General features: G+C 66.7%; 61 protein-coding genes, 1 tRNA gene and 2 pseudogenes (2 of these 64 running past the window's edge). 33 read left to right on the forward strand and 31 right to left on the reverse strand.

The window, feature by feature from the left end; all coding sequences use genetic code 11:
• The 7 genes and pseudogenes from AC5Y4D_RS00295 to AC5Y4D_RS00325 all read right to left on the reverse strand — a co-directional run.
• On the reverse strand, window positions 1–646 hold the 5' portion of the coding sequence (locus AC5Y4D_RS00295; RefSeq protein ID WP_499946205.1) for an aromatic ring-hydroxylating oxygenase subunit alpha. The gene continues 623 nt to the left of window position 1, outside the view; only the first 646 of its 1,269 coding nucleotides appear in the window; it begins with the start codon at window positions 644–646; its stop codon lies off the left edge, out of view.
• Window positions 647–662: 16 nt separating this feature from the next.
• Window positions 663–1,406: an SDR family NAD(P)-dependent oxidoreductase gene (locus AC5Y4D_RS00300; RefSeq protein WP_499946206.1), complete on the reverse strand. Its 744-nt coding sequence runs from the start codon at window positions 1,404–1,406 to the stop codon at window positions 663–665.
• Window positions 1,403–1,693 (reverse strand): annotated as a pseudogene (locus tag AC5Y4D_RS00305) (2Fe-2S iron-sulfur cluster-binding protein); the annotation flags it as partial. The pseudogene AC5Y4D_RS00305 and the gene AC5Y4D_RS00300, both read right to left, overlap by 4 nt.
• 63 nt (window positions 1,694–1,756) lie before the next feature.
• On the reverse strand, window positions 1,757–2,203 hold the full coding sequence (locus AC5Y4D_RS00310) for a MarR family winged helix-turn-helix transcriptional regulator (protein ID WP_499946246.1): 447 nt from the start codon (window positions 2,201–2,203) through the stop codon (window positions 1,757–1,759).
• Between the two features lie 11 nt (window positions 2,204–2,214).
• On the reverse strand, window positions 2,215–3,459 hold the full coding sequence (locus tag AC5Y4D_RS00315; RefSeq protein WP_499946207.1) for a metal-dependent hydrolase family protein: 1,245 nt from the start codon (window positions 3,457–3,459) through the stop codon (window positions 2,215–2,217).
• Window positions 3,456–3,791, reverse strand: a complete 336-nt coding sequence (locus tag AC5Y4D_RS00320; protein WP_499946208.1) for a hypothetical protein — start codon at window positions 3,789–3,791, stop codon at window positions 3,456–3,458. The genes AC5Y4D_RS00315 and AC5Y4D_RS00320 overlap by 4 nt, the downstream gene beginning before the upstream one ends.
• Window positions 3,791–5,059 (reverse strand): aromatic ring-hydroxylating oxygenase subunit alpha, encoded by a 1,269-nt coding sequence (locus AC5Y4D_RS00325; protein ID WP_499946209.1) that lies wholly within the window; start codon window positions 5,057–5,059, stop codon window positions 3,791–3,793. Before AC5Y4D_RS00325 ends, AC5Y4D_RS00320 begins: the two co-directional genes overlap by 1 nt.
• Window positions 5,060–5,147: 88 nt before the next feature.
• On the opposite strand from AC5Y4D_RS00325, the gene AC5Y4D_RS00330 reads away from it, so the two are divergent.
• Both AC5Y4D_RS00330 and AC5Y4D_RS00335 read left to right on the forward strand, forming a co-directional pair.
• Complete coding sequence (locus AC5Y4D_RS00330) at window positions 5,148–6,533, forward strand: aldehyde dehydrogenase (RefSeq protein WP_499946210.1); 1,386 nt, start codon at window positions 5,148–5,150, stop codon at window positions 6,531–6,533.
• A gap of 265 nt (window positions 6,534–6,798) precedes the next feature.
• Window positions 6,799–7,446: a cutinase family protein gene (locus tag AC5Y4D_RS00335; protein ID WP_499946211.1), complete on the forward strand. Its 648-nt coding sequence runs from the start codon at window positions 6,799–6,801 to the stop codon at window positions 7,444–7,446.
• Here the strand turns inward: AC5Y4D_RS00335 and ligD are convergent.
• Window positions 7,443–8,474 (reverse strand): non-homologous end-joining DNA ligase, encoded by a 1,032-nt coding sequence (gene ligD / locus AC5Y4D_RS00340; RefSeq protein WP_500036101.1) that lies wholly within the window; start codon window positions 8,472–8,474, stop codon window positions 7,443–7,445. The genes AC5Y4D_RS00335 and ligD overlap by 4 nt on opposite strands.
• Window positions 8,475–8,512: 38 nt before the next feature.
• Between ligD and AC5Y4D_RS00345 the strand changes: the two genes are divergently transcribed.
• The 4 genes from AC5Y4D_RS00345 to AC5Y4D_RS00360 are packed head-to-tail and all read left to right on the forward strand — an operon-like array spanning window position 8,513 to window position 11,109.
• The gene (locus AC5Y4D_RS00345) at window positions 8,513–9,592 is read left to right on the forward strand and encodes an ATP-dependent DNA ligase (RefSeq protein WP_500036102.1); all 1,080 of its coding nucleotides are present in this window, start codon (window positions 8,513–8,515) and stop codon (window positions 9,590–9,592) included.
• A 60-nt stretch (window positions 9,593–9,652) separates the two neighbouring features.
• Window positions 9,653–10,243 carry a TetR-like C-terminal domain-containing protein gene (locus AC5Y4D_RS00350; RefSeq protein WP_499946214.1) on the forward strand — a complete coding sequence of 197 codons (591 nt, stop codon included), beginning with the start codon at window positions 9,653–9,655 and terminating at the stop codon, window positions 10,241–10,243.
• A complete protein-coding gene (locus tag AC5Y4D_RS00355; protein WP_500036103.1) occupies window positions 10,243–10,674 on the forward strand; it encodes a hypothetical protein in 432 nt (143 codons plus the stop codon). The genes AC5Y4D_RS00350 and AC5Y4D_RS00355 overlap by 1 nt, the downstream gene beginning before the upstream one ends.
• Window positions 10,675–10,683: 9 nt before the next feature.
• A complete protein-coding gene (locus AC5Y4D_RS00360; protein ID WP_499992695.1) occupies window positions 10,684–11,109 on the forward strand; it encodes a hypothetical protein in 426 nt (141 codons plus the stop codon).
• On the opposite strand, the gene AC5Y4D_RS00365 is transcribed toward AC5Y4D_RS00360, so the two are convergent.
• Window positions 11,106–12,341, reverse strand: a complete 1,236-nt coding sequence (locus AC5Y4D_RS00365) for a cytochrome P450 (protein WP_500036104.1) — start codon at window positions 12,339–12,341, stop codon at window positions 11,106–11,108. The two genes, AC5Y4D_RS00360 and AC5Y4D_RS00365, sit on opposite strands and share 4 nt — an antisense overlap.
• A 25-nt stretch (window positions 12,342–12,366) precedes the next feature.
• Here AC5Y4D_RS00365 and AC5Y4D_RS00370 point away from each other — a divergent pair.
• Window positions 12,367–13,415, forward strand: a pseudogene (locus AC5Y4D_RS00370) (DUF2330 domain-containing protein).
• A 145-nt stretch (window positions 13,416–13,560) separates the two neighbouring features.
• On the opposite strand, the gene AC5Y4D_RS00375 reads toward AC5Y4D_RS00370, so the two are convergent.
• Window positions 13,561–14,037 (reverse strand): NUDIX hydrolase, encoded by a 477-nt coding sequence (locus tag AC5Y4D_RS00375; protein WP_500036105.1) that lies wholly within the window; start codon window positions 14,035–14,037, stop codon window positions 13,561–13,563.
• A 126-nt stretch (window positions 14,038–14,163) separates the two neighbouring features.
• Here AC5Y4D_RS00375 and AC5Y4D_RS00380 point away from each other — a divergent pair, with 126 nt between their 5' ends.
• From AC5Y4D_RS00380 to AC5Y4D_RS00395, 4 genes are read left to right on the forward strand one after another with little or no spacing between them, the layout of a single operon-like run.
• Complete coding sequence (locus tag AC5Y4D_RS00380; RefSeq protein WP_500036106.1) at window positions 14,164–14,649, forward strand: anthrone oxygenase family protein; 486 nt, start codon at window positions 14,164–14,166, stop codon at window positions 14,647–14,649.
• A 32-nt stretch (window positions 14,650–14,681) separates the two neighbouring features.
• On the forward strand, window positions 14,682–15,380 hold the full coding sequence (locus AC5Y4D_RS00385) for a VC0807 family protein (protein WP_500036107.1): 699 nt from the start codon (window positions 14,682–14,684) through the stop codon (window positions 15,378–15,380).
• 33 nt (window positions 15,381–15,413) lie between these two features.
• Complete coding sequence (locus tag AC5Y4D_RS00390) at window positions 15,414–16,490, forward strand: NAD(P)H-dependent amine dehydrogenase family protein (RefSeq protein WP_500036108.1); 1,077 nt, start codon at window positions 15,414–15,416, stop codon at window positions 16,488–16,490.
• 28 nt (window positions 16,491–16,518) lie between these two features.
• Complete coding sequence (locus AC5Y4D_RS00395) at window positions 16,519–17,109, forward strand: TetR/AcrR family transcriptional regulator (protein ID WP_500036109.1); 591 nt, start codon at window positions 16,519–16,521, stop codon at window positions 17,107–17,109.
• Here the strand turns inward: AC5Y4D_RS00395 and AC5Y4D_RS00400 are convergent.
• Together AC5Y4D_RS00400 and AC5Y4D_RS00405 are read right to left on the reverse strand one after the other, a co-directional pair.
• Window positions 17,087–18,082: a D-2-hydroxyacid dehydrogenase family protein gene (locus AC5Y4D_RS00400; protein ID WP_500036167.1), complete on the reverse strand. Its 996-nt coding sequence runs from the start codon at window positions 18,080–18,082 to the stop codon at window positions 17,087–17,089. The two genes, AC5Y4D_RS00395 and AC5Y4D_RS00400, sit on opposite strands and share 23 nt — an antisense overlap.
• The gene (locus tag AC5Y4D_RS00405) at window positions 18,082–19,584 is read right to left on the reverse strand and encodes a carboxylesterase/lipase family protein (protein ID WP_500036110.1); all 1,503 of its coding nucleotides are present in this window, start codon (window positions 19,582–19,584) and stop codon (window positions 18,082–18,084) included. Before AC5Y4D_RS00405 ends, AC5Y4D_RS00400 begins: the two co-directional genes overlap by 1 nt.
• 143 nt (window positions 19,585–19,727) lie before the next feature.
• On the opposite strand from AC5Y4D_RS00405, the gene AC5Y4D_RS00410 reads away from it, so the two are divergent.
• A complete protein-coding gene (locus AC5Y4D_RS00410) occupies window positions 19,728–19,985 on the forward strand; it encodes a type II toxin-antitoxin system Phd/YefM family antitoxin (protein ID WP_499946226.1) in 258 nt (85 codons plus the stop codon).
• Window positions 19,982–20,374 (forward strand): type II toxin-antitoxin system VapC family toxin, encoded by a 393-nt coding sequence (locus AC5Y4D_RS00415; protein ID WP_500036111.1) that lies wholly within the window; start codon window positions 19,982–19,984, stop codon window positions 20,372–20,374. The genes AC5Y4D_RS00410 and AC5Y4D_RS00415 overlap by 4 nt, the downstream gene beginning before the upstream one ends.
• On the opposite strand, the gene AC5Y4D_RS00420 is transcribed toward AC5Y4D_RS00415, so the two are convergent.
• From AC5Y4D_RS00420 to AC5Y4D_RS00430, 3 genes are read right to left on the reverse strand one after another with little or no spacing between them, the layout of a single operon-like run.
• Window positions 20,361–21,269 carry an HpcH/HpaI aldolase/citrate lyase family protein gene (locus AC5Y4D_RS00420; RefSeq protein ID WP_500036112.1) on the reverse strand — a complete coding sequence of 303 codons (909 nt, stop codon included), beginning with the start codon at window positions 21,267–21,269 and terminating at the stop codon, window positions 20,361–20,363. The two genes, AC5Y4D_RS00415 and AC5Y4D_RS00420, sit on opposite strands and share 14 nt — an antisense overlap.
• A gap of 13 nt (window positions 21,270–21,282) precedes the next feature.
• Entirely contained in the window at window positions 21,283–22,467 is a 1,185-nt protein-coding gene (locus tag AC5Y4D_RS00425; RefSeq protein WP_500036113.1) for a CaiB/BaiF CoA transferase family protein, read from the reverse strand.
• On the reverse strand, window positions 22,460–23,806 hold the full coding sequence (locus AC5Y4D_RS00430; RefSeq protein ID WP_500036114.1) for an LLM class flavin-dependent oxidoreductase: 1,347 nt from the start codon (window positions 23,804–23,806) through the stop codon (window positions 22,460–22,462). Before AC5Y4D_RS00430 ends, AC5Y4D_RS00425 begins: the two co-directional genes overlap by 8 nt.
• Before the next feature lie 62 nt (window positions 23,807–23,868).
• On the opposite strand from AC5Y4D_RS00430, the gene AC5Y4D_RS00435 reads away from it, so the two are divergent.
• Genes AC5Y4D_RS00435 through AC5Y4D_RS00445 form a run of 3 tightly spaced genes read left to right on the forward strand, consistent with a single transcriptional unit; the run spans window position 23,869 to window position 29,735 of the window.
• Window positions 23,869–24,510, forward strand: a complete 642-nt coding sequence (locus tag AC5Y4D_RS00435; protein ID WP_499946231.1) for a GntR family transcriptional regulator — start codon at window positions 23,869–23,871, stop codon at window positions 24,508–24,510.
• A 9-nt stretch (window positions 24,511–24,519) separates the two neighbouring features.
• Window positions 24,520–28,416 (forward strand): Pls/PosA family non-ribosomal peptide synthetase, encoded by a 3,897-nt coding sequence (locus tag AC5Y4D_RS00440; RefSeq protein ID WP_500036115.1) that lies wholly within the window; start codon window positions 24,520–24,522, stop codon window positions 28,414–28,416.
• Entirely contained in the window at window positions 28,416–29,735 is a 1,320-nt protein-coding gene (locus AC5Y4D_RS00445; protein WP_500036116.1) for a M1 family metallopeptidase, read from the forward strand. Before AC5Y4D_RS00440 ends, AC5Y4D_RS00445 begins: the two co-directional genes overlap by 1 nt.
• On the opposite strand, the gene AC5Y4D_RS00450 is transcribed toward AC5Y4D_RS00445, so the two are convergent.
• Window positions 29,736–30,122 (reverse strand): DUF2237 family protein, encoded by a 387-nt coding sequence (locus AC5Y4D_RS00450; protein WP_499946247.1) that lies wholly within the window; start codon window positions 30,120–30,122, stop codon window positions 29,736–29,738.
• 80 nt (window positions 30,123–30,202) lie between these two features.
• Between AC5Y4D_RS00450 and AC5Y4D_RS00455 the strand changes: the two genes are divergently transcribed.
• Window positions 30,203–30,595, forward strand: a complete 393-nt coding sequence (locus AC5Y4D_RS00455; RefSeq protein ID WP_499946234.1) for a hypothetical protein — start codon at window positions 30,203–30,205, stop codon at window positions 30,593–30,595.
• 33 nt (window positions 30,596–30,628) lie between these two features.
• On the opposite strand, the gene AC5Y4D_RS00460 is transcribed toward AC5Y4D_RS00455, so the two are convergent.
• Genes AC5Y4D_RS00460 through AC5Y4D_RS00475 form a run of 4 tightly spaced genes read right to left on the reverse strand, consistent with a single transcriptional unit; the run spans window position 30,629 to window position 34,572 of the window.
• Window positions 30,629–31,594 (reverse strand): LLM class flavin-dependent oxidoreductase, encoded by a 966-nt coding sequence (locus AC5Y4D_RS00460; protein WP_500036117.1) that lies wholly within the window; start codon window positions 31,592–31,594, stop codon window positions 30,629–30,631.
• Window positions 31,595–31,596: 2 nt separating this feature from the next.
• Window positions 31,597–32,064, reverse strand: coding sequence for a VOC family protein (locus AC5Y4D_RS00465; RefSeq protein WP_500036118.1), 468 nt, complete (start codon window positions 32,062–32,064; stop codon window positions 31,597–31,599).
• Window positions 32,061–33,257, reverse strand: coding sequence for an MBL fold metallo-hydrolase (locus AC5Y4D_RS00470; protein ID WP_500036168.1), 1,197 nt, complete (start codon window positions 33,255–33,257; stop codon window positions 32,061–32,063). Before AC5Y4D_RS00470 ends, AC5Y4D_RS00465 begins: the two co-directional genes overlap by 4 nt.
• A gap of 55 nt (window positions 33,258–33,312) precedes the next feature.
• The gene (locus AC5Y4D_RS00475; protein ID WP_500036119.1) at window positions 33,313–34,572 is read right to left on the reverse strand and encodes a sulfotransferase family protein; all 1,260 of its coding nucleotides are present in this window, start codon (window positions 34,570–34,572) and stop codon (window positions 33,313–33,315) included.
• Window positions 34,573–34,635: 63 nt separating this feature from the next.
• Here AC5Y4D_RS00475 and AC5Y4D_RS00480 point away from each other — a divergent pair, with 63 nt between their 5' ends.
• The 3 genes from AC5Y4D_RS00480 to AC5Y4D_RS00490 all read left to right on the forward strand — a co-directional run bounded on the left by AC5Y4D_RS00480 (window position 34,636) and on the right by AC5Y4D_RS00490 (window position 36,850).
• Complete coding sequence (locus AC5Y4D_RS00480; protein WP_499946238.1) at window positions 34,636–34,995, forward strand: hypothetical protein; 360 nt, start codon at window positions 34,636–34,638, stop codon at window positions 34,993–34,995.
• A gap of 8 nt (window positions 34,996–35,003) precedes the next feature.
• Complete coding sequence (locus tag AC5Y4D_RS00485) at window positions 35,004–35,477, forward strand: TM2 domain-containing protein (RefSeq protein WP_500036120.1); 474 nt, start codon at window positions 35,004–35,006, stop codon at window positions 35,475–35,477.
• A gap of 236 nt (window positions 35,478–35,713) precedes the next feature.
• Window positions 35,714–36,850, forward strand: a complete 1,137-nt coding sequence (locus tag AC5Y4D_RS00490; protein WP_500036121.1) for a cellulase family glycosylhydrolase — start codon at window positions 35,714–35,716, stop codon at window positions 36,848–36,850.
• 56 nt (window positions 36,851–36,906) lie between these two features.
• Here the strand turns inward: AC5Y4D_RS00490 and AC5Y4D_RS00495 are convergent, their stop codons facing one another.
• On the reverse strand, window positions 36,907–38,043 hold the full coding sequence (locus AC5Y4D_RS00495; protein ID WP_500036122.1) for a GGDEF domain-containing protein: 1,137 nt from the start codon (window positions 38,041–38,043) through the stop codon (window positions 36,907–36,909).
• 369 nt (window positions 38,044–38,412) lie between these two features.
• Here AC5Y4D_RS00495 and AC5Y4D_RS00500 point away from each other — a divergent pair, with 369 nt between their 5' ends.
• From AC5Y4D_RS00500 to AC5Y4D_RS00525, 6 genes are all read left to right on the forward strand, one after another.
• Window positions 38,413–38,613, forward strand: coding sequence for a hypothetical protein (locus tag AC5Y4D_RS00500; RefSeq protein ID WP_499946242.1), 201 nt, complete (start codon window positions 38,413–38,415; stop codon window positions 38,611–38,613).
• 10 nt (window positions 38,614–38,623) lie between these two features.
• Entirely contained in the window at window positions 38,624–39,826 is a 1,203-nt protein-coding gene (locus AC5Y4D_RS00505) for a cupin domain-containing protein (RefSeq protein ID WP_500036123.1), read from the forward strand.
• Window positions 39,823–40,710, forward strand: coding sequence for a ferredoxin family protein (locus AC5Y4D_RS00510; protein WP_500036124.1), 888 nt, complete (start codon window positions 39,823–39,825; stop codon window positions 40,708–40,710). The genes AC5Y4D_RS00505 and AC5Y4D_RS00510 overlap by 4 nt, the downstream gene beginning before the upstream one ends.
• Before the next feature lie 9 nt (window positions 40,711–40,719).
• Window positions 40,720–41,244 (forward strand): hemerythrin domain-containing protein, encoded by a 525-nt coding sequence (locus AC5Y4D_RS00515; protein ID WP_500036125.1) that lies wholly within the window; start codon window positions 40,720–40,722, stop codon window positions 41,242–41,244.
• Window positions 41,245–41,423: 179 nt separating this feature from the next.
• Window positions 41,424–41,657 carry a BrnT family toxin gene (locus AC5Y4D_RS00520; RefSeq protein ID WP_500036126.1) on the forward strand — a complete coding sequence of 78 codons (234 nt, stop codon included), beginning with the start codon at window positions 41,424–41,426 and terminating at the stop codon, window positions 41,655–41,657.
• Between the two features lie 66 nt (window positions 41,658–41,723).
• Window positions 41,724–41,996, forward strand: coding sequence for a hypothetical protein (locus tag AC5Y4D_RS00525; protein ID WP_499992645.1), 273 nt, complete (start codon window positions 41,724–41,726; stop codon window positions 41,994–41,996).
• A 54-nt stretch (window positions 41,997–42,050) separates the two neighbouring features.
• Here AC5Y4D_RS00525 and AC5Y4D_RS00530 read toward each other — a convergent pair.
• The 3 genes from AC5Y4D_RS00530 to AC5Y4D_RS00540 all read right to left on the reverse strand — a co-directional run bounded on the left by AC5Y4D_RS00530 (window position 42,051) and on the right by AC5Y4D_RS00540 (window position 43,146).
• Window positions 42,051–42,140 (reverse strand) — tRNA-Ser (locus AC5Y4D_RS00530).
• A 29-nt stretch (window positions 42,141–42,169) separates the two neighbouring features.
• Entirely contained in the window at window positions 42,170–42,628 is a 459-nt protein-coding gene (locus AC5Y4D_RS00535) for a nucleoside deaminase (RefSeq protein WP_500036127.1), read from the reverse strand.
• Window positions 42,625–43,146, reverse strand: a complete 522-nt coding sequence (locus AC5Y4D_RS00540) for a tRNA adenosine deaminase-associated protein (RefSeq protein WP_500036128.1) — start codon at window positions 43,144–43,146, stop codon at window positions 42,625–42,627. Before AC5Y4D_RS00540 ends, AC5Y4D_RS00535 begins: the two co-directional genes overlap by 4 nt.
• Before the next feature lie 93 nt (window positions 43,147–43,239).
• On the opposite strand from AC5Y4D_RS00540, the gene AC5Y4D_RS00545 reads away from it, so the two are divergent.
• A complete protein-coding gene (locus AC5Y4D_RS00545) occupies window positions 43,240–44,199 on the forward strand; it encodes a prephenate dehydrogenase (protein WP_500036129.1) in 960 nt (319 codons plus the stop codon).
• Here the strand turns inward: AC5Y4D_RS00545 and AC5Y4D_RS00550 are convergent.
• From AC5Y4D_RS00550 to AC5Y4D_RS00570, 5 genes are read right to left on the reverse strand one after another with little or no spacing between them, the layout of a single operon-like run.
• On the reverse strand, window positions 44,162–44,761 hold the full coding sequence (locus AC5Y4D_RS00550; RefSeq protein WP_500036130.1) for a putative glycolipid-binding domain-containing protein: 600 nt from the start codon (window positions 44,759–44,761) through the stop codon (window positions 44,162–44,164). The genes AC5Y4D_RS00545 and AC5Y4D_RS00550 overlap by 38 nt on opposite strands.
• 4 nt (window positions 44,762–44,765) lie before the next feature.
• On the reverse strand, window positions 44,766–45,500 hold the full coding sequence (locus tag AC5Y4D_RS00555) for an ABC transporter permease (RefSeq protein WP_500036131.1): 735 nt from the start codon (window positions 45,498–45,500) through the stop codon (window positions 44,766–44,768).
• A complete protein-coding gene (locus AC5Y4D_RS00560; RefSeq protein WP_499943159.1) occupies window positions 45,497–46,165 on the reverse strand; it encodes an ABC transporter permease in 669 nt (222 codons plus the stop codon). Before AC5Y4D_RS00560 ends, AC5Y4D_RS00555 begins: the two co-directional genes overlap by 4 nt.
• On the reverse strand, window positions 46,165–47,256 hold the full coding sequence (locus tag AC5Y4D_RS00565) for an ABC transporter ATP-binding protein (protein ID WP_499943158.1): 1,092 nt from the start codon (window positions 47,254–47,256) through the stop codon (window positions 46,165–46,167). The genes AC5Y4D_RS00560 and AC5Y4D_RS00565 overlap by 1 nt, the downstream gene beginning before the upstream one ends.
• A gap of 1 nt (window position 47,257) precedes the next feature.
• A complete protein-coding gene (locus tag AC5Y4D_RS00570) occupies window positions 47,258–48,184 on the reverse strand; it encodes an ABC transporter substrate-binding protein (RefSeq protein WP_499943157.1) in 927 nt (308 codons plus the stop codon).
• A 73-nt stretch (window positions 48,185–48,257) separates the two neighbouring features.
• Here AC5Y4D_RS00570 and AC5Y4D_RS00575 point away from each other — a divergent pair, with 73 nt between their 5' ends.
• The gene (locus AC5Y4D_RS00575; RefSeq protein WP_499943156.1) at window positions 48,258–48,626 is read left to right on the forward strand and encodes a LapA family protein; all 369 of its coding nucleotides are present in this window, start codon (window positions 48,258–48,260) and stop codon (window positions 48,624–48,626) included.
• Here the strand turns inward: AC5Y4D_RS00575 and AC5Y4D_RS00580 are convergent.
• Window positions 48,623–49,669 carry a phosphotransferase family protein gene (locus AC5Y4D_RS00580; RefSeq protein WP_499943155.1) on the reverse strand — a complete coding sequence of 349 codons (1,047 nt, stop codon included), beginning with the start codon at window positions 49,667–49,669 and terminating at the stop codon, window positions 48,623–48,625. The two genes, AC5Y4D_RS00575 and AC5Y4D_RS00580, sit on opposite strands and share 4 nt — an antisense overlap.
• A gap of 21 nt (window positions 49,670–49,690) precedes the next feature.
• Entirely contained in the window at window positions 49,691–50,299 is a 609-nt protein-coding gene (locus AC5Y4D_RS00585) for a histidine phosphatase family protein (protein ID WP_499943154.1), read from the reverse strand.
• 66 nt (window positions 50,300–50,365) lie between these two features.
• Between AC5Y4D_RS00585 and AC5Y4D_RS00590 the strand changes: the two genes are divergently transcribed.
• The 5 genes in view from AC5Y4D_RS00590 to AC5Y4D_RS00610 are tightly spaced (at most 16 nt apart) and all read left to right on the forward strand, a layout consistent with a single transcriptional unit that may run on beyond the window.
• Entirely contained in the window at window positions 50,366–51,397 is a 1,032-nt protein-coding gene (locus AC5Y4D_RS00590) for a phosphotransferase family protein (protein WP_499943153.1), read from the forward strand.
• A gap of 1 nt (window position 51,398) precedes the next feature.
• On the forward strand, window positions 51,399–52,163 hold the full coding sequence (locus AC5Y4D_RS00595) for an SDR family NAD(P)-dependent oxidoreductase (protein ID WP_499943152.1): 765 nt from the start codon (window positions 51,399–51,401) through the stop codon (window positions 52,161–52,163).
• A 16-nt stretch (window positions 52,164–52,179) separates the two neighbouring features.
• On the forward strand, window positions 52,180–53,487 hold the full coding sequence (locus tag AC5Y4D_RS00600; protein ID WP_500036132.1) for an acyl-CoA dehydrogenase family protein: 1,308 nt from the start codon (window positions 52,180–52,182) through the stop codon (window positions 53,485–53,487).
• On the forward strand, window positions 53,484–54,086 hold the full coding sequence (locus tag AC5Y4D_RS00605; RefSeq protein ID WP_499943150.1) for a TetR/AcrR family transcriptional regulator: 603 nt from the start codon (window positions 53,484–53,486) through the stop codon (window positions 54,084–54,086). The genes AC5Y4D_RS00600 and AC5Y4D_RS00605 overlap by 4 nt, the downstream gene beginning before the upstream one ends.
• On the forward strand, window positions 54,086–54,600 hold the 5' portion of the coding sequence (locus AC5Y4D_RS00610; protein ID WP_499943149.1) for an NADPH:quinone oxidoreductase family protein. 454 nt of this gene lie beyond the right edge of the window; only the first 515 of its 969 coding nucleotides appear in the window; it begins with the start codon at window positions 54,086–54,088; its stop codon lies beyond the right edge, outside the window. Before AC5Y4D_RS00605 ends, AC5Y4D_RS00610 begins: the two co-directional genes overlap by 1 nt.

Here is a 54,600-nt window from a genome sequence, read left to right on the forward strand (position 1 = left end):
ACTCCTGGAACGCGTCGGCGAAGATCTTCCAGTTGCTGTTGTTGTGCGCGACCCATGCGTAGCGTTCGGTCAGCTTCCCGAACGGATAGCCGTCCAGACCGGTGATCATCGGGCCCAGGAACTCCCGCAGAGTCTGACGGGGCTCGGGATCAAGGTTGATGAAGATGAAGCCGCTCCACACCTCGCAGTGCACGGGGGCCAAACCGTGGTCTGCCGGGTCGAGGTCGAAGAACTCCGAGGACTGCTGCACGAAGTTCAGCGTGCCGTCCAGGCCGTAGCGCCAGCCGTGGTACTTGCAGGTGAACTGGCGGCAGGTGCCGCGGGTCTCTTCGTTGGGAAAGTCGTTCCACACCAGCTTGTTTCCGCGGTGCCGGCACACGTTGTAGAACGCGCGGATGGTTTCGTCACGGCCTTTGACCAGGATGACCGAAACCCGGGCGACCTCGATCTCCTTGGTCAGATAACTGCCGACGCGGGGCAGTTCCTCGACGCGGGCCACGTTCAGCCACGCGCGTTTGAACACGGCCTCACGTTCGAGTTCGTAGAACTCCGGCGACGTGGAGTCGGCGAAAGAGATTGGGCCGGTGCCCAATTCGGGATAGTGCTCGGTCCAGGATCCCTCCGGGGGCCGACCGGGTCGCGTCATGACGAACCTCCTTGCCTCACATCACCGCTCCGCCGTTGACGCCGAGCACCTGGCCGGTGATGAAGCCGGCGGCCTCTGAGCACAGGAAGCCGACGGCGGCGGCGATGTCGGCGCCGGTACCCAGGCGGCCCATCGGGATGTTGGCGGCGATCTCCTCGTTGGACTTCAGGTGTCCCGCCGCCTGTGCCCGATGCTGCATCGGGGTTTCGATGCCCGACGGCGGGATGTTGTTGACGGTGATGCCGTGCGCCGCGTATTCGCGGGCAAGCGATTTGGTGAGCGTGATGACCGCGCCCTTCGAGGCCGCGTAATGCGCGGCGAACGGCGTGCCGCGCTGGGCGCTGGACGACGAGATCATCACGATGCGGCCCCAGTTGGCGGCCAGCATGTCGGGCAGCGCGACCTGGCAGCAGTGGAAGGTGCCGTTCAGGTTGACGTCGACGATCCGGTTCCAGGACTCGGGGTCGATCTCGATGAACGGGGCAATGCCGAACATGCCCGCGCTGGTCACCAACACCGACACGGGGCCGAGCTCGTGGCGTACCTGGCCGAAGGCCCGTTCGACGGCGGCGCGGTCGGTGACGTCGGCTTCGACGCCGATGGCCGTGACCCCTTGTGCGCGTAGGTCTTCGGTGACCCGCTTCGCCGCCTGTTCGTCGAGGTCGAGGACCGCGACCCGGTGACCGAGCCGACCCAGCTCGTGACAGGTCGCCTCGCCCATACCGGAGGCGCCGCCGGTCACCACGGCCACCCGACTCACTCGTAGACCACCCGTACCGTGGCAGTGGTCGGCAGGGACTGACACGTGAGCACCCAACCCTCGGCCACCTCGTCGTCGTCGAGCGCATCGTTGTTGATCATCCGCGCGCCGCCCTCGGTCAGCCGGGCCATACACGTTCCGCAGGAACCGATTTCGCACGACGACGGCGGCTGCAGACCGGCCATGCGGGCGGTCTGCAGCAACGTGTCGCCGGCAGTGTAGGACACGGTGGTGGTGCGGCGGTTCAGCTCGATGGTCACGTGTTCGGTGACCACGACCGGTGTGGGTTCAGGCATCGAGCACCACGGTATCAAGTACTTGTTATCCTTATCAAGTACTAGAGACATGGCTTACACGTGGTCCTTGAACAACTCGTGCCCGGTGCCCTTCTCGACGACCCGGCTCAGCAGGTCACGCAGGTTTACCTGCTCCTCGGCGGTGAGCACCCCGAACACCTTCTCGTGCGCCGCCACCGCGTCGCTGATCACCGTTGTCACCACGGTCCGGCCCTGCTCGGTCAGGCGGGCCCGCAGGATGCGCTTGTGCTGGGGGTCCGGTGTGCGTTCCACCAGGCCGCGGCGTTCCAGTGCGGTCAGCGCGAGTTGCACCCCTTGCGGGGTGATCAACAACCGCCGGGCCAGTTCGGCGCCGGACAGGTCGGGTTCGTTCAGCAGCTGTCGCAGCACCCCGATTTGGGCGGTGCTGACGCCGTGCCCGCTGACCGCGTCGTTCACTGTGGTCAGCGAGAAGTAGAACGCCTGCTTGAGCAGCCACAGCAGATTTTCGGTGAGTTCCATTGCGGGATCGGTCATGTCGGCGCCTTGACGATCTGGCCATCCTTCATCACGAATGAGACTTGCAGCGTGGTGGCGATGTCGTCCGACGGATCTCCGGGCACCGCGATGATGTCGGCGAGGTAACCCGGTGCCAGCCGGCCCAATTCGTGATCGGCTTCGATCAGTTCGGCCGCCACCACCGTGGCGGCTTTCAGCGCTTGCATGGGTGACATGCCGCGGGCGACCAGCGCTCCGAGTTCCTTGGCGTTCTGTCCGTGCGGGATCGCCGGTGCGTCGGTGCCGCAGGCGATGCGCACGCCGGCGGCGATCGCCTTGGGCAGCATGGTCTTTGCGCGGGGAAAGACCTCTTCGGCCTTCTTGCGCAACTCCGGTGCGATCCGGTCGATCGCCATCGCCTCCGTCAGATACGTGGTCGAGACCAGAAACGTGCCGTGGTCGGCCATCATCTGGATGGTGTCGTCGGAGGCCAGGAAGCCGTGTTCGATGCAGTCGATGCCGGCGCGGATGCAGGCCCGGATGGCGGTGTCGCCGACGGCGTGGGCGGCGACGCGCACCCCGGCGCGGTGTGCCTCGTCGGCGATGGCGGCGAACTCGGCGTCGGAGTACTGCTGCGCGCCCGGGGCGGTGCTGTGCGACATCACCCCGCCCGAGGCCGAGACCTTGATCAGCTTGGCGCCGTGGCGGATTTGATAACGGACACAGGCGATGACGTCGGGGACGCCGTTGGCGATGCCCTCGGCGATCGACAGCGGCATGATCCCCGGCGCCAGGCGCTGGAAGACGGTGGGATCGAGGTGTCCGCCGTAGGGGGTGACGGCATGTCCGGCCGGATAGATGCGCGGGCCGACGTGCCAGCCTTGCTCGATGGCGCGCTGCAACGCCACGTCGAGCAGGTAGCCGCCGGTCTTGACCATCAGACCGAGATTGCGCACGGTGGTGAAGCCGGCCTCCAGCGTGGTGCGGGCGTTGACCGCCGCGCGCAGCGTGCGATAGGCCGGGTCGTCCTGGACACCGTGCATGGGGGCCGGTAAGCCTTCGGGGCCACCGGGACCGCCGATGAACAGGTTGAGTTCCATGTCCATCAACCCGGGCAGCAGGGTCACATCACCCAGGTCGACAATGTTGGCCGAATCCGGCAGCGGCTCTTCGGGATTGACCGCGGTGATCCGATTTCCGTCGACCACCACCACGGCCGGCGAGCGCACCTGTCCGGCGTCCACGTCGGCCCAGCGGTCGGCCCGCAGGACGGTGATCACGGGAAGGGCTCGGACACGCAGTCCAGTGTGGACGCGCCTGAATCGGGGACGCGGGGCTGCTTCCAGCACTCCACCGGAAACGACACCATGATCATCGAATACAGCAGATGCATCAGGTTCAGGACGTCCTCGGGCAGGTCGTCGAGCGGGAATTTGTCGCAGTAGGACAGGGCTTCCTCGGCCCGTGGGGTGATCGCGTCGTAGAACGCCTTCATCTCGGTCATCGAGCTGGCCAGTCGCTTGGCGTAGCGCTGCGACTCGGTGGGCAGACACCACTCGGCGAACGACTCGAGATCGGCGAATTCGACTGGCAGAACCGAAGTCTCGGTCATCAGGCCGTCACCCCGGCGCGTTGCTGGTAGTCCTGAATCCAGGCCGCGGTTTCGGAATGCAGGTGCCGAATCAGGATCTCCTGATCGCAGAGCAGGAAGTCGTCGACCACGTTGGACTCGATCATCGACTGGGTGGCCTCCAGCGTGTTGGCGTCCTGCAGGCCGTACTCCTTGAACGACACCGCGGCCAACTCCTGGGCCACACGCTCCCGGGGGGTCCGGGGCTGCGGGAAATACAGTGTGCCCTCGAAGATGTGGCTGTTGTAGGAGGTCGGCCAGTAGTGGTAGGTCAGATACCAGCCCTGACCCCAGAACAGGATCACGAAATTGGGGAACAGCTGGAACGAATCCAGGCCCCACGGATCGCACTTCGCGGGGTTCAGCCCGGCCGGCATCTCGCCCAGATCCGGCTTGTCCCACGGTCCGAACAGCCCGCTCTGGCAGATGTCCTCCATCGGTTTGCGCATCTCCGCCGCCATCTCCCAGGCCCGCACGCCCGAGGTGCTCACCAGTCGGTGCGGGCCGTCCAAGCGGTAATGCGGCGCTTCGAATCCCGCCTCGGCGGCAGCCTTGGAATACGCCGTCGGCGACTGGTTCGCATGCAGTACCGGCGCGTGATAGAACTCCTGGAACGCGTCCATGTAGAGCTTCCAGTTCGCCTTGACCTCCGAGCGGTACTGCCAGCGCGAAGTCATCAGGTCGAACGGATAACCCTCCAACCCCGTCACCATCGGACCCAGGAATTCGCGCAGCGATTGCTCGGGCTGCTTGGCGAAGTTGACGAAGATGAAGCCTTCCCAGACTTCACAGTGCACCGGCACCAGTCCGTACCGGCTCTTGTCGAGGTCGAAGAACTCCTCCTCCTGCTGCACGAAGGTCAGGTTCCCGTCCAGGTCATATCGCCAGGCGTGGTACTTGCAGGTGAATTGCCGGCACACGCCACGGGTCTCTTCGAGCGGCATGTCGTTCCACACCAGCTTGTTACCGCGGTGCCGGCAGACGTTGTGGAAGGCGTTGATTTCGCCTGATCCGTTGCGCACCAGGATGATCGAGGTGTTGGCGACCTTCAGCTCTTTGGTGAAGTAGCTACCCTTGCGCGGAAGTTGTTGTACCCGGCCCACATTCAGCCAGGCGCGCTTGAAGATCGCCGCGCGCTCCAAGTCGTAGATCTCCGGGCTTATCGAGTCCCCGTACGACACCGGTCCGGTGCCCAACTCGGGATAGTGCTGGGTCCAGCTGCCCTCTGGCGGCTTGGGAAATCGGGGCATGACCGCTCCTGTCCGTACTGGTGGCCCGACGGTATATGCTCTACCGGGTAATCGCAAGTAGTTGATACTGCCTGGTGAAAGGGCGCGGATGGAGTCACAGATTTTCGAGGTCATCTCACCACACACCGAGCTACCGATCGCCGAGGTGTCTGCCGCCGGGGAGTCCGACGTCGACGCCGCCGTGCAGGCGGCACGAGCCGCCACCGACGCGTGGGGACGTACCGATCCGTCGGAACGTATTGCCGCGATCCGCCGACTCGCCGAGGTCTACCACGAACGGCGCGCGGAGATGGCGCAGACGATCACCGCCGAGATCGGCGCCCCCATCACCTTTGCCCAGCGCGCTCAGGTCGGCCTGCCGGCGATGATGATGCGCGCGTTCTGCGACCTCGCCGAGCGACACCCCTGGGAAGAGTCCCGGACCGGGTTCTTCGGTGCCGACGTACAGATCCGCAGGGAACCGGTGGGAGTGGTCGCCGCGATCGTGCCGTGGAACATGCCGCAGTTCCTCACCGTCACCAAGTTGGTGCCGGCGTTGCTGGCCGGATGTGCGGTGGTGCTCAAGCCCGCCCCCGAATCTCCTTTGGACGCTTTGCTTTTAGCCGAGATGCTCGGCACGCTAAATCTGTCGCCCGGTCTGGTCAGCGTGGTCCCCGGGGACCGCGCCGTCGGCGAAGCGCTGGTCTCGCACCCCGGCGTCGACAAGGTGTCCTTTACCGGGTCCACTGCGGCCGGTCGTGCCGTCGCGGCCGCATGCGGCGCGAACCTGACCAAGGTGAGCCTGGAACTCGGCGGCAAATCCGCGGCCGTGGTCCTCGACGATGCGGACCCAGCCAAGGTCGCCGCCGGGGTGCGGTCGGCCAGCTTGTCCAACAGCGGCCAGATCTGCAACGCGTTGACCCGGGTGCTGGTCCCCGAGCACCGTCACGACGAGTACGTCGACGCGCTGGCATCCGAGATGGCCGGCCTGCGCGTCGGCGACCCGGACGACCCCAAGACCCAACTCGGGCCGCTGGTCTCGCAACGTCAACAGAGCAGAGTCCGCGAGTACATCGAGATCGGTCAGCACGAAGGAGCGCGACTGGTCCTCGGCGGTGCCGACATGCCCGACGGCCTCGATGCCGGCTGGTACGTCAAACCCACCCTGTTCGCCGACGCCGACAACACCATGCGCATCGCGCGCGAAGAGATCTTCGGGCCGGTCATCACCGTCATCCCTTACCGCGACGAAGACGACGCGGTGGCTATCGCCAACGACTCCGACTACGGCCTGGCCGGTTCGGTGTGGACCGGTGACACCGACCGGGCGCTGGCGATCGCTGGGCGCATCCGCACCGGGACGCTGGGCATCAACCAGGGTTACACCATGGACCCGTTCGCGCCGTTCGGCGGCGTCAAAGGCAGTGGCTATGGGCGAGAGCTGGGACCCGAAGGGTTGGACGCGTACCTGGACATCAAGTCCATCGCGGTGTGAGGCGTTGCCGCGTGAACCCTGGGCCTTGCGCGTGAAGCCTTGGCGTTGAGTGTGAAACCTGGGCTTTCAGAGTGAAACCTGGGCGGGATTTCGCCGAGATTTCCACCCTACGTTCACCGCGAAAGCCGTGGATTCACAATTAAAGCCAACGTTTCACACTCATGTCGCTGCGCGACCCTAGTGCCAGTAAAAGTCCCGGGAAAACATCGGCGTAAACGCGCAGATCGCGGCCGCTTCGGCGCGGAGGATTTCGGTTGGTTATGAGATGCGTGCGGATCAGGCCGCCCGGTCGCAGCATGGAGTTATGCGCAGCATCCCCGCAGTGACGATCACCCTGACAGCAGCACTGATCACCCCAGCCCACGCGTCCGCTGCCGCGTGCCCGGACGTCGAGGTGACCTTCGCCCGCGGCACCAACGAGCCTCCCGGCGTCGGCGGCGTCGGGCAGGCTTTCATCGACTCGCTGCGCTCGCAGGTCGGCGGGCGGTCCGTCGGGGTCTACGCCGTGAACTATCCCGCCACCGACGCCTTCGCCAGCAGCTCCGCCGCGGGCGCCGCCGACGCCCGAGCACACGTGCAATCGACCGCCGCGGGTTGCCCCAACACCCGGATGGTGCTCGGCGGCTATTCGCAGGGCGCGGGCGTCATCGACATGGCCACCAACGACCTCGCTCCGCAAGTCGACCATGTCGCCGCCGTCGCCGTCTTCGGCAATCCGCAAAGCGCCTTGTCGAGGCGGCTGGGCGGTGGACGGCTGCCGGAGATCAGCCCGCTCTACCTGCCGAAGACGATCAACCTCTGCGTTCCCGACGACCCGATCTGCTCCGAGGGTAGGAGCGGCGCGGCGCACGTCGCCTACGTCCGGACCGGGATGACGGCGCAGGCCGCGACGTTCGCCGCCGGCCGGATCTAGTCTTCCTTCTTCCGATCCGTGTCCCGGCTCGGCTGCACCCGCTTCGGTTCCCCCGGCATCTTCGGGTAGTTCGGCGGGTACGGCATGTCGCCCAGGCCGCGTTCCTCGTCGGCGTCGACCATGTCCAGCAACCCAGTCAGCGACTGGGCAACCTCGTCGATGCCGGCCCACGGATCGTCGCGGGCCGCCACCATGTCCGGCACCGTCAACATCGTGTAGTCATCCGGGTCCGCCGACGCCAGCTCGTCCCAGCTCAGCGGCATCGACACCGTCGCGATCGGGGTGCGCCGCACCGAATACGGCGACGCCATGGTGCGGTCGCGGGCGTTCTGGTTGAAGTCGATGAAGATGCGCTCGCCGCGTTCTTCCTTCCACCAGGACGTGGTCACCGCGTCGGGCGCCCGCCGCTCGATTTCGCGGGCCAGCGCGATGCCGGCCCGGCGCACCTGAATGAAGTCCCACTCGGTGGCTATCCGCAGGAACACATGGACGCCGCGACCGCCCGACGTCTTCGGGTACCCCACCAGGCCGAGCTCGTCGAGCAACGGCCGCAACACCTCGACGGCGACCGTGCGCGCCTCGACGAAGCCGGTTCCCGGCTGCGGATCGAGGTCGATGCGCAGCTCGTCGGGGTGCTCGGTATCGGGGCAGCGGACCTGCCAGGGATGCAGCGTGACGGTGCCCATCTGCGCCGCCCACACGACCGCGGCGGGATGGGTCACCTTCAGCGCGTCGGCGGTCCGTCCCGACGGGAACGTGATCCGGCAGGTTTCCAGGTAGTCGGGATGGTGCTGCGGCACCCGCTTCTGGTAGATCTCCTCGCCGTCGATGCCGTCGGGGAACCGTTGCAGATGGGTGGGACGGTCGCGCAATGCCGTCAGCATCGGGCCACGCGCCACCGCCTGGTAGTACTCGACCAGCCGGCCCTTGGTGCCGTCGGATCCGAGCTCGGGGAAATACACCTTGTCGCGGTTGGTCAACCGCACCGAGATGCCGTCGACGTCGAGTTCTTCAGCTGCAGCGGCCATATCTGAAGATTCCAGCACGCGCAGGCCAGAATGAAGCAATGGACTTACCCGTCATGCCGCCGGTGTCGCCGATGCTGGCCAAGTCGGTCAAGACGATCCCGCCGGACGCGTCGTACGAACCCAAGTGGGACGGCTTCCGGTCCATCTGCTTTCGGGACGGCGACGAAGTGGAGCTGGGCAGCCGCAACGAGAAGCCGATGACACGGTATTTCCCGGAACTGGTCGAGGCGGTCAAGGCAGAGCTGCCGCAACGCTGCGTGATCGACGGAGAGATCGTGATCGCCACCGAGCACGGCCTGGATTTCGAAGCGCTGCAACAGCGCATCCACCCCGCCGACTCCCGGGTGCGCCTGCTGGCCCAGCAGACCCCGGCCTCGTTCATCGCGTTCGATCTGCTGGCGCTCGGCGACGACGACTACACCAGACGCCCGTTCAGCGAGCGGCGTGCGGCACTCGTCGACGCGCTGCGGGACTCGGGCCCGTCGATTCACGTGACCCCGGCAACCACCGACCAGGCCACCGCGCAACAGTGGTTCGAGGAGTTCGAGGGCGCCGGGCTGGACGGCGTCGTCGCCAAACCCCTGACCGTCACCTATCAGCCGGATAAGCGCGTCATGTTCAAGATCAAGCACGAGCGGACCGCAGACTGCGTGGTCGCCGGCTACCGAGTGCACAAATCAGGCAGCGACGCCATCGGGTCGCTGCTGCTCGGCCTGTACCAGGACGACGGGCAGCTCGCCTCGGTCGGCGTGATCGGCGCCTTCCCGATGGCCGAACGTAAGCGGCTGTTCGCCGAATTGCAGCCCCTGGTAACCAGCTTCGATCGGCACCCCTGGAACTGGGCGGCCCACGAAGCCGGCGAACGCACCCCGCGCAAGAACGAGTACTCACGGTGGAACGCCGGCAAGGACCTGTCGTTCGTGCCGCTGCGGCCCGAGCGGGTGGTCGAAGTGCGTTACGACCACATGGAAGGCGTGCGGTTCCGGCACACCGCGCAGTTCAACCGCTGGCGGCCCGACCGAGACCCGCGGTCCTGCACCTACGAGCAGCTCGACCAGCCGGTCACGTTCAGCCTCAGCGACATCGTGCCGGGCCTTGTTGCCGGAAACACCACCTGATCGACCGCAGGTGCGGTAGAAAGTCGGTTGCGGCGGCGTGATTCGGCGAAGGGGGCATGCATGCAGCCGTCTCGAATACCCGAACCGGCCCGGCCCGCGATACCGGCCGACATCCGGTCCCGGGTGATGCCAGCCGTGCTCGACGAGCTGGCACGCTGGGGGGTCGAGCGGTTCAGTGTCGAGGCACTCGCCGAGCGGTACCGGCTGGACACGGCGATGATCTACCACTATTGGGGCAGCCGGCAGCGTCTGATCGTCGACGCCGCCCTCGGTGACCTCGAGGTACTGCGTTCGGCGACGGACACCGGCTCGCTACGCGGCGACCTGCTCGCGCTGGCCCGCAGCGTTGCCGCACAGATCAACACCCCGATCGGCCGCACCTTCCTGCGGGCACTGGTCATGGACAGTCGCGGGCATCACGATCACGAGACGCGAATGTTGTTCTGGCAGGGTCGTTTCCATGCTGTACGTCCGGTGATCGATCGGGCACGCAAGCGAGGCGAACTGCGCGACGGGGTGAACACGCTTGCCGCAGTACAGATCGTGCTGGCGCCACTGAACATTCGCGCACTGTATTCGGAGGAACCCGTCGACGACGACTACTGCGTCGTGATCGCGGAACTAGCATGGCACGCGCTTAAGATGTCGTAGTGCTGCACGTCTGTTCACTGTTCGTCGCCCGCACGGCCGCGTTCGACGAGTACGGCGCGATCAATGCCACCTGCATTCCGATGGCGTGGTTCCAAGTCGACCAAATTCCTTTGCGGGCAAAGGTTCCGGTGGTCCTGGTGGTGCACGCCCCGGCCGGTGGCGACTACGACCCGGACCTTCATGTCGTGTGCAAAGACCCTGACGGGAAGCCGCTGGGATCTCTGCGGGCCGCGTGGCATTGGCCCGACGACGGAAAACTGCCGTCCAAGTATCGGTGCTTCACCCAGGAACTCGCGTTCGAGGTGGCGACCGAAGGCGAGTACACCATCGGCGCGTATTACGACGCGGAAGGCAAATTCGAGTTGTCCACACCGGTGCCGGTTTCGATCGTTTTGGCCGATGCGGGTTCCGTTGACGACAACGCCGAATAAGCTGTCGCAATGCACGTAGCCGCATTGCTAGTGGCGGGTTCCGCCAACATCGACGATTCCGCGATTGATGCCACCCGCCTGCCCACGACCAGTTATGACGTCAACCAGGTTCCGTTGTGGCTGACGATCCCGTTGGTGCTGGTGGTCCACGCCGGGGCCGGCGAAGATTTCGACGCCGAACTGTTCGTCGTGTGCAAGGACCCTGCGGGGACCATCCGCGGGACCGTCCGCTCCGCCTGGCAATGGCCGGACGAACAAGACAAACGATCCAAGTACCGCTGCTTCACACCGCAGCTTTCCTTTGCGATCGAGACGACTGGCGAATACACCATCGGCGTCTACCACGACGCGGAAGCCGTTCGCCCCATTGCCACCCCGATCCCGCTGGCGATCAACCTGGCCGGTGGGCGTCCGGGTCGCAACAACGGAAATTAGACCGCCACCGTCAGGGTCGCCAGCCCCCGCAGGTTGACGTTCGGTTTGTACACCGGCTCGCCGGCCAACCTGGCGTTGGGGAACCGGGCCGTCACCGCCGACAGCGCCGCACTGGCTTCCAACCGGGCCAGCGGGGCGCCCAGGCAGTAGTGAGCCCCGCGGCCAAAACCCAAATGCCGCAATGATTTACGATCCGGGTCGAAGACGTCCGGTCGGTCGAACTCGGCGGGATCGCGATGCGCGGCGGCCAGCAACAGCAGCATCACGTCGCCCTTGGCGACTTCGGTGTCGCCAATCCGCATGTCGCCGAGCGCGATTCGGTTCAACTGTTGCACCGGGGGGTCGTAGCGCAGGGTCTCCTCGACGATCGCCGCGGCGCGCGCGGGATCGGCACCCAGCGCGGCCCACTGCCCGCCGTCGCGCAGCATCGCCAGGATCGCATTCCCGATCAGGTTCACCGTGGTCTCGTGGCCGGCGACCAGCAGCAGCAGGCACGTCGAGACGATTTCTTCCTCGGTCAGTTGATCGCCGGACTCGTTGACCGCGACCAGCGCCGACATCAGGTCGCTGCCCGGCTGCGAACGGCGCCGTTCGATCAGACCGCGCAGGTATTCCCGGAGAGCCGCGCCGGCATCGAGCGGATCGTCCCTGTCGTCGGTCGCGTCGCCGGTCGAGAACGGGTCCAGCGCCTTTGCCAGCACCGCCGAGGCACGGCTGAACTTCGGCTCATCCTCCAGGGGCACCCCCAGCAACCGGCAGATGACCGCAACCGGCAACGGATAGGCGAAGTCTGCGACCACGTCGAAACTGCCCTGCTCGGCGATCCGGTCGAGCAGCCCGTCCACCAACGCGCTGATCTCGGGTTGCAACTCGCTGACCACCCGAGGGGCGAACGCCTTGCTGACCAGTTTGCGTAACCGGGTGTGGTCGGGCGGGTCGAGGAAGAGGAATCCCGGCGGGGTCTCCCGGCGCATCTCCTGGTCGGTGTCGATGAGCCGCTGCGCCGCGGTCGACTTGAGTTGGTCGCTGCTCGACAGCGGGTGCCGCAGCACCTCGTCGCAATCCCGGTACCTCGAGAACAGGACGAAGTTGCCGCCGGGCAACTCGACGGGGCCCAGGTCCCGCAACTCGGCACAGATCGGATACGGGTCGGGCCGGTTTGCCTGGTCCAGCAGCCGCAACAACAACGTCTGCGAGTCGGCCTGGGTCGACGTCAAGGGCATGGTGCCCATTGTGCACGCGCGTAGCATCGGCCTGATGACGGTGCGTCGGGTATGCCGTTTGGTAATGGTCACCGTGTTCGTTGCCGCCGGCATTGCGCTGGCCCCGGCCGGCCACGCCTGCGCGTGCGGTGCCGCGGTCGCCCCGCCCGGCGCGAACGCGACGATGAATCGTGAAGTGGCGCTGATTCATTGGGACGGGACGACCGAGACGATCCTGATGCAACTCGCGATGGACGCCTCCACCGACAACGTCGCCCTGGTGGTGCCGACGCCGAGCCCGGCGACGGTCGCCGCCGCCGACAAGGCGACGTTCACCGAACTCGATCAGCTGACCGCGCCGCAGATCCAGCATCACCGGCACTGGAAACTGGGGGCGCTTGCGGGCGCCTCGCCGAGCAGCGAGGGCGCTTTGGCCGGTGCGAGGGCTCCGGACGTGCTGAGCCAGGTGCGCCTCGGCCCGCTGGAGGCCACCACGCTGGCCGGCGGCGATCTGCGTGGTCTGCGAGAGTGGTTGGACGCCAACGGATATGCGATCAAACCGGCGGTGTCGCAGGCACTGGAACCGTACGTGACGGCTGGGCGTTTGTGGCGCTGCGGCTGACCAGCAGCGCACCGATGGTGGGCGGGCTGGACCCGGTGCGATTGATCTTCCGGTCCCCGCAACTGGTCTACCCCATGCGCCTGTCGGTCGCCGCCGCGTCCCCGCAGCATGTCACCGTCTACACGTTGTCCGACCACCGCCAGCAGCGCACCGACGCCGACAGGTCCTGGCAGACCACCGAGGTCCGGTTCGCCGGAAACGTCGCCGGTGCCGTGCATGACCCGACGCTGCTCGAATTGGTCGGCAATCACGGCGCGTTCCTGACCAAGACGTCCGTGGCCATTGGTCAAACCTCGCGCATCACTTCGGATTTCGCGTTCGGCAATGCTCCGGGCGACGATCCCTACCGGCAGGTGATCGTCGTCAACGACGACGTCGCGGTGCCGGTGGAGTTCGTGGTGCTGGGGGTCCTGCTGGTGGCGGGCTTCGGGTCGGCGCTGGCGTGGGTGGTCTTGCGACGCCGGCGCTCAAATGTGCGCTGAGGGCGTTGAGCGTGAAGCTACGGCTTTGCGGGTGAACCCTGGGCGCAGATCTGCCGAAGATCCCGCCCTGACCGCACACCCAAAGCCGTCCTTTCACACTGAACGCCAACGATTCACCCGCCCACCGCCGCGCCGGAGCGCGAAGCTAGGAAAGTCCCGCCACGTCCGGATGCGCAACCAGCCGATCGAGGAACTCCCGCTGGCCTTTCAACAGCTTGCCGCGCGCCTGCGTCACCGCAAACCAGCCGACCCGATCGACCTCGGGGAACTCCCGGACCTTGCCCGAACCGCGCGGCCACTCCATTTCGAAGGTGTTGCTGCGCGCGTCGGTGACGTCCAGGTCAGCCCGGACGGCGAAGGCGGTGACCACCTTGCCGCCGGGTTGTTTGACCGCGCCCAAGTCGATCCGCGGACCGTCGGGCACCTCCAGCCCGAGCTCTTCGCCGAACTCGCGCCGCGCGGCCTGCCACGGGTCGTCCCCCTGCGCGTACTCGCCTTTCGGGATCGACCAGGCGCCGTCGTCCTTGCGGGCCCAGAACGGACCGCCCGGATGCGCGATCAGGACCTCGACCGCCCCGGCCCGCTCCCGGTACAGCAGCACACCAGCGCTCAACTTCGGCATCGGATGTCAGACTCCAGGGTCTTCAACGATGCCTGCGGGTGGCCGAGCAGCACAGCATGAGTTCCACCCGGCTATTACACCCGAGATGCGGTGTGAGCGTAGCGGCCGTAATGCTTGACTGCCGGTATGCAACTACGCCCGGTCAACGTTCTGATCACCGTCGCCGCGCTGGGCAGCGCTGCGGTGGGCGGCCTGTTCTTCGCGTTCTCCACGTTCGTGATGCGCGGCCTGGATCGCGTCAGCGCGCCCGTCGCGATCACCGCAATGCGCGGCATAAACGCTGAGGCGCAGGCGAATATACCGTTCTTGCTGTTGTTCTTCGGGACAGCTGTCGCGGCGCTGGCGGTCGGCGTCGTCGCGGTGGTACAGCTGCGCCGATCCGGCAGCGGCTACCTCCTGGCCGGGGCGATCCTGGCCGCCGCCGCAGTCGTCGTCACAGCCGCCTTCAATGTGCCACTGAACAACCAGCTGGACAGTCTCGGCCCCACCACGGATGCCGCCCCAGCCTGGCGCGACTACGCCGGTCCGTGGACGGCGTGGAACCACGTCCGCACCGTCTGCCCGTTGCTGGGCGCGGCGTTGCTCGGCGTCGGACTCTTCCGCCGTAGTTAGGCAGACCTAACAACGTCGGCTACGCTCGCAGCGTGTCACATCAAACCGATTCTCTGACCGGCGAATCCCCGAGTGCCGGGTTCGACGCCCCGAAAAGTCTGCGCGAATACGCCTGGACCACGGTCATCAACACCGTGCCGCCGGTGTTGGCCTACTACGGACTGCGCATCTTCGGCGTCACGCCCTACCTGGCGCTGGTCGGCGCGATCGTCGTCGCCACCCTCCAGGGCCTGTACACGCTGGTACGCAAACGCAAGGTCGAATTCGTCAACATCGCCGTGCTGGTCTGCGCCGCGGTTTCCCTGGCCGTCGCGTTCACCACCAAGAACCCGCGCATCGTCCAGGTCACCGAACTCATCCCGACCACTTTCATCGTGTGGTCGGTGGTGGTCAGCGGCGTGGCCCGGAAGCCCAGCTCGAAGATGATCACCGGCGCGATCATGCCCAGCCTCGCCGACGCGGCCCTGCCGCAACGGGGCTGGACCGAGCAGGACATCCGCGACTGGCACAGCTTGCACACCCGGCTGTGCGTGCAGCTGGGTCTGGTCTGCGCCGTGTTCCCGTTCGCCGCGGTCGCGTGCATCTTCACCCTGCCTGTCGACATCTCCCAGATCCTCATCGTCACGGTGGGCTCGGCCCTGCTCGTCGCCTGCATCACGGCAGCCACCACGTTGTTCCGCAAGTTCGTCCAGCAGCGCGACGCGGCGGCCGCCGCACGCGCCGCTGCTTGACAGTGACTGCCATAACGGCATAGCTTGCCGCTGGTGACCAGACCAGCTCAATTGCGCGTCATCCAATGGGCCACCGGCGGCGTCGGCAAGGCCGCCATCGAATGCGTCCTGAACCATCCGGAGCTGGAACTGGCCGGATGCAAGGTGCACAGCGCGGCGAAGGACGGCGTGGACGTCGGGCAGATCCTGGGCATCCAGGACATCGGCGTCACGGCGACCACCAGCATCGACGAGGTGCTCGCCGTCGAGGCCGACTGCGTGATGTACAGCCCGCTGGTTCCCAACGACGACGAGGTCATCGCGATCCTGCGTTCGGGCAAGAACGTGGTGACCCCGGTCGGCTGGGTGTATCCAGACCTGACCAACCCCCGGCACAAGGCCGTCGCCGACGCCGCAACCGAGGCCGGGGTGACGCTGCACGGTTCGGGCATCCACCCCGGCGGCATCACCGAACGATTCCCGCTGATGGTGTCGTCGCTGTCCTCGGCGGTCACCCACGTGCGGGCCGAGGAATTCTCCGACATCCGCACCTACAACGCCCCGGATGTGGTGCGGCACATCATGGGTTTCGGCGGCAGTCCCGAGGAAGCGGTGCAGGGCCCGATGGCCGGACTGCTGGAAGCCGGCTTCAAACAGTCGGTGCGAATGATCGCCGATGTCATGGGTTTTCGTATCGATCCGGCGATCAGGACGACCCAGGACATCGCCGTCGCGACCGGCGACATCGACTACGACCCGGTTCCGATCGCACCGGGCACCGTCGCGGCGCGGCGGTTCCGCTGGCAGGCCCTGGTCGACGGGGAGCCGGTGATCACCGCCGCGGTGAACTGGCTGATGGGCGAGGAGAACCTGGACCCGGCCTGGGATTTCGGCGAGCAGGGCGAGCGCTTCGAGGTCGAGATCACCGGCGACCCCGACGTGAGCCTGACGTTCAAGGGATTGCAGCCGGAGTCGATCGCCGAAGGACTGGTCCGCAACCCGGGCATCGTGGTCACCGCCAACCATTGCGTCAATGCCATCCCCTACGTCTGTGCCGCCGAACCCGGCATCAAGACCTATCTGGATCTGCCGCTGCTCGCCGGACGCGCAGCGGCGAAATTCGGTGGATGAGCGGTGTTCTCGGGATCGGCTCGTTGCGATGACCGGCGAGTCGCTGCGGGATCGCCAGCGCGCCCAGATCCGCGCCGACATCAGGCGCGCGGCGTTCCGGTTGTTCACCGAACGCGGCTACGACGCGGTGACGACGGAGGAAATCGCCACCGCCGCAGGGGTTTCGCCGCGTACCTTCTTCCGTCACATGCCGACGAAGGAGGAGTTGCTGCTGGCCCCGGTGCGCCACGGCGGCGCCGCGATCGTGAACCTGCTCGAACAACGACCCGCCGACGAGTCGCCGGATGTGGCCCTGGTCAACGCCATCACCATCCGGACCCGGTCGTTCGACCGGGCCGACTGCGACGAATGGCGGGCGGCGTTGCTGGTCGCCCCGGATCTGCTGGACAAGGTCACGCTGCACACTCAACAGGACCGGGAACGGGCCACCAAGCTGATCGCCGAGCGCATGCGCGCCGACCCCGATCGCGATATCCGGCCCGGGCTGCTGGTCGAACTCGGTTTCGCCGCAGGCGATTACGGGTTCCGGCAATGGGTGCGTGCGACGTCGACTTCGCGGTCGCTCGACGAGTACGTCACCCGGTCCCTCGAAGCGGTCAAGAGCCCGCACTGGGGTTAGCGATCCGCACCGGCTCCCCGTCCAGCCACGCCACCACCGCCTCCACCGTGTCGGCGTAGAACGCGCTCATCATTTCCCGGGTGACGTACCCCAGATGGGGCGACAACGTCACGTTCGGCAGCATGCGCAGCGGATGCCCGGCCGGCAAGGGCTCCACGTCGAAGACGTCCAGACCCGCCCCCGCGATGCGGTTACCTGCCAGCGCGTCGATCAGCGCGGCCTCGTCGACCAGAGGTCCCCGAGAGGTGTTGACCAGAAAGGCGTTTGGTTTCATCAGGCTCAGTTCGTGCTCACCCACCACGCCCCGGGTCCGCTTCGAGAGCACCAGGTGCAGCGAGACAATGTCGGACTGCGCGAACAACGCCGCTTTCTCCACCCGGCGAACCCCGACCGCGGCAGCGGCCTCCTCGGTCAGATTCTGGCTCCACGCAATGACTTCCATTCCGAACACCTGCGCGTATTCGGCCATGCGCTTGCCGACCCGACCCAAACCCACCAAGCCAAGTGTCTTGCCGGACAGCGTCATACCGACGGTGCGCTGCCAGCCGCCCTCGCGCATGCGTTGATGCTCTTCGGCCAGATTGCGGACGGTGGCAATCAGCAACCCCCAGGCCAATTCCGGGGTCGCGTCGCGCACGGCGCGGAACCGGGGATGCGCGAAATCGGTGTGGGCCACCAGGATGCCGTGCTCGGTGGCGGCGGGCAGGTCCAGGTTGGGCAGATTGCGGCCGACGATGGTGATCAACTTCAGGTTCGGCAGTCGCTCGATCAGGCTGCGCGGCAATGCCATTCGCTCACGCAGCGTGCACAGTACCTCGAACGGCAGCAGCGCTTCGGCGGCCTCGGCTTCGGACAGGTGCCGGTCGAAAACGGTGAGCTCGGCACGGTTGCGGACCGGCGACCAATCGGCGAGATCCAGTGCGACGCCGGCGTAGTCGTCCAGGATCGCCACTCTGGGCGTGCGGTCTTCCATCAGCGTGCGGCCGCGGACGTGCGCTGGGGCCCGGCGTAATGCCGCCACGCCGCCCACGTCCGGCTGTACAGGCCGGGCACCACCTGCGGATCCGGACCGTCGATGACGACGGCGGCCCGGTCTTCGGAGTAGGCGGGCCAGCCCGGCGAGCCGGAGCGGGCGAACTCGACCCAATGCTGTTGCAGCCAGTCGCTGACGGCGCGGTATTCGCGGCGCCCGCCGACCGCCAGCGCCTGAGTGCCGGCACCCCCGAAGACCAATGGGACGTCGATGGCATGGATGGCGCCCATCCCGATCCGGCGCAGCACGGGTGGCGCGTAGTCGATGCGGTACAGATAGGTCGGAGCGTGACGAGCATGGCCGTCGGCGGCCGCGATCATCGGCCGGACGAAGAAGCAGTCGGTGGCCAGCCGCGTCAGCGCCGCGGCGCTGGGATAGTCCGGGTAGTGCGCGAGCACTGCGTCACGGGCGTCGGGGTCGGTGGCGGCGAACATGCGGTCCACCCGCGCCGGTGTCGTCGGGAACAGGTCCACGAACGGGCGCACCGGTATCCAGCCGGCGTGACCCATCTCGTTGCGCATCGAGCCGGTGAGCAACGGGACGCGGTGAGCGCGCCCGGCGGCGATTGCCGTCGTCGGGTCCTCGGGCAGGAAGTCGCCGTCGACGACCGGCGCCAGCGACATCTGGCACGGCACAGCGCGCGCGGTGCGCAGCATCACCCGGATCGCGGCGCTGGTGATCGCGGTGGCGGGGGCGGCGCGCAGGACGTCGGCGGTGTCGCCCCCGTCGGCGCCGAGCGCCTCGACCACCCGGCGTGCGGTCTCGGCGGCCTGGTCGGGCGTGCGTACCGCGTCCGGAATCGGACTCTGCGCGATCACCCGATGGAACAGCCCGCGCGCGGCGGGCACGGCGAGGTGCGTCATCACCGCGCTGGCACCCGCGGACTGACCGCACACCGTGATGTTGTCCGGATCCCCGCCGAACGCGGCGATGTTGCGCCGTATCCAGGCCAGCGCGGCGACCTGGTCGCGCAGACCGAGGTTGGCGTCGAAGTCCGGTGAGTACCGGGAGAAGTCGACGAAGCCCAGGCCGCCCAATCGGTAGTTGACCGTGACCAGCACGATGCCGAAGCGGCGCACCAGCGGCATCGGGTCATGCACCGGCAACGCGGCACTGCCCTCGAAATAACCGCCGCCGTGGATGAACACCAGCACCGGTCGGGTCGTCGCCGCGCTGACGGGCGCGCAGACGTTGAGGGTCAGGCAGTCCTCGTGCTGAATCTGCCGCTTGATGACGCCCAGCGGCGAGCTGAACCGATGCGAGTGCGCGGCGTTGCCGAAGCGGGTCGCGTCGCGCACGCCGGTCCAGGGTGTGACGGGCTGGGGCGCTTTGAAGCGCAGCGGCCCGACCGGCGGAGCGGCGTACGGCAGGGAACGCCACACGATGACATCGTCATACCGACGTCCACGGACAACGCCCGTCTCGACGGAAACCTCGGTCACCGACCCAGTGTGCCGCACGATGATGTCGCGGTTACCCGACGTGGAGGAGCTTTGCGGCGTGCGACGTCCAGAACTGACGGCACCGTCCTTCCCGAGAGACGATCGGCTTGCTACAGCTGTAGCAACTGAGCTACGTTCGTTGCATGTCCGCCACTGTCCCCGCTCGCGAGCTGCGCAATCACACCGCCGAAATCCTGCGGCGAGTCGAGGCGGGCGAGGAGATCGAAGTATTGCGAGAGAATCGGCCCGTTGCCAAGATTGTTCCCCTACCTCGGCGGCGACCGTGGCTTCCCGCGGCCGAGGTCATCCGCGAGTTGGAGCGGCTCGGTCCCGACTCCACCGGTCTTCGCGACGAGTTGAGGGACGCGCTGACGGACACGACCGACGATCTCTCGTGGTGACGGTCCGCCGCGCGCTGGCCGACACCTCGGTGTTCGTCGGCCTGGAAGCGGCGCGGTTGGATGCGGATCGATTCGCCGGGTACGAATGGGGCGTGTCGGTGATCACGCTCGGTGAGCTGCGTCTCGGCGTACTGCAAGCCACTGGTCCCGAAGCGTCAGCACGACGCCTCTCGACTTATCAACTGGCCCAGCGGTTTGAACCGTTGAATATCGATGAGCGGGTCTCTGAGGCCTGGGCGCTGCTGGTCTCGCGTCTCCGCGCGGCCAATCGCCGGGTCCCCGTCAACGACAGCTGGATCGCGGCGACCGCAATCGCACACAACATTCCGGTCGTCACCCAGGATCGCGATTACGCCGATATGCCCGATATCGAGGTCATTGCGATTTGATCAGCGCGGCGCGCGCCAACGTCTGTTCGGCCATCTTCACGTGCGCCGCATCGACGAGCACCCCGTTGACCCCGACCGCGCCGCGCCCGTTGGCCTCGGCTGCTCGATAGGCATCGACATTTCTTTGCGCCAAGGCGATTTCGTCGGAGGTCGGTGCGTACACCCGGTTGGCGACGGGCACCTGGTTCGGGTGGATCGCCCACTTGCCGGTATAGCCCATCAGCGAGGCGCGCCGGGCGTCGCGTTCGTAGCCGTCCAGATCCTGGTAGTCCGGATAAGGCGCGTCGATCGCGTCGATGCCCGCGATGCGGGCCGCCACGAGCACCTTGTTGCGCGCGTAAGACCAGAAATCGCCGGGGTATTCGCCGAGGGGGACGAAATTGGTGTCCACCCGCGCGCCCTGGGACAGCGAGAAGTCGCCGACCCCGAAGATCAACGCGTCCAGCCGTGGGCTGGCGGCCGCGATGGCCTCGGCGTTGGCCAGTCCCTCGACCTCTTCGATGAGCACCTCAAGACGAATCCGCCTGTCCAGCTGCAGTTTTGCCTCCAGCTGAGTCAGCAGCATGTCGACCCACCACACGTCGCGGGCGGTGCGGGGCTTGGGGATGATGACGGTGTCGAGATTGTGGCCGGCTTTGGTCACCACCTCGATCAGGTCGTCGTGGCACCACGGGGTGTCCAGTCCGTTGATGCGGATCGCGCGGACGGTGCGGCGCCAGTCGATGTCGTTGAGCGCCCCGATCGCCTTGGCCCGCGCGGATTCCTTGAACGCCGCCGGTACCGCATCCTCGAGGTCGAGGAACACCAGGTCGGCACCGCAGCCGGCGGCCTTTTCGAACATGTTGTCGTTGCTCGCGGGCACCGCGAGCTCCGAACGCCGGAGCAAGCCGGTCATGAATCCGCCTCTCTCACAACACGCCTCGGGCGTGCAGTGCGTCGATGTCGTCGTTGCCCAGGCCCAGTAGTTCGCCGTAGACCTCGGCGTTGTGCTGCCCGAGGCCGGGTCCGAGATGCTCGACCGTCCCGGAGGCCGACGAGAACCGCGGCACGGGCGCCTGCACCGTCATCGGACCGAGCTGGTCGTCGTCGACCGAGACGAACACGTTGCGGTGGGCGAGCTGGGCATCGCCGACCAGATCGGTGATGTCGTAGACGGGCGCCGCGGCCACCTCGTGCGCTTCGAAAACCTCCATCGCCTCCGAAAGCGTCTTGGCGGCCACCCAATCCGCGACCACGGCATCGACTTCCCGGGCGCGGGCGAGCCGGCGTTGGGGATCGGAGAAGTCCGCGTCGTCAACCAGGTCATACCGGCCGATGGCCCGGAACACCCGAAGCGCCAACGCCGGCGAGCTACCCGACATCGCCAGCCACCGGCCGTCGGCGGTCCGATAGGTGTTGCGCGGAGCCGAGATGTCCCAACGGTTGCCGGATCGCTCCGGCACCAGACCGAGCTGGTCATACCCGAGCAGTGTCTGCTCGAGCAATCGGGCAAGCGGGTCAATGAGATTCACGTCGATCAGCTGACCAGGCCCGCCGTGCACGTCGCGGTGATACAGCGCCATCATGACCGCGTACGCCGCATTCAGCGACGCCACGCCGTCGGCCAGCATGAACGGCGGCAGCGTCGGCGGCCCCCCTTCCTCTCCGGTGAGGTGGGCGAATCCGCTCATCGCCTCACCGAGCGTGCCGAATCCGGGCCGTTCGCTTTTCGGGCCGGTCAACCCGTAGCCGGTGATGTGCAGCATGACGATGCGATCGTTGACGGCCCGCAGGCTTTCGTAGTCCAGGCCCCACGTGCGCAACGTCTGCGGCCTGGTGTTGAAGATGGCGACGTCGGCGTGCTCGACCAAGCGGCGCACCAGATCCTGTCCCTCGGCGCAGCGCAAATTCAAAGTGACGCAGCGCTTGTTGCGCGAGATGGACTTCCACATCAGCCCCACACCGTCGCGCTGGTTCCCCCACGCCCGGATCGGGTCGCCCAGCCCGGGCTGCTCGACCTTGATCACCTCGGCGCCGAACTCACCCAGATAGGTCGCGACCAGTGGGGCGGCGGCCAGGGTGGCCAGGTCGAGCACCCGCAGGCCGTCAAGCATGGGCGGCGACCGGGCGTTGCAGGCCCAGATGGCCACGCAACGTCGACGACTCGTAGGCGGTGCGGAACAGCCCTCGCCGCTGCAACTGAGGCACCACCATGCGCACCACGTCCTCAAAGGCACCCGGCAGATGCGTTGCCGCCAAGACGAATCCGTCACATGCACCGGTCTCGAACCAGTCCGCCATCTGATCGGCGACCTGCTCGCCGGTGCCCACGAACCGCGGCCCCTGCAACAATGTCGCCCGGTGACCGGCCAGGTCGCGAACGGTCACGGTGTCCTTGCCGATATGCGTGCGCAGATTCTGCACCAGCCCGCGGATGCCCGACACCGAGGCGATGAGTTCGTCGGTGACCGGGTCGTCCAGATCGTGTTGCGCGAAGTCGTAATTCATCAGCTCCGACAACAGGGTCAGCGACGCCATGGGATGCACCAGGTCGTCGAGGAACATCGCCTCACGTTCCTTGGCATGTGACTCCGATTCGCCCACCACGGCGTAGGCCATCGGGCAGATCCGCACCGCGCCGGGATCGCGTCCGGCCTCGGCGATGCGCTCCTTCTGATCGGCATAATGGCTGCGGGCGATGTCGATTCCGGGGTCGCCGGTGAAGATCAATTCCGCCCAGCGCGAGGCGAATTCGCGCCCGCGGCCCGACGAGCCCGCCTGGATGATGACGGGTCGCCCCTGCGGTGTGCGCGGCACGGTCAGCGGCCCGCGTGCCGAGAAGTACTGCCCCACGTGACCCAGCTCGTGCACCTTGTCCGGATCGGCGTATCGACCCGAATCACGGTCGTGCAGGATCGCGCCGTCCTCCCAGGTATCCCACAACCCGGTGACCACGTCCATGAATTCGTCGGCCCGGTCGTAGCGTTCGTCGTGACCGAGATGTGCGTCGACACCGAAGTTCTGCGCCTCGCTGTCGTTGACCGAGGTCACCACATTCCAGGCGGCGCGACCGCCGGACAGATGGTCCAGCGAGGCGAAGGTCCGCGCGACGTGGAACGGCGGGTAGTAGGTGGTGGAGTAGGTGGCGCCGAGCCCGATGCGCGAGGTGGCCTCGGCCAGCACCCCGAGCACCACACCCAGGTCGAGCTTGACCGGACGGGCGCCGTACCTGACGGCATCTGCCACCGATCCGCCGTAGACCCCGGGCATGGCCAGCCGGTCGTCGAAGAACATCAGGTCGAAGCAGCCCTCTTCAAGCTGACGGCCGATCTTCGCGTAGTAGGCCGCGTCGAGGTAGCGGTGCTCGGTGGCGGGGTGTCGCCACGATCCGGCGTACACGGAGGTGCTGCCGGCTTGCATGAAGGCAACAAGGGCCATCTTGTCTGCTCGCATGGTTGGCGAATCTAACATCTGATATATCAGATTTCAAATGTGGTGTTTGTTACGCTAGGCCGGTGGCCATCGACATCTCCGGCACCGTGCGCGAGCGGGCCGCGCGCGAACTGCGCGACCGCATCCTCACCGGCGCACTGCCCGCCGGCGCGCGTATCGACCTCGACGCGATCACCGAGGAATTCGCCACCAGCCGGACCCCGGTTCGTGAAGCGTTGCTGGAGCTGTCTTTCGAGGGCCTGGTTCGCGTCGCCCCGCGTAGCGGCGTGACGGTGATCGGCATCAGCCCGGACGACGTGCTGGACAGCTTCACCATCCTGGGCGTGCTGACCGGGCAGGCCGCGGCGTGGGCCGCGCAGCGGGTGGACTCCGACGAACTCGCGATGCTGCGCGAACTCGCCGCCGACGTCGCCGCCCGCTCCGGCGAGGACAGCATCGGCGAGGCCAACTGGCACTTCCATCAGAAGATTCACCGCGCGGCGCACTCGCCACGGTTGATGGCCCAAATCAGGCAGGCCGCGCGAGTCGTGCCGACGAACTTCCTCACCCTGTTCCCAGACCACGAGAAGCATTCGCTCGACGAGCACCGGGAGCTGCTCGATGCATTGGCCGACAAGGACGTCGAGCGGGCCCGCACCATCGCCGAACGACACGTTTTGGACGCCGGACGCTCGCTGGCCGAGTGGTTGGAACGGCGCGACTAGGGTTCTAGCGTGCCCGACATTCCCCCGCAGTTTCGGCGGTCGGCTGACGCACCAAATCCGCGCACGCTCATCGACATCGTCCACGAGACCGCGGCCCGCTATCCGGACGCGGCGGCAATCGACGACGGCGAGGTGCAGCTGACCTACAGCGAGTTGCTGGAGGATATGGATGCCAGCGTCGCGTGGCTGGCCGCCCGCGGCATCGGCCGCGGCGACCGGATCGGCATCCGGATGCCGTCGGGCAGCTACTCGTTGTACGTCGCGATCCTGGCGGTGCTGGCCGCCGGCGCCGCCTACGTGCCCGTCGATGCCGACGATCCGGACGAACGGGCCGAGCTGGTCTTCGGCGAAGCCGACGTGGTTGCGGTGATCAGCGAAAAGGGCATTCAACGAACCCAGGGCGCGTCCCGCGGCTGGCGGGCACAGGCCCCGCTGGCCCGCGACGACGCATGGATCATCTTCACCTCCGGATCCACCGGTACCCCCAAGGGTGTCGCCGTGACTCATCGTAGCGCCGCAGCTTTCGTAGATGCTGAGGCGCGAATATTCTTGCAGGACAACCCGATCGGGCCGGGTGACCGGGTGCTGGCCGGACTGTCGGTGGCGTTCGACGCGTCATGCGAGGAGATGTGGCTGGCCTGGCGGCACGGCGCCTGCCTGGTTCCGGCGCCGCGGTCGCTGGTACGCAGCGGTACGGATCTGGGACCCTGGCTGGTCACCCGGGATGTGACCGTGGTGTCGACGGTGCCGTCGCTGGCCGCGCTGTGGCCGGCCGAAGCGCTGGAAGCGGTGCGGCTGTTGATCTTCGGTGGCGAAGCGTGTCCTGCCGAGCTCGCGGAGCGGTTGGCGGTGGAGGGCCGCGAGGTATGGAACACCTACGGCCCCACCGAGGCCACGGTGGTCGCTTGCGCTGCCCCACTCGACGGTTCCGGGCCGATCAGCATCGGGCTGCCGCTGGCGGGTTGGGACTTGGCCGTCGTCGGTGCCGACGGAGAACCGGTGGGCTACGGCGACACCGGCGAGCTGGTGATCGGCGGGGTCGGTCTGGCACGGTATCTGGACGAAGCCAAAGACGCCGAAAAGTATGCGGCAATACCGACATTGGGCTGGAAGCGGGCCTACCGCAGCGGCGATCTCGTTCGCCTCGAGCGCGACGGGCTGTACTTCTGCGGTCGCGGCGACGATCAGGTCAAGATCGGGGGACGGCGCATCGAGCTGGGCGAGGTGGACACCGCCCTGGTCAGCCTGCCGGGGGTAAGTGGCGGGGCGGCAGCGCTCCGTCGCACCACCGCCGGCACGACGGTGCTGGTCGGGTATGTGGTGAGCGCCGACCCCGAATTCGATGTCGGCAAAGCTCGTCTCCAACTCGCCGAACACCTGCCCGCCGCGCTGGTACCGCGCCTGGTTCAGATCGACGAGTTACCCACCCGCACATCCGGCAAAGTCGATCGGGACGCCCTGCCGTGGCCGGCGAACGACGGCACCGACGTGGCCCCGGACCTGGCCGGCACGGCGGGAAGGCTGGCCGAACTATGGCGAACCCTGCTGGGCAGCAACGCCACTGACGTTCAGTCCGACTTCTTCGAGCTCGGTGGCAATTCGTTGGCCGCCGCTCAACTGATCGCGACTTTGCGACAGCAGTACCCTCAGCTCACCGTGGCCGACCTGTACGACCATCCGCGGCTGGGTTCGCTGGCCGGTTTTCTCGACGAACTCGAGGCGCCGCCGCGGCCGACCGAGCGGGTGGTTCGACCGATCCCCTTGCGTGCCCAGTTGATCCAGACGCTGGCGGCACTTCCGCTGGCGGGACTGGCTGCGCTGCAATGGGTTACCTGGCTGGCGTTGGGGAACAATCTCGCCCGTGCCCTGCATGTGGTGCCGTGGACGGTCGCGGTGAACTGGTGGCTGGTCGGGATCGCGTTCGTCGTGTTCGTCACGCCGCTGGGCCGGATGGGCATCGCGGTGTTGTGCGCGCGCATCCTGTTGTGGAACGTCAAGCCGGGCACCTACCCTCGCGGCGGCTCGGTGCACCTGCGGGTGTGGTTCGCCGAGCGGTTGACCGCCGCCAGTGGCGCCCAAAACCTCGCCGGCGCACCATGGCTCGTCTATTACGCCCGTGCGCTGGGTGCCGAAATCGGCAAGGGTGTCGACCTGCATTCGATGCCTCCGGTGACGGGCCTGCTGACGGTCGGTCCGCGCAGCGCGATCGAGCCCGAGGTGGACCTGTGCGGGCATTGGGTCGACGGGGACGCATTTCACCTCGGCGCCATCACGATCGGCAACGACGCAACCATCGGTGCGCGAACGACTTTGCTGCCCGGCGCGGTCGTCGGCAAGAACGCCGACGTGGCACCCGGTTCGAGCGTGGTCGGCAAGATCAAGAACGGCCAGTACTGGAAGGGTTCCCCGGCGGCGAAGTCCGGCCGGGTCAAGCACCCGTGGCCGGACGAACGACCAGCCCCGCGTCCGCACTGGGTGGCTGTCTACGGGTTGACGTCGCTGCTGCTGGCCGGCCTGCCGGTGCTGGCGGTGGCTAGCGGCCTGGCGGTCATCGCGCTGGTCGTTCACCACACCAGCAGCCTGTCGGACGCGGTGCTGCCGGCGTTGCTGTGGGCGCCGGCTGCGACAGTGGCCGCGGTCGCGGTCTACGCAGTGGTGACCGTGCTTGCGGTGCGGGCGTTGTCAATCGGACTGCGCGAGGGCTACCACCCGGTGCGCAGCCGCGCCGGCTGGCAACTGTGGACCACCGAGCGGCTGATGGATGCGGCGCGCACCTATCTGTTCCCGGTGTACGCCAGCCTGTTGACGCCGATCTGGCTGCGGATCCTGGGCGCCCGGGTGGGCCGGGGCACAGAGATCTCCACGGTGTTGCTGACGCCCAAGTTCGCCGTCATCGAGGACGGCGCGTTCCTGGCCGACGACACCATGGTCGCGTCGTATGCACTTGGCGGCGGCTGGATCTACGCGGCGGAGACGACCGTCGGGCGGCGCGCGTTCCTCGGCAACTCTGGTATCGCCCAGCCCGGCCGCCGGGTGCCCGAAGACGGGCTGGTCGCGGTGTTGTCCGCCGCGCCGCCGAAGGCCAAACGCGGTTCGTCCTGGCTGGGCAGCCCGCCGATGCGACTGCGCCGGCGACCCACCGAAGCCGACGAGGAGACCACCTACCATCCACCGACCCGGGTCAAGGTGATGCGGGCCGCGGTGGAGGTCTGTCGGCTGCTGCCGATGGTGGCCACCGCGACGATCGGGTTGGCAGTGCTGGGCGGGTTGCAGGCTCTGGCAACGCGATTCGGATTCTGGTGGACCGCTGTTGGTGGCGGGCTGGTGCTGCTGGCCGCCGGCGTTGTGGCCGGGGTGGTGACCGTGGTGGCGAAGTGGCTGCTGGTCGGCCGGATCAAGGCGGGTGAATATCCGCTGTGGTCGTCGTTCGTGTGGCGCAACGAGCTTGCGGATACCTTTGTCGAAACCGTTGCAGCGCCGTGGTTTGCGCGTGCGGCTACCGGGACACCGGCGCTGAACCTGTGGCTGCGGGGGCTCGGGGCGGCGGTGGGACGCGGCACCTGGTGTGAAAGCTACTGGCTGCCCGAAGCCGATCTCGTCGTGCTGGGCGCGGGCAGCACGGTCAACCGCGGTTGCGTGGTGCAGACCCATCTATTCCACGACCGGATCATGCGGATGGACAGCGTCGTGCTGGAATCCGGTGCAACTCTGGGTCCCCACTGTGTTGCCCTGCCGGCGGCACGGTTGGGTGCCGGAGCATCCGTCGGCCCAGCGTCGCTGGTGGTGCGCGGCGACGAAGTACCGGGATCGACCCGCTGGCAAGGCAATCCGGTGCGGCCGTGGAACTCCGGCCGAAAGAAAACCGGTCGTAAGAACAGGGCCCGGGTCGAAGACACGGCGGCCTGATGTCATCGGCGAAGAAGGGCGCCAAGAACGGCGCGATGGATCCATACCTGCCGCAGAACGGCAACGTCGGATATTCGGTGTCGCGTTACGAGCTGGAGCTGGAGTACAAGGTCGGCATCAATCGACTTTCGGGTACCGCGACCATCACCGCGGTGACCACCACCGAATTGGAGTCGTTCACTCTCGATCTGTCCAGCGCGCTGTCCGTGTCGAAGGTCTGGGTGAACGGCAAGAGCGCAGACCGCTTCAGTTGCCGCAGCGGCAAATTGCGCATCGTTTTGGCATCGAAGCTGGCCTCCGACGCTCCGATGTCGGTCGTGGTGCGTTACGGCGGCAGCCCGAAGCCGCTCCGAACACTGTGGGGCGACGTCGGTTTCGAGGAGTTGACGGACGGTGCCCTGGTCGCCGGACAACCCAATGGCGCCGCGTCCTGGTTTCCGTGCAACGACCACCCGAGCGCCAAAGCCGCATTCCGCATCCAGGTCAGCACCGAAAGCGCTTACACCGCAGTGGCCAACGGCAAGCTGGTCTCGCAACGTGCCCGCGCGTCACAGACCGTCTGGACCTACGAACAACCCGAGCCGACGTCGACCTACCTGATCACATTGCAGATCGGTGTCTACGAACTGGCCCGGTTGACCAGGACACCGGTACCGATCCGCGCCGCGCTGCCCGAACGACTGCGGCGAGAATTCGACCACGACTTCGCCCGCCAACCGCAGATGATGAAGCTGTTCGTCGACCTGTTCGGCCCGTACCCGCTGGCCAATGGTTACACGGTGGTGATCACCGACGACGTCCTCGAGATTCCCCTTGAGGCGCAGGGCATTTCGATATTCGGCGCCAACCATTGCGACGGCAGCCGGGACAGCGAGCGGCTGATCGCCCACGAACTGGCGCATCAGTGGTTCGGCAACTCGGTGACCGCGCGCCGGTGGCACGACATCTGGCTGCACGAAGGCTTCGCCTGCTACGCAGAATGGTTGTGGTCGGAGCACAGCGGCGGGCCCAGCGCCGACGAACTGGCCCGGCACTACCACGCGGAGCTGCGGCACCAACCGCAGGATTTGTTGCTGACGGATCCGGGACCGCGCGACATGTTCGACGATCGGGTGTACAAGCGTGGTGCGTTGACGTTGCACGCGTTACGAGACCGGCTCGGTGACTCGAACTTCTTTGCGCTGCTCCAGGATTGGACCGCGCGATATCGGCACGCGACCGCCGCCACCGACGATTTCACCGGTTTGGCTGCCGGCTACACCGACGAGTCTCTCGAGCCGCTGTGGGAGGCCTGGTTGTATTCGACCGAGGTGCCGTGACTACAGGTTCGCCAGGTCGTCGGGCACGTCCACGGCGTGCTCTTGCAGCACTTCCAGCGGCACCACGTCGAGTGTGCGCTGGTGGGTGGACGCCAGCACCACCGGCGCGGCGCAGCCGTCCTGATGGGCGCGCAGCCAGTTGCGCGCGGTGACGCACCAGCGGTCACCCGGCAGCAGGCCGGGAAACCGGTATTCGGGGATCGGTGTCGAAAGGTCGTTGCCGATGGAGCGCTGGTGCTCGAGGAACTCGGCGGTGACGACGGCGCAGATGGTGTGCAAGCCGCGGTCCTCGTCCCCGGTGGAACAGCAGCCGTCCCGGTAGAAGCCAGTCACCGGCTCGTTGCCGCACGGTTCCAACGGGCCACCCAGCACGTTGCGATCAGGCAAGCGATCAAGCATGCGCTTAGTATCGCGCTTTGCGCCGGGAAAGTAAGCCTGGACCGTGTAGATGGGCTAGGTTCAGCGGCGTGATACTTACGGGCGCTTTCCTGGCAGACGCGGCTGCCGTCGTCGACAACAAACTCAACGTCTCGGGCGGTGTGCTGTCCCGCTTCGGCCTGGGGCCGGACCGGTCGGCCCGCTTCGTGTTGGTGGTGCTGACCCAGGCCGAGCCCGGCAACACCGACCGGCAGATCAAGATCGAGATGCGCCCGCCCACCGACGAGGATCCGATCAAGCTGGAATTCGAGGTGCCGGAGGCCGCGGTCGCCGAGTTCCCCGGTTTCGCGTTCTTCGAGCTGCAACTGCGCCTGCCGACCGACGGCCGCTGGGTGATGGTCGTGTCCGGCGGCACGGGGGCGATCTCGCTGCCGGTGCTGGTGATGGAGATGCCGCCGCCCACCACGTCGTTCGGTCTGTAGGGGCTTTTCTACGGTCGCGGGCCGGATAAGACCTCAGCCCAGCGCAGGCAGCACCACGTCGGTGAGCAATTGCACCGACTTCCACGCCTCTTCCACCGGCATGCCGCCGACCAGGGGGTGCAGCACTACAGGTCCGTAATAGTCGGCACCGCGGATCTCGGCGATCAACTGCTCGGGCGTCAGGAATCGGTACCGCCCCGAAGCCTTGACCTCGTCGAGCGTCTGCAGGCCGGGTAGATGCATGAGAGAGCGTTCCTCGGCCGACCAGCCGCCGTAAGTGACCGCCTCCCAGAGGATGTGGTCGCCGAGCTTGGCCCACGCCTGCTCGGGATCCTCGTGCAGATAGATCATCCCGCGGTTGACCGGTCCCGGCATGATGACGAACGGCCTGATACCGGCCGCCGCGCACAACTCGCGGTAGAGGTCCGCGACCTCCGGCAGGTGATCGGCCAGACTCAGCGGTAATCCGAACCGCGCCGCCCGCCTCGCGGTGGCACGCGATCCGCCCCCGATGTACAGCGGCGGGTGCGGCCGGGTCCACGTTCCCGTGCAGACCGCCGGTCCGGCGCCGGACCAGATGGACAGCATCCGTTCGACCAAGCCGTCCATCAACGTGCCGCGCTGACTGAAATCGACGCCGAGCGTGTCGAATTCGACCGTGCGATAGCCCAGACCCACCGTCGTGTGCAGCCTGCCGCGGCTCATGTTGTCGACCAGGGCGATGTCCTCGGCCAGTCGCACCGGATCCCACAGCGGCCCGAGTGCGCAGTCCACGCTCGCGATCAGCTTCGACGTTCGAGCCAGGAACATCGACGCGGCCATGATCGGATTGCAACTCCAGCCGTGCCCGGTCACGTGATGCTCGTCGACGCTCACCGTGGTGATCCCCCGTGACTCGCCCCACTGCGCGAGTTCCAGTGCGGCGTTGAGTAATTCGCTCTGCTTGCGTGGATCTCCTTGTGGCGAGGCGAAGTTGAAACGCAGGACGGTCAGCAGCATCGCTACTGGGCCTGCGCTTGTACGAACGCGGGAAAGTCGGGGAACAGGGCACGATCGACAACCTCGATGCGGGTGCCGTCGGCGTCGACGAAGTAGGCGAACAGCGCCAGCTCCGAACCCGGTACATCGGCGGTCATTTCGAAGGCGAGGCCGTGGTCCTGAAGCAGTTGGGCGGTCTGGGCCAGGTCGTCGGTGAAGTAGCCGAGGTGGTGAACGGCGTTGCCAGGTGCGGCCGTCCACGGCGTGCCCGGCACCTCCTGGATGAGTTCCAGGTACGGCGCCTGCACCGAGTACACGATCGTCGACGTCAGTTCCCGGGTTTCGCTGGCGGTGCGAAATGGCAGGGTGTAACTCATCGGGGTGATCCACCGGTAACCCGCCACCGCAGTCAAACGGGCCATCGCAGCGTCGAGGTCGGGCACCACGACGCCGGTGTGATACAGGTCTTCGGGTCGAAGCGCGAAGGTCATGAGTTGCTCGCTATCTGTCGGGTGAGCCATGCGGTTTCCCAGAAATTCTCGCTGTCGGCCAACAGCTTTTCGTGTGCCGCTCTCAACACCTCACGCGCCCCGGGATGCGTCTCGGCGACCAACTCGGCCAGGTGGATGGCGTGCAATGGGCGCCCGTCCTGCAGATGCGCCCGAGCCCTGTCGACCAGCGCGTCGGCACCGGCGAGTTCGACGACGTCGGCGGCGACGGCATCGAACCGCACCGGATACAGCTCGGTAGTCGAGCGGTGGTGGAACCAGCCCGAGTAGTTCTCCCAGACGGCGCGCACATCCCAGGCGACCTTCCCGTAGCCTTGCCCCACTTCGTATTCCGCCGGCAAAGCGATCTCGCGCATCAACGTCTCCACGTCCTTGCCGGCGTTCATTCCGGCCACGGTCTGGTCGTGGATGTAGGCGATCGCATCGCACAGCCGAGTCAGTTCGGCTCGGATCCGTTCCGCACCGGCGATTGGTTCGAAGTGGCCGGTGACGAGCAGCTCGGGTTGCAGCTCGCGCACCCGCTCGACCGAGGCGATCGCCGTCAGCGCGTCGCGATACCGGTCGCCGCGCATGGTCACCAGGTTCGGTATGTGGCCGAAGATCGGACCGAAGGTGTTCCCGCACAGGCAGATCCGTTCGTCGGGCAACCACACCACCAGCGAGTCCGTCGTTTCACCGCCGGGCACCGCGATCAGCTCCAGGCGTCGGCTCCCGACCTGCAACGTGAGGGTGTCCTCGAAGTCGAGGTCAACCGTCGGCACGCTTTGGGCGGGTAGCCGCGTGGTACCCAGCCGGCGCTGGATGTCCTGGATCCCGCTTGCCAGGGTGTCTTTGAAGGCGAACGCGCTGCGACTGGCCCGGTACGGGATGAGGCGTTCGTTGTCGTCGCGCCAGAGCCGCCAGTTAGCTTGTGCGACAACAGTTGTCTGCGGATCACGCAGGCTGTCCAGTCCGCCGACGTGGTCGACGTGGCCCTGAGTGAAGATGACGTAGCGCACCGGCGCGGAGTCGACGGCGTCGAAGTTGGCGCGATGCACCGGACCCTCGAATCCCATGCCGGTGTTGACGACGACCCGGCCCTCGTCGGTGGTCAGCAGGTAGGAGTTCGACAGTCCGGGCGAGCACCACAACCCCGAGGCGATCGGCTCTGCTCGTGGCGCGCTGGCCGGACGCATGGCATCAGCGCCGGGTCTGCTGCGATACACCGGTTCGAAGCTCACTGCGTCTCCTTCACTCGGCACGGACGTCGAACCTGTCGAAATAGAAGTCGAAGCGTGCGCGCAAGTCGTCCGCCGAGATTCCGAAGTGCCGCTGCAGGTCGTAACGGATGCGGCCGTGCTTGCCGCGCGGATTACCGTCGAGATACTTCTGGAAACGACGACGCACCTGGTCGGTCAGTTCCACACTCCCCCGGCGATAAAGCTCTTCCAGCAACGGCATTTCGTTGCCGTTGAGCTGGTGGAAGCTGATGTCGATGCTGCGTTCTTCGGGGACCAAACCCCGGTCCCGCACGCAGGCGCTGAGCAATCTGTGCACCCGGTCGCTCCAGTAGTCCAGGAGCCAGTCCGGGTCGATACTGTTGCGGCGCAGCCGATCCGAGTACGCCATCATGGTGACCGCGGACTGGATCACCGCGGCGGGATCTCGGTGAGTGAAGGCCACCGTCGCATCCGGAAAGGTCGCCATCAGTGGACCGAGCTGCTCGCAGTGCTGCGGGCTCTTGAGGATCCAGGTCCGGGGCCCACGAAGAAAGGTCAACGCCTGCAACACCTTACGCAGGTAGGCGTAGTGCCGGTGCTGGTCCAGCATCAGGTAGTGATCACGCCAATCCGGCACCCGGGCATGCCATTCCAGGACATAGCTGGCCAAATCCAGGTCCAGCAGTTCGACCTCCTCCTCGATCGCCTCGGGGAAGCGGTCGTGCATGGCGGCCACCAGCGGTGCGCTGGCCATCAGGGCGTCGTGCTCGGCCTTGGTGCGCGTGTAGCGAGGATCCACACCATGCGCGTCTGGGCCCTGTCCGCGGGCCGGGATCGGATCCTGGCTTTCCCAATAGGGCAGCGCGCGCCGGCGCGGATCGGCGGCGAGCAAATTGACCAGATGCGTAGTACCCGACCGCGGCATCCCGACGACGATGAAGGGCTGCTCGATCGGAATCGACTCGATTTCCGGGTAACGCCTGAGCAGGTCGGTCAGCGACAGCCGGTTGCGCAACAGGCGAACCACCCGCTGCCGCAAGCTCGATCGGGTGAGCTGGCGCAGCCCGTCGTCGGCCTCGATCGCGGCCACATGCGCGAGCAGGCGATCGGCGAAACCGTCGGTGTCGTCGAGGTCGTCGAGGTCGGCCTGTTCCCGCGCCTCATCCAGCATCTTCTCGATGTCGAATCGGACCGGCCTGGCCTCGGTGAACTCCACGATCTGACGTTGGATATCGGTGAGCCGGGGCGACGTCAGATCGTCGAGGTCGACGTCCGGGCCCGCAGCATTCACCCTTGCCCTCCTCGGCCGGTCAGCCAGTCGAATATATCCACTGGCGGCGGTAGGTTCAGCCAGGTGATAGTGGGGTCGTTCCTGGCCGAGGCCGCTGCGGCTGTGGACAACAAACTCAACGTCTCCGGCGGAGTGTTGCTGCGCTTCGCCGTCGAGCAGGATCGGCTGGCCCAGTTCCTTCTGGTGGTGCTCACCCAGGCGGAGACCGGTAATCCGGACCGACGGGTAGAGGTCGAGATCAGGCCCCCGACCGACGACGAGCCGCTGAACATCGAATTCGAATTGCCCGAAGCCGCCACCACCGCCGAGCTCGGATTCGCCATCTTTCCCATCGAGGTGACGCTGCCCGTCAACGGCCGTTGGGTGTTGGTGGTGACGGGAGGGGCGGGAATGATCTCGCTTCCGCTGATCGTAAGTGGTTAGGTCTACCCATGGGGACGCCGTATCAGCCTGGCAATCCGGACGAGCCACGTTGGGAGCAGCCACAGAGCTACCAGACGCCGCAATACTTCCAGCAGCCGCCGGGTTACCCGAGTCAGCCGCCGGGATATCCGGCCCAACCGGGTTACCCGGCACAGCAGGGTTATCCCGGAGGCTACGCAGTCGATCCCCAGGCGCCCTACGGCCGCGACCCGGCGACCGGGCAGCCGCTGTCGGACAAGTCAGGCACCACCGCGGGACTGTTGCAGCTGTTCTTCGGCACGTTCGGGGTCGGCCGGTTCTATCTGGAATCCACCCAGATCGCGACCATCCAGTTGTGCCTGGGGATGGGCGGACTCGTCTTCACCATCTTCTGCTTCATCGGGTTTCCGCTCCTGCTTGCCGCCAGCATCTGGGGCCTGGTCGACGCGATCATGATCTTCACCGGAAGCGTGCCCGACCAGTACGGCCGCAAACTGCACTGATCGGGGCCGTACCGTTCCGCGAGGGTCCGCAAAATGTACGGCGTAGTGTCAGTTTTCTGGCATTTTGGGGACCCTCGTGCGAGTCAGCCGACCGACACAGACGCCATCGTCAGCCCCCGGCTCCGGCTGGAGCGACCGCCTTTCGGATGACGGCCGGATAACAGTTTCTGACCCCAAAATGTCGCGGTTCGGCAAGTCGCGGTCGGCTTTTCGCGACGGCAATTTACCGTCGCCTCGTGCACCGTCGAACCGCCCTCAAGCTGCCGCTCGCGCTGGCCCTCGGGGCGGCGCTGACCCGCGCGCCGCGCGCCGCGGGGGAGGCGGGCCGCTGGCCGACCGACCGCGCCCACAACTGGTATCAAGCGCAGGGTTGGCTCGTCGGGGTCAACTACATCACCTCGACCGCCATCAACCAGTTCGAGATGTTCCAAGCCGGGACTTTCGACGCCAGGCGCATCGACAACGAGTTGGGCGCGGCCCGATTCTTCGGGATGAACACGGTACGAGTTTTCCTGCACGACCAACTGTGGGCCCAGGACCGACAAGGCTTCCAGACCCGGCTGGCGCAGTTCGTCAGCATCGCGGCGCGCCACGGCATCAAACCGCTCTTCGTGTTCTTCGATTCCTGCTGGGACCCGTTCCCGCGGATCGGCCGCCAGCGGGCACCCACGCCCGGTGTGCACAACTCCGGTTGGGTGCAGAGCCCGGGCGCCGAGCGCCTCGACGACTCCCGCTACGCCACCGTGTTGTACGAGTACGTCACCGGAGTGTTGAGCCAGTTCCGCAACGACGACCGCGTGCTCGGGTGGGACCTGTGGAACGAGCCGGACAATCCGGCCCGCGAGTACCGCAAGGTGGAGCGCAAGGACAAAATCGAGAAGGTGGCGGCGCTGCTGCCCCAGGTGTTCCGCTGGGCGCGTGCGGTGGATCCGGTCCAGCCGTTGACAAGCGGTGTGTGGCAAGGAAATTGGGGCGACGCCGGACGTCGCAGTGCGATCGCCGATATTCAGCTGGACAACGCTGACGTGATCACGTTTCACAGCTATGCCCCGCCGGGCGAATTCGAGGGTCGCATCAACGAGCTCATGCCGTTCGGGCGGCCGATCATCTGCACCGAGTACCTGGCGCGCTCGCTGGGCAGCACGGTCGAAGGTGTGTTGCCTATCGCCAGGCGGCACAACGTGGGCGCGCTCAACTGGGGATTGGTGGCGGGCAAGACCCAGACGTACCTGCCGTGGAGTTCGTGGGACCGCCCGGTCACGACGCCGCCCAAGCAGTGGTTCGCCGACCTGCTGCAGCCGGATGGCCGGCCGTTCAAGGACGGGGAAATGCAGACGATCAAGAAGCTGGCCAGCGGGCAGGGTCAGGACTGATTCGGCCCGTCCCGGCGCTGCACGGCGGATCCGGGTGTCGCGATCAGCCGGCGGAATTAACTTGCCGCACCGGGCCTTTCGACCCATGTAGGTCCAGGTTTTGCACCCGATTCCGCCGTGCCCCAGGTCGCCCCGGTGTGATGCGTCTGGTTCCCACCGCGCCGCTTCGCGGTGTACATCGCTCTGTCGGCATCGGCGGCCATCTGGCGCAACATGTTGTCCACATTGTCACTGTCGGCACCGCGCAACGCGTTCGTGACAACCCCGACACTGGCGGTGACGGGGAAGGGAATGGCCGCTACCGACTCACAGAGGCACTGCCCCCACTTCTGCGACGTCCGAGTCTCGACGATGTCGGCGAGCAGAAATTCTTCACCGCCGACACGTCCAATCAACGCTTTGTCTCCCGAAGCGGTGCGCAACGCGTTGCCCACAGCCACCAGCGCGGCGTCCCCGCTGGCATGGCCCAGGCTGTCGTTGAGGTCTTTGAAGCGATCGAGGTCGACCATCGCCACTGCGAGTACCTCCGAGTCGGGCGCGGTGAGCATCCGGCCGATCACCGCGCGGGTGAAGGCACGCCGGTTGAGCAGACCGGTCAGCGGGTCACTGTCGGAACGCAGCAGGTCGGCTCCCAGTGCGCGCACCATCATCTGGATGGCCAACGGCACGATCACATTGAGCTCGAGCACCAGAAAATACCCGGAGACCGCCAACATGGCCTCACCGGCCGCCGCGACACGCACCGCTTCGAACGCGCCGACAGCCGACGCCAACGCGAAGTTCAACACCATGTAGGGCGCCGTATGAAAGAACGCGACGTAGCCGCCCGAAACAGCCAAGGCGGTACACGACAGGAGGCCGACCACCGCCTGGGATTGCCATAAGCAGCCACCGGCGATGGTCACACACCCGATGACGCCATACACCAACGACTGGCGCCGGGTCGGCCAACGAGTCAGCCACAACACCGCCATGCCTATCCCCGCCGCCGCGGCCAACAAAGCCGGTCCCAGGACGACGCGGCGATCAATCGGCGCCGGACCCCACAGCGCGTTGACGGGAACCAGCGCAAGAGAAACCGCGAACAGGGCCAGCACCCGTCGCGCGACGGTGCTCAGTTGTCGAGACTGCAAGTAGCCGCTGATCCAGTCAAAGTGGTCGGGCTGGCGCCACCACGTCCGTAGCCACCTCATCGAGAATCCCCTGATACCCCAGTCACGCGCGGCGATCGATCCGCCACAATCTCATGGATGCGCGATAAAGCGCACAGGAATACTCCTGACGCTATCGAACACCCCGTCAACCAATTAGCTTGTTAGCACATCATTGTGTCAACGGCTAATACACGTAGGGTTTTTGCTGTTGAACGCGATGAGCATCCATTTATCGGTTTCCCGGCAGTGCAATTTCCGGTTACGTGCCTGGGCGGGGAACAAACGTCGGTACTGCGTTTGGACGACGCTTCTGGCGTGAACACCCCTTGATGCGTGGGCGCCGATACATGGCGACCGGCGCAAGCCACCACAGGTCCGGAAATCCGGAATGAACGAGAAGGGATGAACATGGCACTTGACGATGACGACATCACGACAGCTGGCGGCGGCGGAGAAGGTACGGCCGACGGCGGCTCCAATCCCGAAGGTCATGACGGCGGCGCCGACGGAACCGCCGACGAGCAGGACAGCGGCAGCGCGGGTGAGGGTCCGGCCGACGGCGGCTCGAACCCCGAAGGTCACGACGGCGGAGCCGACGGCACCGCCTGACCGCTGCTCAATGCTCAGCCGCTGCATAGCCACCGATGCTGGGTTGTTCGCAACCCAGCATTGGGGCCGCCGCCCCCTGCTCAGCCGTGCGCAGGAGTTGCCACGTGATTTCGGCGACCTCATGTCGCCGTCCGCGGTCGACGAACTGATCAGCGAGCGTGGGGTCCGGGCGCCGTTCATCCGGATGGCCAAGGACGGCGCCGTGCTGGCCCGAAGCTGCTACACCGGTTCGGCCGGCTTCGGCGCGGAGATGCCGGACCAGGTCGATTCGGCAAAAGTATTGGCGGAGTTCACATCTGGCTCGACGATCGTCCTGCAGGGATTGCACCGGTTGTGGCCGCCGCTGATCGACTTCGTGCGTTCCATGGTCGACGATCTGGGTCGTCCCGTGCAGGCGAACGCCTACGTGACCCCGCCCGGCAGTTGCGGATTCGACCCGCACTACGACGTCCACGACGTGTTCATCCTGCAGGCGTCGGGCCAGAAGCACTGGACGGTGCATGAGCCCGTCCATAGCCATCCGCTGCCGTCGCAGCCGTGGACGGAGCACCGGGACGCGATCACCACGCGAATCAGCGACGAACCGGTCATCGACACGGTCCTGACGGCAGGCGACGCGCTCTACCTTCCCCGGGGTTGGGTGCATTCCGCCCGGTCCGTTGATGCCACGTCCATCCATCTGACCATCGGGGTGTCCGCCTTGACGCATCTGGACGTGGTGCGTGCCGTCGTCGACACCCTTGCCGAGGACAGCGAGTTCAGGAGGTCGCTGCCGCTGGGTGTCGACCCCACCAACCGCGACGAAATGACCGCGACGACAACCAAAGTCATGGCGCAGGTGATCGATGCCGTGCGCGAGCGCGCCGGTGAACTCAGCGGTCAGGCGGCTGCGTTGCTGTCCGATCGTCACGCTTCCAGCACCAGACCCGCCGCGGTCCGGGTACTTGCCACTCAGGAGGCCGCCGAATCGGCCGGTTCGATCTCGGTCCGATGGCGCCACGGACTCATCGGCACACCGCGACGCGAAGGCGACCGCGTGGTGCTGCGACTGCCGGACCGGACCATGACGTTTCCCGACTCGTGTGCCGCGGCGCTTGAGGCACTGCACCGCGGGTTGGTGGCCGATGCCGATTCCCTGCCCGGTCTCGATCGTGCGGACTCGATCGTGCTGATCCGCCGGTTGTTGCGTGAGGCTGTATTGGTGCCGGCGTGAGCGCGGCGAAGCCGACTCCGTGCAGCGACCAATCGTTGCTGCGCGATGACCCCATCTACGGCACCGCGGGGGCGGGGCACTCCTGGGTGATGCTCGAATTGTCCGGCGGTTGGGGCAAATCGGCGTTCCTGGACTCACCGGCGATCATCGATCGCGCACTCGGACGCCAGATCTGTCGTCGTATCGAGTCGGAACGCATGCGCGTCACCGCGATACGTCGGCCGGGACGTCGTTCCGAGACACCCCGCTGGCGATGGTTCATCGCCCAGTGTGACGAGGGCAGCGAGAAGCTCTACCGCGGGGAGGTGAGCGAACCTGGTGAGTATCTGGACATCGCGCTGGACGGGTCGCAGGGCACCGTGACGACCGACCCACTCGTCGCGGTGTGCGCGCACGGCAAGCACGACCAATGTTGCGCGGTGCGGGGGCGCGCCGCCGCCAAGGCCATCGCGGCGGAATATCCCGAGTTCGTCTGGGAATGTTCACATTTGGGCGGTGACCGGTTCGCGGCGACGATGCTGGTGTTGCCCGAGGGTCTGTGTTACGGCCGGGTCGATTCGACCGACTCCGCCCGTCTGGTGCGGTTGTACCTCGAGGGACGGCTGGACCACAGGTTTCTGCGCGGACGCACCTGCCTGCCGCATGTGGTGCAGGCCGCGCAGTACTTCGCCCGGGAAGCTTTCGGCGACGACCGGATCGACGCTCTGTCGCCGTTGAACATCGAACACCGGGACGACGGCATCCACGTCCGGCTCGCCGCTGATACCGGCGCGATCGAAGTCGTTGTCGCAGAACAGATGTCCGAACCGCTGCAATCCATGTGCCGCGCATCGGTGCTCGGCTCGGTACGCACCTACGTGCTGGTATCGGTGAAGTCGCACTAGGCTTTCGGCATGGCGGACATCATCGACCTCGTATACGCAGATCACGACTGGCTTCGCAGGCAATTCTTCCGGCTCGACGACGCGAAATCTCACGACGATCTCGCCGCGATCTGGAATGCCCTCGGTGCCCGCCTCGACGTCCATGCCGAGGCCGAGGAGGCGGTGTTTTACCCGGCACTGCTGAAGCACGGTGGCCGTGACCATCCCGGCAATCCCGAAGGGGATCCGGAGGACGAAACCGAAGACGCGATCACCGACCACAACGCAATTCGCGACGCGGTCCGTCGTTCGCGCCGGCACGAGCCAGGTAGCGATGAGTGGTTCGAGGCCGTCAACGAAGCCCGCGAACAGAACGGCAAACACCTCGACGAGGAAGAGCGCGAGGCGATGCCGGACTTCATCAAAAGCGCCTCGTTGAAGCTCCGGCATGAGGTGGCCATGCAGTGGGTGCAGTTCATCGCCGAACGCGAACGGATCAAAGGTGTCGACAACCGGGACAAGGACGCGGACGAGTACATCGAAAAGCATTCGTGAGTGCGCGAGAAGGGGTCTGATCGTCGGCAGTCACCCTGTGTTCATTCGCCGGTTCGATCCCTGCACCAGTCAAAGAACGATCTGCGACTGTGAATGGATCCGTATCACGGCCTACCCGACTTGGCCAGCACATGTAAACAAAACTTGACAGCGATTGCGCTGTCAACCACTCTTTACACGTGCAGATCGAGGAAAACGCCCGCAAGCACGGCGTGTCCGACGAGGACATGGTGCACGCGGTCGAGTTCGCGATCCGCATCATCGAACAGGAATACGACGGCGAGGTTCGTTTGCTCGTCATCGGCGCAGACCGCACCGGCACCCTGCTCGAAGTCGTCGTCGTGACGGATGAGCCCGAACGTATCATTCACGCCGACACACTCCGTCCGAAGTTTTATGGCTACCTCCAATGATCAAGCACCGCAACGCATTCCAACACACGAACTGTCCCCCCGCCCACACACCCTGACACTCCACAAATGAAGCGACCCACCATGACTGCAAAGCACCCCACCAAAACCAGCGCCGAGGATTGGCTGGACCAACTCGACGTCAATCCCGCTGACGCCCGCGACGCCAGCCACATGCGCCGCATCGCCGCGGCCACCAAAAACCTCCACGACGCAAGCGCCGAACTCACCGCCGCAGTCAAAGCTGCCAGAGCCGCCGGCGACTCCTGGGCCATGATCGGCACCGCCATGGGCGTCAGCCGCCAGGCCGCCTTCCAACGGTTCGGAAAAATCGCGCCATGAAAACCTACGCCGCATAGAAATGGCCCTTCCGCTGTGTAAACAACGTCGGGGCTTTGGCGGTGGCGGAGGGATTTGAACCCTCGGACGGTTTTAGCCGTCACACGCTTTCGAGGCGTGCTCCTTAGGCCGCTCGGACACGCCACCGCCGAGCAGCTTACCGAACCAACCGCGTCTCACCCCAATCGCTGCCGGGCGAAGAACTCCTCGAGCGGCGCGGCACACTCCGCGGCGAGCACTCCCCCGCGCACCTCGGGACGGTGATTGAGCCGGCGATCGCGAACCACGTCCCACAGCGAACCGACCGCGCCGGTCTTCGGTTCCCACGCCCCGAACACCAGACGGCCCACCCGGGCCAACACCAGCGCGCCGGCGCACATCGTGCACGGCTCGACGGTCACCGCCAGCGTCGCCCCCGAAAGTCGCCAGCCGTCGCCGAGCACCGCACACGCCGCGCGCAGGGCCAAGACTTCGGCGTGCGCGGTGGGATCGCCGAGTGCCTCGCGGGCATTGACGGCCTGCCCCAGCAAAGCCCCGTCAGCGCCGACCACGACGGCGCCGATCGGAACATCGCGGGGCCCGGCCGTGCCCGCCACCGCCAGAGCGGCGCGGATCAACGACTCGTCGGAATTCACCGACCCAAGCGGTCGATCACCGCCGACAGCTGCTCGGCAAAACCCATCTCCCGCGCGATCCGCCCGAGTTGCTCGTCGGCGTACAAATCGGTCTCGTCGAGGATGACGCCCAGCACCGCCTCGGGCAGCCCGATGTCGGACAGCAAACCCAGGTCGCCTTCCTCGAACGGATCGGCGTCCTCGAGGTCCTCGGGGTCGATCTCGGCGTCCAGATTGTCCAGCACCTCGGCGGCGATGTCGTAGTCCAGCGCCGCCGTGGCATCCGAGAGCAGCAGCCGGGTGCCCGACGGCGCCGGCCGCACGATGACGAAGAACTCGTCGTCGACATCCAACAGCCCAAAGACGGCACCCGCGCTGCGCAACTCACGCAGCTCGGTCTCGGCTGCCGACAAACTGCTCAGCGAGTTAGTACCCATCGCCGAACAGCGCCACCGTCCTTCTTCGCGCACGACCGCGACGCCGAAGCCGTCCGGAACGTCCGAGGACGGGCCTGCTGCTGAAGCCCGTTGTGCTCCCATGGCCGCCTACGCTAGTCCCTGACCTGGCCCGTGGCCAGACGAAGCCCGGTCCAGGCGCCCACCCACGCAACGGTCTGTGCCAACCTTGGACTTGTGACTAAGACACCGGTTTGTGTACTCGGCCTGGGTCTGATCGGGGGATCGATCGTGCGGGCCGCCGCCGGAGCCGGCCGCGAGGTTTTCGGTTACAACCGGTCGGTGGAGGGCGCCGCGGGCGCTCGCGCAGACGGGTTCGACGCCACCACCGACCTGCACGAGACCTTGACCCGTGCCGCGGCCAGCAACGCCTTGATCGTGCTCGCCGTGCCGATGCCGGCCCTGCCGACCATGCTCGCCCGCATCCGCGAATCGGCGCCCGACTGTCCGCTGACCGACGTCACCAGCGTCAAGACCGCCGTCCTGGAGGAGGTGGACAAAGCCGGGCTGCTGCGCAAGTTCGTGGGCGGTCACCCGATGACCGGCACCGCGCACTCGGGGTGGACGGCCGGGCACGGCGGGCTGTTCAACCGGGCACCCTGGGTGGTCAGCGTGGACGATCACGTCGACCCGGAAATCTGGTCGATGGTGACGACGTTGGCCCTGGACTGCGGCGCGGTCGTGGTGCCGGCCAAATCCGACGAGCACGACGCCGCCGCGTCGGCCATCTCCCATCTGCCGCACCTGCTCGCCGAGGCGCTGGCCGTCACCGCCGCCGAAGTGCCGCTGGCCTTCGCGCTGGCAGCGGGTTCCTTCCGGGACGCCACCCGGGTCGCGGGCACCGCCCCGGACCTGGTGCGCGCGATGTGCGAGGCCAACACCAGCCAATTGGTGCCCGCCACCACTCGGATCATCGAATTGCTCAGCCGGGCCCGGGACTCGCTGGCGTCCAACGGATCGGTCGCCGACCTGGTCGACGAGGGCCACGCCGCGCGCACCCGCTACGAGAGCTTCCCGCGCTACGACATCGTCTCCGTCGTCGTCGGCGCGGAGAACTGGCAACAGCAACTGGCTGCGGCCGGTCGGGCCGGCGGGGTGATCAGATCCGCTCTGCCAACCCTGGATAGTCCACGATGAACCCGTCGGCGTCGACCGTCACCGTGGTGTCGGCCACCGGCGACCGCAGCTTGATACCGTCCAGCCGGCCCTCACTGGTGTAGCTCACGGTCGCCGCATCGACCGACATCTCCGGCACGTTAACGTAGACCATCGGCAGCGCGACCATGTCCGCCTTCTGATGGATGCCGAGGCGACGGATCGGCAGCGCGTTGAAGAACGGGCTGAACACCAGGTCGACGTCGAAGGCGCCGTTGTAACTCGCGCGGCGCTCGCCCTGGTGGTCGGTCACCAGCCACATGTTCTCCTCGTCGCGGGCGATGGCGAGCTGACGTTCCCGCTCGGCCAACGTGACGGTCAGCCCGAATCGCTTGGTCGCCCCGGACTCGTCGGTCTGCAGTTCGTAAAACGCGCCGAAGGCCGGGTTGGCGTCGCTGGCCGCGGCCACGATACGGCCGTTTGCCTTGATTCGCTTGCCGGAGAACTGAACTCGCACCGACTCCATGCGCGAGCAATCCTGGGCACGCCACGTCATCATCGCCGGCGAGACACGCTGAGATGGGTCAGAGGGGGCTGCGTTCACACGTCTACCGTAGGACCTCTCGGGTGACCGCGACACGTTTGTCGGTAACTGCAAGGTCAATTCCGTGGCCAGGCCTGCTCAACCGCCCAGACCCGGGCGCCGAAGCCCACACCGCCGATGCCAGCAGTCCGTCCAGCAGCAGGGCCAACCCGGCCACCATCACCGCACCGACCAGCGCAATGTGGAATTGCCGTTCCTTGATCCCGTCGATGAGGTAGCGACCCAATCCGCCCAGGCTTGCGTAGGCGGCCACCGTCGCCGTGGCCACCACCTGCAACGTGGCACTGCGCAGCCCACCGAGCATCAGCGGCAGCGCGTTGGGCACCTCCACCCGCAGCAGCACCTGCCGCTCGGTCATGCCCATCGCGCGCGCGGCGTCGACCACGAGCGGGTCCACGTTGGCAACACCGGCATAGCTGCCGGCCAGCAGCGACGGAACGCCCAGCAGCATCAGCGCCACGATCGGCGGGCCCAGACCCAGACCGAACATCAGTACCCCGAGCAGCAGTACGCCCAGGGTCGGCAACGCTCGTAGCCCGTTGACCGCGCCGACCACCAGCACCTGGCCGCGCCCGGTGTGCCCGATGACCAGCCCCAGCGGGATGGCGATGACCGCTGCCGCCGCCACCGCCAATGTGGTGTATTCCAGGTGTTCAAAGGTGCGGGCGGCCAGCCCGGTGGGTCCGGTCCAGTTGCTCGCCGTGGTCAGGAACGACAGCGCTTGTGCGACGAAGTTCATCGGGCGCCGCCCACGATCGGTGCCGGAATGCGCCGGCGGCGTTCCCACGGGGTCAGCACCCGCCCGACCACGCTGATCAGCGCGTCGATGGCCACCGCCAGCACGAACAAGGCGATGATTCCGGCCACGATCTGCTCGCTCTTGTTGGTCTGGAATCCCGTGGTGAACCAGGCGCCCAATCCACCGATGCCGATCACCGCGCCCACCGACACCATCGCGATGTTCGTCGCCACCACCACCCGCAGCCCGGCCACCAGGACCGGGATCGACAGCGGCAATTCGACTTTGAGCATCCGGGCGATCGGCGAATAACCGACCGCGATGGCCGCGTCCCGAACCGGCACCGGCACCGCGTCCAGCGCCTCCAATACCGCCCGCACCAGCAACGCGGTGGTGTAGGCGCTCAGCGCGACGACGACGTTGGCCTCGTCGAGGATCCGGGTGCCGATGATCATCGGCAGCACCACGAACAGCGCCAACGACGGGATGGTGAAGATGACGCTGGCGGTCGCGGTGGTCATCCGGCGCGGCAGCGGGGCGCGCTGCACCGCCAGGCCGAGCGGGATGGCGATCACCAGTCCGATCAGCACCGGGACCAGCGACAGCCGCAGATGGATCACGGTCAGCGCCCACGCGGTGTCCAGGTGTGTCAACAGGTAGCGCATCAGGGCCGCCTGCGGGATTCCACTTCGGCCAGCACATCGGCGGCCAGGACGCCGCCGACCGCCCGGTGCGCCTCGTCCACGGCGACACCCATCGACGACGGCGAGGACAGGGCCGCATCCAGCGCCTGGCTGAGGTTGCCGCCGAGGTGGAACACCGAACCGACCGCCGTCATGGTCTCCGAGAGCGGTCGCCCGTCGCGATGCCGACGCAGTCCGTCGCCGTCGATCCAACCTTGCGGAACCCCGTCGTCGACCACCAATGTCCAGCCGTCCCGAAGCTCGGCGTCGGGCAGGGCATGCAACGGAATTTGTGTGATGTCGTGCAGCGCCAGCCCGCCGGCGTCCAGAAGCTGCAACCAGCGGTAGCCGCGACCCAGGCCGATGAACCTGCCGACGAATTCGCTCGCCGGGCGTGACAGCAGCCGCGCGGGTTCGTCGTACTGCTGCAGCACTCCGCCCGGGCCGAACACCGCGACCCGGTCGGCGAGGCGCAGCGCCTCGTCGATGTCGTGGGTGACGAAGACGATGGTTTTGTGCAATTCGCTTTGCAGACGCAGCATTTCGTTCTGCAGCGTGTGCCGCACGACGGGGTCGACGGCGGAGAACGGCTCGTCCATCAACAGGATCGGTGGGTCGGCGGCCAGGGCGCGGGCCACCCCGACGCGCTGCTGTTCCCCGCCAGAGAGTTGCCCGGGGTAGCGGGTGGCGAGCTCAGGGTTCAGCCCGACGCGTTCGAGCACCTGGTAGGCGGCGGTGCGGGCGGCGCGCCGGGACTGGCCGTTGAGCACCGGCACGGTGGCGACGTTGTCGATCACCCGTTGGTGGGGCAGCAATCCCGCGTTCTGGATGACGTAGCCGATGCCGCGGCGCAGGCGCACCGCGTCGACGGTCGACACGTCGGCACCGTCGACGGTGATGGTGCCCGACGTCGGGTCGATCATCCGGTTGATCATGCGCAGCGCCGTGGTCTTGCCACAGCCGGACGAGCCGACGAACACCGTGAGCTTGCCGACGGGGATTTCGATGCTCAACCGGTCCACGGCCGTCGCGCCATCGCCGAACACCTTGCTGACGTTGTCGAAGGTGATCACGTCAGTGCCCGATCGGGTGATCGAAGCCGTTGTCCTGCAACCATTTCCGGGCGGCTTGGTCGGGATCGACGCCGCCGTTGCCGGATACCGCGGCGTTGAGTTCGGCCACGCCCTGCGTGGTCAGCTTCGCCGACACCGCGTCCAACACGTCTTTGAGTCGATCGGACTTCTTCTGCGAATTCACCAGCGGCACAATGTTGCCGGCCAGGAAGTTGTGCTCCGGATCCTCGAGCACCACCAGACGGTTCTGCAGCACGGCCGGGGAGGTGCTGAAGACGTTGGCCGCATCGACCCTTCCCTCCACCAGAGCCCGCACGGTCACCGGACCCCCGCCGTCGTCGACGGGCACGAAATTTCCCGGACTGATATCGAGCCCGTATTTCTGCTTGAGTCCGGGTAATCCGGCGGGGCGGGTGGCGAACGCCGACGGCGCTGCGAAGCGCACCTCGGCGGAGTGGGCGGCCAGGTCTTCGATGGTCTTGAGGTTCCAGTTCGCCGCTGTCGCAGCGGTGACGGTGACGGTGTCGGTGTCCGAGGCCGGTGACGGCGTCAGGATGGACAGATCGCCGGGCAACCGCCGGTAAAGCTGCAACTCGACAACGTCCAGCACCGTCGCCGTGGCATGGGGCTCGAAGTAGAGCAACAGATTGCCGATGTACTCCGGCACCAAGTCGACGGAATGATCCTTGAGCGCCGGGATGTAGGTCTCGCGGCTGCCGATCCCCAGCCGCCGCCCGACGTCGAAGCCGTTGGCTTGCAACGCTTGTGCGTAGATTTCAGCGACTATCATCGACTCGGGGAAATCGCCGGACCCCACCACGATCGACCGTGGGCCCCCGGCGCCGGACCCGAACGGATCGGGATTGCTGCATGCCGCGGCCAGGCAGACGGCTGCCACGGCGAGCGTCACGCGCCGCAGCAGTCTCACACGGCCGACACTATCTCCAGTTTTCCCGCGTGGTTTGGTTTCAATCGGTGCAGGAAGGGAGAAAGATATAACTATGAGCAGCAATCCCTCTGGCTCGCCGTCAACCGACAAGCCGTCGTCCGGCAAGACCCCGGCGCTGACCCCGGAAGAGCGGTCGCGTCCGCTCCCCAAGGACAGGGCGTCCACCTTCACCCGCGCCGGTGCGCTCTGGGGAGCGCTCACCGGTGGTTTCCTGGTCTTGATCCTGCTGTTGATCTTCATCACCCAGAACACCGAGTCGGCCTCGTTCGCGTTTCTCGGTTGGCGTTGGACCTTGCCGCTGGGGGTGGCCATGCTGGTCGCAGCCATCGGCGGCGGCCTGATCACCGTCGCGGTGGGCACCGCGCGCATGGTGCAGTTGCGCCGCGCGGCCAAGAAGAATCTGACGGCCGGGATCCGCTAGCTCAACCGCGCGATCTCCGCCAGCCCGCGGGAGATCAACGGCGCCACCACCTCGGGTGCGTCGTCGGAGGTGTCCTTGCCGTCGGCCTGCTCGGACATCCGCCGCCGGAAGTCGATACCCGCCGCGATGATGGCCAGCTTGAAGTACGCCAGCGCCATGTAGAACTCCCACTGACCGAGCGGCTGACCGGAGACCAGTGAGTAGCGGTCGGCCAGTTCGTCGGCCGACGGCAGCAGCGGCGACGTCCAGGCGGCCTGGGTGTCGATGATCAGGTCCAGCGCCGGGTCGCGGTAGACACACATCAGGGCGGCGTCGCTGATCGGATCGCCCAACGTGGAGAGCTCCCAGTCCACCACCGCGCGCACCGTCGTCGGGTCGTCGGCGTCCAGGATGGTGTTGTCGATGCGATAGTCGCCGTGCACGATCGAGGTGCGACTCTGCTGCGGAATGGCTTGTTGCAGAGCCGAATGCAAGCGCTTGACGTCGTCGTCGCGGCGGTCGTCGGACAGGCGCACCAGGTCCCACTGCGAGCCCCACCGGCGCACCTGACGCTCCAAGTAGCCGCTGGGTTTCCCGAAGTCGCCCAGTCCCACGGATTCCGGGTCGATGCTGTGCAGATCGACCAGCACCCGGATCAGCGCGTCGACGCAGCCGTCGATGGCGCGCCGGCCGAGCGACTCGAGTTGGCCCCGTCGGCGGACCACCTGACCGTCGATGAATTCGACGATCTGAAACGGACCGCCCAGCACCGAGTCGTCCTCACACAGGGCGATGGTGCGTGCCACCGGCACCGCGGTGTCCTGCAGCGCGGCCACCACTTTGTATTCGCGGCCCATGTCGTGCGCGGACGGCGTGAGTCCGTGCAGCGGCGGACGCCGGACCAGCCAGCTCGTCTCGTCGTCGTAGACCCGAAAGGTCAGATTGGAGCGGCCACCGGAGATGAACTCGCCGCGCAGTTCGCCCTCACGCGCGACGCCGAGTGGACGCAGATAACCGTCCAATGCGGCCAGGTCCAGGCCGTCGAGTCGGTCCACCGAAGTCACCGGACTTGTTTACCACGCACGCTAGAACCGTTGGTTTCGCGGCAGCAGGTCCCAGACGTGCTCGGTCGCGTTGACCGTCGCGACCGTCGCCTGGCCGGTCCGGGAGAACAGCAACCGCGTCACCGACGCGTAGTCGATCGGAAACGACAACAGCCGGGCCGTGCCCAGGATCTCGTGCAGCACGACGTTGATCACGCCGCCGTGACTGAAAGCGGCGATCGTCTCGTCGGGATCGGCCGCGCTCACCAGATCGTCGACCGCGGCGCGCACCCGCGCCCGAAACGCCTCCTCGTCCACCGCGCTGGGCAGATGCCCCTGCGACATCCGCGCCCATTCCTCGGGGAACTCGTTGCGGATCTGCTCGACCGGAATGTAGGAATGCAGGTCGCGGTCGTACTCGGCCAACCGGTCGTCGATCTCGACGGCCAGCCCGCGGGCCTCGGCGACGGGCTCGCCGGTTTGAACGGCGCGGCGTTGCGGGCTGCTGACCACCCGGGAGATCGGGAACCGGGCAAGCGCCTTGGGCAGTCGCGCGACCTGCGCAAATCCGGTCTCCGAGAGGTCGGGGTCGGAACCCTGGCCGTGTTCGCTGCGCAGCGGTAACGCATGCCGAACCAGGAGCAGTTGCATGGCTCAACCCTTACACGACAGCGGGTGGAGAATGCTATTCTCCGTCCAGAGATTGGAGTGTGCGGGATGGTGGCTGTGAGCGGAACCGGGCTGGATACCGCGCTGCTGGGCCGATGGCTGGACACCGCTGGGGCCCCCGGCAACGGCGCCGAGCCGGTGCTCGAGCAACTCGGCGGCGGCTCGCAGAACACGCTGTACCTGGTGCAGCGTGGAGCGGAGCGCATGGTGCTGCGGATGCCCGGCCCGCGCGCCGACGCGTCCCGCATCGACGGGCTGCTGCGCGAAATCCGGTTGGTGCGCGCGTTGTCCGGCACCGACGTGCCACACGCGGAGCTGATCGCCGCCGACGAGACCGGAGCGGTGCTGGGCATGCCGTTCTACGTGATGAGCGCGATCGAGGGCTGGAGCCCGATGGACGGCGGATGGCGGCCCCCGTTCGACACCGACCTGACGGCGCGGCGCGAACTGGCGTTCCAGCTCGTCGAGGGCGCCGCGCGGCTGGGCCGGGTGGACTGGCGCGCGCAGGGTCTGGACGGTTTCGGCCGCCCGGACGGCTTTCACGAGCGCCAGGTGGACCGGTGGCTGACGTTTCTCGACGCGTACAAGGTGCGAGAGCTGCCGGGGCTGGACGAGGCCTCGGACTGGTTGCGCCGCAATCGGCCGGCGCATTACACGCCGGGCATCATGCACGGCGACTACCAGTTCGCCAACGTGATGTTCGCGCACGGGGCGCCGGCCCGGCTGGCTGCGATCGTGGACTGGGAGATGACAACGGTCGGTGACCCCTTGCTGGACCTGGCGTGGGCGCTGCTGGGTTACGACGGGGACGAACCGCGGGTCGACGGATTCTATCTGGACATGCGGGGGATGCCGTCGCGCAGTGAACTGCTGGAGCATTACGAGACGATCAGCGGACTGTCCACCGAGAACATCGACTACTACCTGGTGCTGGCCAACTGGAAACTGGGCATCGTGCTGGAGAAGACCTACGCAACTGGCGTGCGGACCGGAAAAGTGGACCCGAAGATCCAGGACGCGTTCGGGGCGATGATCCCCCAGCTGATCGCCACTGCCGCCGAGCTGTCCCGGGGGCGATGAAATGGGTTACGCACAACAACTTTTCGATCTCACCGACCGGGTGGTGCTGATCACCGGCGGCAGCCGCGGCCTGGGCCGGGAGATGGCGTTCGGCGCGGCCCGTTGCGGCGCCGATGTGGTGATCGCCAGCCGCAACATGGACACCTGCGTGGCCGTCGCCAAGGACATCGAGTCCGAAACCGGCCGCACCGCTTTGCCCTATCAGGTGCACGTGGGCCGCTGGGATCAGCTCGACGGGTTGGTCGAGGCGACGTACGACGCGTTCGGCAAGGTCGACACGCTGATCAACAACGCGGGCATGTCGCCGCTGTACGACAAGCTGACCGACGTCACCGAGAAGTTGTTCGACTCGGTGCTCAACCTCAATCTCAAAGGGCCGTTCCGGCTTTCGGCTCTGGTCGGCGAGCGGATGGTGGCCGCGGGGAGTGGTTCGATCATCAACGTCAGCACCGCCGGCTCGCTGCGACCCACCCCCGACATCGTTCCCTACGCCTGCGCCAAGGCCGGGCTCAACGCGATGACCGAGGCGCTGGCCAAAGCGTTCGGGCCGACCGTGCGGGTCAACACGCTGATGGCCGGGCCGTTCCTGACCGACGTCAGCAAGGCCTGGAACCTCGACCAGGCCACCCGCAACCCGTTCGAGCATCTCTCACTCAAGCGCGCTGGCGATCCTGCCGAAATCGTCGGTGCCGCTTTGTTTCTGGCCTCGGACGCATCCAGTTTCACCACCGGCTCGATCGTGCGGGCCGATGGCGGTATCCCCTAACCCGAGGAGCATTCGTATGGCATGGGACTTTTCCACCGAGCCCGAGTTCGAACAGAAACTGCAGTGGGTCCGTGATTTCGTCCGCAACGAGGTCGAACCACTCGAAGTGCTGTTCCCCGGCTGCGAATTCCTGCCCCTGAACGACGAGCGTCGCCGCATCGTCGACCCGCTCAAACAACAGGTGCGCGACCAGGGTTTGTGGGCGCCGCATCTGGGTCCCGAGCTTGGCGGGCAGGGTTTCGGTGCGGTCAAACTCACGCTGATCAACGAGATCCTGGGCCGCAGCCCGTGGGCGCCGATCATCTTCGGCACCCAGGCTCCCGACACCGGCAACGCCGAGATCATCGCCCGCTTCGGCACCCAGGAGCAGAAGGACCGCTACCTGCAGGGCCTGCTCTCCGGGGAGATCTTCTCCTGCTTCTCCATGACCGAGCCGCAGGGCGGTGCCGACCCGCGGGTGTTCACCACCCGAGCGGTCCGCGACGGTGACGAGTGGGTGATCACTGGCCGGAAGTTCTTCTCCTCCAACGCATCCGTCGCCTCGTTCTTCATCGTGGTGGCGATCTCCGACCCCGACGTGCCCGTCCACTTCGGCGCGTCGACCTTCCTGATCCCGGCGGGCACACCGGGGCTGACCATCGAGGCCAACCACCACCTCGTCGGCTCGGACCCGCACGAACCGGGGCACTCCCTGGTCCGCTACGACGACGTGCGGGTCGGCGCCGACGCGCTGCTCGGTGAGGCGGGACAGGGCTTTTTGATCCTGCAAACCCGGCTGGCCGGCGGCCGGTTGCACCACGCGATGCGCTCGCTCGGGGTGGCCCACCGTGCCGTCGAGATGATGTCGCGCCGGGCGAAAAGCCGCTTCACGCAAGGCAGTTCGCTGGCCGACAAGCAGCTGGTGCAGGAGTTCATCGCCGACTCCTACACCGAGCTGACGCCGTTCCGGCTGACTGTGCTGCACGCGGCGTGGCTGATCGACAACGGCGACGAGCGCGCCGCCCGGGCCGAGATCGCCACCTGCAAGATCCTGGCCTCCCAGGTGCTCAAATCGATCGGGATGCGCGCGATCCAGGTCCACGGCGCGCTCGGGCTCAGCGACCAGTTGCCGCTGGTGAACGTGTTGCTCGGCGGCATCGCACTGGGGTTGGCCGACGGTCCGACCGAGGCGCACAAGGTGAACCTGGCCCGGATGCTGCTCAAGGGTTACGACGCCGAGGAAGGCGAGTGGCCCAGCGAGATGCTCGACGTACGCCGCGAGGCGGCGCTGAAGAAGTACGCCGGTTTGGTCGATCGCGTTCCCGCCCTGCCTGATTCGCCATGACCAACCGGGTTGCGGCGGCAGTCGAGCGCGCGCTCGACGACCGGCAGCGCGGCGCCACCGAGGAGGTGGAGCGCATCCTGGCCGCAGCGGTGCGGGTGATGGAACGGGTGGCCCCCGAGCCGCCGCGGGTCACCGACATCGTCGCCGAGGCCGGTTCGTCGAATAAGGCGTTCTACCGGTACTTCGCCGGCAAGGACGACTTGATCCTGGCCGTGCTGGAGCGCGGTGTCGGAATCGTCGTGTCCTACCTGGAGCACCAGATGGCCAAGGAGTCCGATCCGCAGGACAGGGTGGCCCGCTGGATCGAGGGCACCTTGGCGCAGGTCGCTGATCCGCACCTGATCAGCATGAGCCGCGCGGCCGCCGGGCAGATGTCGAATTGGCTTGTCACGGACCGGGAGATGATGCGGCCGTTGCGGGATCTGCTCGTCGAGCCGGTCGCCGCACTGGGCAGCTCCGACGTCGATCGGGATGTCGAGGCCGTCTACGGTGGCACGGTGGCGATGATGCGGCGGTACGTGGGATCGTCCGATGGGCCGGGCCCGCTGGACATCGAGCATCTGGTGCGGTTCTGCTTGCGCGGGCTGGGAGTGGGTTGATGCGGGCGATTGTCTGCACTGCCTACGGTCCTCCGGAGGATCTGGTACTCGTCGATGTCGACGACCCGGTGCCGGCGCCGGGTCAGGTGCTGGTGCGGGTACACGCTGCGGCGGTGAATTTTCCGGACGTGTTGTTCGTGGCGGGTAAGTACCAGGTGAAGATCCCGCCGCCGTTCACACCGGGCAACGAGATCGCCGGCGAAGTCGTGGCCGTCGGTGACGGCGCCGCTTTCCAGGTGGGCCAGCGCGTATTCGGCACCACCTTCGGGGCCTTCGCCGAGCTGGCACTGCTGGATGCCGCCACCGGGGAGCCGATTCCCGACGGTGTCGACTTCGCTGCTGCCGCAGCGTTCGGCGTGACGTATCGGACCGCCTACCACGCGCTGCGGTCGGTAGCCCAAGTGGCAGAGGGTGATTGGGTTGTGGTGCTCGGGGCGGCCGGTGGCGTGGGACTGGCCGCCGTCGACTTGGCGGTGAGCATGGGCGCGCGGGTGCTGGCCGCGGCGTCCAGCCC

It is taken from the genome of Mycobacterium sp. NGS67 (assembly GCF_059812185.1).

Bases quoted from the DNA above. Each gene is read 5' to 3' on its own strand.
- AC5Y4D_RS00470 (WP_500036168.1), bottom strand. From the start codon at position 33,257: ATGCGTCCGGCCAGCGCGCCACGAGCAGAGCCGATCGCCTCGGGGTTG.
- AC5Y4D_RS00345 (WP_500036102.1), top strand. From the start codon at position 8,513: ATGGACTTACCCGTCATGCCGCCGGTGTCGCCGATGCTGGCCAAGTCG.
- AC5Y4D_RS00505 (WP_500036123.1), top strand. From the start codon at position 38,624: ATGCTCAGCCGCTGCATAGCCACCGATGCTGGGTTGTTCGCAACCCAG.
- AC5Y4D_RS00420 (WP_500036112.1), bottom strand. From the start codon at position 21,269: ATGACCGGCTTGCTCCGGCGTTCGGAGCTCGCGGTGCCCGCGAGCAAC.
- AC5Y4D_RS00500 (WP_499946242.1), top strand. From the start codon at position 38,413: ATGGCACTTGACGATGACGACATCACGACAGCTGGCGGCGGCGGAGAA.
- AC5Y4D_RS00575 (WP_499943156.1), top strand. From the start codon at position 48,258: ATGAGCAGCAATCCCTCTGGCTCGCCGTCAACCGACAAGCCGTCGTCC.
- AC5Y4D_RS00430 (WP_500036114.1), bottom strand. From the start codon at position 23,806: ATGCGAGCAGACAAGATGGCCCTTGTTGCCTTCATGCAAGCCGGCAGC.
- AC5Y4D_RS00325 (WP_499946209.1), bottom strand. From the start codon at position 5,059: ATGCCCCGATTTCCCAAGCCGCCAGAGGGCAGCTGGACCCAGCACTAT.
- AC5Y4D_RS00320 (WP_499946208.1), bottom strand. From the start codon at position 3,791: ATGACCGAGACTTCGGTTCTGCCAGTCGAATTCGCCGATCTCGAGTCG.
- AC5Y4D_RS00600 (WP_500036132.1), top strand. From the start codon at position 52,180: ATGGCATGGGACTTTTCCACCGAGCCCGAGTTCGAACAGAAACTGCAG.
- AC5Y4D_RS00595 (WP_499943152.1), top strand. From the start codon at position 51,399: ATGGGTTACGCACAACAACTTTTCGATCTCACCGACCGGGTGGTGCTG.
- AC5Y4D_RS00460 (WP_500036117.1), bottom strand. From the start codon at position 31,594: ATGCTGCTGACCGTCCTGCGTTTCAACTTCGCCTCGCCACAAGGAGAT.
- AC5Y4D_RS00525 (WP_499992645.1), top strand. From the start codon at position 41,724: ATGAAGCGACCCACCATGACTGCAAAGCACCCCACCAAAACCAGCGCC.
- AC5Y4D_RS00375 (WP_500036105.1), bottom strand. From the start codon at position 14,037: ATGCCGAAGTTGAGCGCTGGTGTGCTGCTGTACCGGGAGCGGGCCGGG.
- AC5Y4D_RS00555 (WP_500036131.1), bottom strand. From the start codon at position 45,500: ATGAACTTCGTCGCACAAGCGCTGTCGTTCCTGACCACGGCGAGCAAC.
- AC5Y4D_RS00410 (WP_499946226.1), top strand. From the start codon at position 19,728: ATGTCCGCCACTGTCCCCGCTCGCGAGCTGCGCAATCACACCGCCGAA.
- AC5Y4D_RS00365 (WP_500036104.1), bottom strand. From the start codon at position 12,341: ATGGGCACCATGCCCTTGACGTCGACCCAGGCCGACTCGCAGACGTTG.
- AC5Y4D_RS00395 (WP_500036109.1), top strand. From the start codon at position 16,519: ATGACCGGCGAGTCGCTGCGGGATCGCCAGCGCGCCCAGATCCGCGCC.
- AC5Y4D_RS00495 (WP_500036122.1), bottom strand. From the start codon at position 38,043: ATGAGGTGGCTACGGACGTGGTGGCGCCAGCCCGACCACTTTGACTGG.
- AC5Y4D_RS00425 (WP_500036113.1), bottom strand. From the start codon at position 22,467: ATGCTTGACGGCCTGCGGGTGCTCGACCTGGCCACCCTGGCCGCCGCC.
- AC5Y4D_RS00585 (WP_499943154.1), bottom strand. From the start codon at position 50,299: ATGCAACTGCTCCTGGTTCGGCATGCGTTACCGCTGCGCAGCGAACAC.
- AC5Y4D_RS00330 (WP_499946210.1), top strand. From the start codon at position 5,148: ATGGAGTCACAGATTTTCGAGGTCATCTCACCACACACCGAGCTACCG.
- AC5Y4D_RS00400 (WP_500036167.1), bottom strand. From the start codon at position 18,082: ATGGAAGACCGCACGCCCAGAGTGGCGATCCTGGACGACTACGCCGGC.
- AC5Y4D_RS00605 (WP_499943150.1), top strand. From the start codon at position 53,484: ATGACCAACCGGGTTGCGGCGGCAGTCGAGCGCGCGCTCGACGACCGG.
- AC5Y4D_RS00560 (WP_499943159.1), bottom strand. From the start codon at position 46,165: ATGCGCTACCTGTTGACACACCTGGACACCGCGTGGGCGCTGACCGTG.
- AC5Y4D_RS00350 (WP_499946214.1), top strand. From the start codon at position 9,653: ATGCAGCCGTCTCGAATACCCGAACCGGCCCGGCCCGCGATACCGGCC.
- AC5Y4D_RS00485 (WP_500036120.1), top strand. From the start codon at position 35,004: ATGGGGACGCCGTATCAGCCTGGCAATCCGGACGAGCCACGTTGGGAG.
- AC5Y4D_RS00360 (WP_499992695.1), top strand. From the start codon at position 10,684: ATGCACGTAGCCGCATTGCTAGTGGCGGGTTCCGCCAACATCGACGAT.
- AC5Y4D_RS00380 (WP_500036106.1), top strand. From the start codon at position 14,164: ATGCAACTACGCCCGGTCAACGTTCTGATCACCGTCGCCGCGCTGGGC.
- AC5Y4D_RS00465 (WP_500036118.1), bottom strand. From the start codon at position 32,064: ATGACCTTCGCGCTTCGACCCGAAGACCTGTATCACACCGGCGTCGTG.
- AC5Y4D_RS00540 (WP_500036128.1), bottom strand. From the start codon at position 43,146: ATGGGAGCACAACGGGCTTCAGCAGCAGGCCCGTCCTCGGACGTTCCG.
- AC5Y4D_RS00445 (WP_500036116.1), top strand. From the start codon at position 28,416: ATGTCATCGGCGAAGAAGGGCGCCAAGAACGGCGCGATGGATCCATAC.
- AC5Y4D_RS00335 (WP_499946211.1), top strand. From the start codon at position 6,799: ATGCGTGCGGATCAGGCCGCCCGGTCGCAGCATGGAGTTATGCGCAGC.
- AC5Y4D_RS00515 (WP_500036125.1), top strand. From the start codon at position 40,720: ATGGCGGACATCATCGACCTCGTATACGCAGATCACGACTGGCTTCGC.
- AC5Y4D_RS00310 (WP_499946246.1), bottom strand. From the start codon at position 2,203: ATGGAACTCACCGAAAATCTGCTGTGGCTGCTCAAGCAGGCGTTCTAC.
- ligD (WP_500036101.1), bottom strand. From the start codon at position 8,474: ATGGCCGCTGCAGCTGAAGAACTCGACGTCGACGGCATCTCGGTGCGG.
- AC5Y4D_RS00590 (WP_499943153.1), top strand. From the start codon at position 50,366: ATGGTGGCTGTGAGCGGAACCGGGCTGGATACCGCGCTGCTGGGCCGA.